Raw genomic sequence first — 52,429 nt, forward strand, 5'->3', positions numbered from 1 at the left:
TTGCTGACGTACCAGGCGTCGATCTGCGGCTCGCGGAAGACCGTGCCCCCGGGGAGCAGGCTCTCGCCCTGCCGGGCGTAGCGGAACTCGTCGTCACCGGTGGCGATGTTGACGACCTGCCACCGCGCACCCTGCCGGGCGGCCCACACGGACGCCTTCTGGCCGTCGGAGGAGACCGCCTTGGTGGCGAGGAATTCGGTGCGGGCGATGGGTGCGCCCGCCTTCCCGGCCACGAACTCCGGTGCGAGGGTGCGCACCGGGACGGTGGTGCCCTCGGCCCGGGGGGCCGCCGCCGAGCGGGCCACCGCGCCGTCCCGGGCGAAGAAGCGGGAGAGGGTGTCCAGCGTCGCGGGGGAGGTGGCCGCGGTGCGGGCCGCCTTCACGTCGGAGGCGGTGGGGGCGGGCACCGCCCCGGGGGTGCCGGAGGCGGCGGCGGTGCCGGTGCCCAGCGTCCCGAGGGCGAGCGAGGCGAGGAGGGAGGCCGTGGCGATGGCCGGGATGCGCTTCATCGCGTTCACGCCCCGATCCGGTAGAGCGAGTGGGTCCAGGAGAAGGAGTTGTTGTTCACGTACCAGGCGTGGGAGGCCCAGTTGTAGCGGTCGCTGGTCTGCCACGGGTCGCCCCAGTAGACCCAGCTGTTGGCCGTGTCGTAGCCGTAGATGACATGCATGTGGCCACCACCGCTGGACCACTGGATACGGGTCTCCACCGGCCGGTTCGCGTTGATCTCGGTCTGTACGGCCTGGTACTGGAGCCAGTTGTTGATGTACGAGCCGGGGCTGATGCCGGCCCAGCGCAGCCCGGTCTGCACATTGCCGAGCGTTGCCTGGTTGTTGGGGCACTCGGTGTTCTGCTGGCGGTTGAAGGCCGCGTTGCAGAACTGGTTCTGGGAGTAGTTCTTGCCGTAGTAGGTGGCGATGGTGTTGCCGGCGGCAGCCCAGCACCAGTTGGTCTTGAGCTGGGCCTGCATGGTGAGGTTGAGCCGCTTCCAGGCCAGGGCGGCCCGGGGGGCGTCGGCCGGTCCGGCGGGCTGGGCGGTGGTGACCGCGCCGGCGGGGTCGGCCGCTGTCGCGGCGGTCGCCGTCGACAGGGGCAGTGCTATGAGTGCGGCAAGCACGGCCGCCACGGCGGCGAGCCGTCTCCTGAGGTTGCGCATCGCGTTCCTCCCTGAGGGAAGGGTGGGGGTGGAGGAGCGCGTCCGGACGCTGCGGATGAGCATCGATCCTTGTCGGGGGCAGGTCAACACGCTTCAATGCGGGGGACACGGAGCTGTGAACGCGGCGGCCGGGATGTGAACGCGCCCCTCCCGCCTCACCAGGGCGGCCCTGGCCGCCCGCCCACCGGGGCCCTCTCCGCCGTGAACGTTCACGGAGCGCCGTGCGGATTCACACGCTCTGCCGTTTCACACGCTGTTCCGCCGTACCCCGTTGTGCCGTGGCACCCCGTTGTGCCGCCGTTTCCCGTTGTGCCGTTTCATCCGCCGTGCCGCTCACCCGCGGGGCAGTCCCACGCCGCTGGAGGATTCCCATGGAACACACCGAAGCCGATCTGGCGCAGGCCCTGCACACCGGCCCGTTCCATCTCGCGCTCCGGGCGGCGCTCGCGGTGCGCGGACTGCCGCTCCAGCGGGTGCAGCACCATCTGGCCCACCGGGGCATCAAGGTGGGTGTCACCAGCCTCAGTTACTGGCAGCAGGGCGCGCGCCGGCCCCAGCGCCCGGAGTCGCTGCGGGCGGTACGGGCCCTGGAGGAGGTTCTGGAGCTGCCGGGGAACTCCCTGATCCGGCTGCTGGGCATCGGCGAGGGCAGCCGCCAGGGCGAGGTCGAGCGCCCGTCCGCCCGCCCGTACCGCTCCCTGACGGAGGTCTCCACCACGGTGGAGGCCCTGCTGTCGGAGCTGGAGTCCCCGGCGGACGGCGGGCTGCACACCGTGGGCCACCACGAACGGGTGCGGATAGGGGCGACCCGGGAGCTGGTGGAGCGCGAGTCCCGGCATGTGGTCCGCGCCCACCGCGACGGCATCGACCGCTATATCGCGATCCACCACGGGGACCCTGGGTGCGAGCCCGCCCGGGTGCGGGTCAGCGCGCTGGAGAACTGCCGCACGGGGCGGGTGCGCTGGCACCGGCCGACCGGGGTGGTCGTCGCGGAGCTGCTCTTCGACGCCCGGCTGCGCGCGGGCGACACCCATGTCTTCGGCTACGGCTTCGAGGACGGGACCGGCGGCCCGAGCACCGAGTACGTGCGCGGCTTCACCTACGCGGGCGGACAGTACGTCCTCCAGGTCGCCTTCGACGAGCGGGCGCTGCCGGTGCGGTGCCGGCGGTTCGCCCAGGCGACCACGGGCGCGCCGCGCGGTGCCCGGACCGATCTGACCCTCAGCGGCCGGCACCGCACGGTCCACCTGGTCGAACAGGGCGTACGGCCGGGGATTCTGGGCATCGACTGGGACTGGGACTGAGCGGCGGCCCGGCCTGCCGGCAGGGGGCCGGGCCCGGCCGGCCCGGGGCGCCGCTGCCCCTCAGACATCGCGCCTCAGGCACCGGGGCCTCAGGCACCGGGGTCTCAGGCACCGGGGCCTCAGGCACCGGGGCCTCAGGCACCGGGGCCTCAGGCGTCGGGGCCTCAGGCGTCGGGGCCTCAGGCGTCGGGGCCCGCGACCAGCTTCCCGCCCTCGGCCTTGATCTGGACCTCCGGGAGCGGCACGGTCGCCGGGCCCACGAGGGCCTTGCCCGTGGTGACGTCGAAGCGGCTGCCGTGGCAGGGACAGTTGCCCTCATTGCCGACGATCTTGTCGAGGACACACCCCGCGTGGGTGCACTGGGCGCTGAACGCCTTGTACTCCCCCTCCGCCGGGCAGCTCACGATCAGCCGCTGCTCCCGGTAGAGCTTGGCGCCGCCGACCGGTACGGCGTCGACCGCGCCGAGGTCGACGGGAGCGGTCGGGACGGGGTTCTTGGCCCGGCCGAGCTTGGAGTCCGTGGAGCAGGCCGCGGCCCCGAGGGCGCCGGTCCCGGCGAGGGCGGCGCCTTTCAGCACGGTGCGGCGGGCGGCTGACGAGGGGCCGGGCATGGGAACTCCACTGTTCAGAGCAGGGTCGGACGGATCGGACGGCACAGACGCGGCCGCCCGCGTCGGCGGAGCCGGCCCCGGCGGCACAACCGACAATACCGACGGGGTGCCGCCGCCGGGCGAGCGGGCTCTCTCCCGCGCGCGGCGGCCATGCACTACGTTCGGAGCCGTGATCGTCGTCGCCGGAGAGTCCTTGATCGACCTGGTCCCGCAGGGCGGCGGGGAGCCCCTGCCCGCGCTGCTGCCGCGCCCCGGCGGCGGCCCGTACAACACCGCCGTGGCGCTGGGGCGGCTCGGGGCGCGCGCCGCGTTCTGCTCCCGGGTGTCCACGGACGCCTTCGGCGCGGCGCTGGTCGACGGCCTGCGCTCGGCCGGGGTGGACACCTCGCTCGTGGCCCGGGGCCCGGAGCCGACCACGCTGGCGGTCGCCGCGATCGACGGGAACGGCTCGGCGGGGTACGGCTTCTACGCGGAGGGCACCGCCGACCGGCTCTTCGAGCTGCCGCCGCCGCTGCCGGACGCGGTGCGGGCGGTGGCGTTCGGCACCTGCTCGCTGGTGCTCGAACCGGGTGCGAGCGCCTATGAGGAGCTCATGCGCCGGGAGGCCGGACGCGGGCGCTTCATCCTGCTGGACCCCAACATCAGGGCGGGCCTGATCCCGGACCCGGACGCCTACCGTGCGCGGTTCGCCGGATGGCTGCCGAGCGTGTCCCTGCTGAAGCTGTCGGAGGAGGACGCCGACTGGCTGGGCGGGGTGCCCGGTGGTCCGGACGGCCCGGCGGCCGTGGTGCTGACGCGGGGCGGGGAGGGGCTGACGGTACGGACCCGGGGCGGCCCGGAGGTGTCGGTCCCGGCCGTCCCGGTGACGGTCGCCGACACCATCGGCGCCGGTGACACCGTGAACGCGGCCCTGCTGCACGGGCTGGCCGCGCGGGACGCCCTGTCGGCGCCGGGTCTCGCGGCTCTGGGCGAGACCGCCTGGCGGGATCTGCTGGGCTTCGCCGCCCGGGCCTCGGCGATCACCTGCTCCCGGCCGGGCGCGGAACCGCCGTACGCGGACGAGCTGGACGGTTAGGGCCTTCCGTTCTCCCTCCCTGGTCCTTCGCGCCCTCTGGCGTTCCCCCTGGTCCTTCGTGCCCTCCGGGCCCTGGCATGGGGCCCGGGAGAACCCTCGCGCCGGGGCCCGGAGACCGGGAGGACCCGGACACCGGACCCGGCCTCCGGGGCGTACCGGACGGATGGTCCGGTACGCCTCGGGGCACGGTGGCCTCAGGCCTTCCGGGCGCGGGCCGTCGCCGTCTTCTTGGCGGCGCCCTTGGCCGCGGTCTTCTTCACCGCCGCCTTCTTCGCGGCGGTGCCGGGGGCCTTCTTGACGGCGGTGTTGTTCACCGCGGCCTTCTTGGCGGCCGTCCGGCCGGTGGCGGCGGTGGCGGTGGCTGCCGTCTTCCGCGCCGCCGTCTTCTTGGCCTCCGTCTTCCGCGCGGGCTTGCGGCCGGCCGCGGGCCTCGGTGAGCCGCCCGCGTCACTGACCCGCTCCGGGTCGAGGATGTCCCGCAGGAACTTGCCGGTGTGGCTGGCCGGCACCCCCGCGACCTCCTCGGGCGTGCCCTCGGCGATCACCAGACCACCGCCGCTGCCGCCTTCGGGACCCATGTCCACGACCCAGTCCGCGGTCTTGATGACATCGAGGTTGTGCTCGATGACGATCACCGTGTTGCCCTTGTCGACCAGGCCGGAGAGAACGGTGATGAGCTTGCTGATGTCCTCGAAGTGCAGACCGGTCGTCGGCTCGTCCAGGACGTAGACCGTGCGGCCCGTGGAGCGCTTCTGGAGTTCGCTGGCGAGCTTCACCCGCTGCGCCTCGCCGCCCGAGAGCGTCGGGGCGGACTGCCCCAGCCGCACATAGCCGAGCCCCACCTCGTGGAGCGTCTTCAGATGGCGGGCGATCGTCGGAACGGCCTCGAAGAAGTCGAGGGCGTCCTCGATGGGCATGTCCAGCACCTCGGCGATGGACTTGCCCTTGTAGTGGACCTCCAGGGTCTCCCGGTTGTAGCGCGCGCCGTGGCAGACCTCGCACGGGACGTACACATCCGGCAGGAAGTTCATCTCGATCTTGATCGTGCCGTCGCCGGAGCAGTTCTCGCACCGGCCGCCCTTCACGTTGAAGGAGAAGCGGCCGGGGAGATAACCGCGGACCTTCGCCTCCATCGTCTCCGCGAAGAGCCTGCGGACATGGTCGAAGACACCGGTGTACGTGGCCGGGTTGGAGCGCGGGGTCCGGCCGATGGGCGACTGGTCGACATGGACGACCTTGTCCACCAGGTCGTCGCCGTCGACCCGGGTGTGCCGGCCGGGCACCGACTTCGCGCCGTTCAGCTCGCGGGCGAGGTGGGTGTAGAGGATGTCGTTGACCAGCGTGGACTTTCCGGAACCAGAGACTCCGGTGACGGCGGTGAGCACACCGAGCGGGAAGGAGACGTCGATGTCCCGGAGGTTGTTCTCCCGGGCTCCGTGGACGGTGAGCTTCCGGGCGGGGTCCGAGGGTCGCCGGATGTCGGGCGTCGGGATGGCCCTCTTGCCCGCGAGGTACTGCCCGGTGATCGACTCCTTGTTGGCGAGCAGCTCCTTCAAGGGCCCGGAGTGGACCACCTTGCCGCCGTGCTCACCGGCGCCGGGGCCGATGTCCACGACCCAGTCTGCGATCTTGATGGTGTCCTCGTCGTGCTCCACGACGATCAGGGTGTTGCCCATGTCGCGGAGGCGGACGAGGGTCTCGATCAGCCGGTGGTTGTCCCGCTGGTGCAGCCCGATGGACGGCTCGTCCAGGACGTAGAGCACACCGACGAGACCGGAGCCGATCTGGGTGGCGAGCCGGATGCGCTGGGCCTCGCCACCGGAGAGGGTGCCCGCCGCGCGGTTGAGCGAGAGATAGTCCAGGCCGACGTCGACCAGGAATCTCAGCCGCTCGTTGACCTCCTTGAGCACCCGCTCGGCGATCTTCTTGTCACGGGCGTTCAGCCGCATCCGGCCGAGGAATTCGGCGCACTCGCTGATCGACATGGCGGCCACCTCGGCGATGGACTTCTCCATCACCGTGACCGCGAGGACGATCGGCTTCAGCCGGGTGCCCTCACAGGTCGGGCAGGGCACCTCGCGCATATAGCCCTCGAAGCGCTCCCTGCTGGAGTCGCTCTCCGCCTCCTGGTGCCGCCTGCGGACGAACTGGACGGCGCCTTCGAAGGCGGGTGTGGTGTAGGCCCGCTCCCTGCCGTAGCGATTGCGATAGCGGACCTCGACCTGGGTCTTGTGCCCGTACAGCAGGGCCTTCCTGGCGCGCTGGGGCAGCCCGGCCCAGGGCATGTCGGTGGCGAAGCCGAGCGCCTGGGAGAGCCCGCCGATCAGCCGGCCGAAGTACTCCTTGGTGTGGCCGTGGGACCAGGGGTGGATCGCGCCCTCGTCGAGGGACTTCTCCTCGTCCGGGACGATCAGCTCGGGGTCGACCTCCATGCGGGTGCCGATGCCGGTGCAGTCGGGGCAGGCGCCGAAGGGGGAGTTGAAGGAGAAGGAGCGGGGCTCCAGCTCCTCGAAGGAGAGATCGTCGTAGGGGCAGTACAGATGCTCCGAGTACATCCGCTCGCGCTCGGGGTCGTCCTCGGGGAGGTCGACGAAGTCGAGCACGACCATGCCGCCGGAGAGGCCGAGCGCGGTCTCCACCGAGTCGGTGAGCCGCCGCTTGGCGCCGTCCTTGACGGTGAGGCGGTCGACGACCACCTCGATGGTGTGCTTCTCCTGCTTCTTCAGCGCGGGCGGCTCGGCGAGCTGGATCGTCAGCCCGTCGACCCGGGCCCGGCTGTAGCCCTTGGTCTGGAGGTCCGCGAAAAGATCGACGAACTCGCCCTTGCGCTCCCGCACCAGCGGCGAGAGCACCTGGAAGCGGCTGCCCTCCGGCAGCTCCAGCACCTTGTCCACGATGGCCTGCGGCGACTGGCGGGAGATGGGCCGGCCGCACTCGGGACAGTGCGGCTTGCCGATCCGGGCGAAGAGCAGCCGGAGGTAGTCGTACACCTCGGTGATGGTGCCGACCGTCGAGCGCGGGTTGCGCGAGGTCGACTTCTGGTCGATGGAGACCGCCGGGGAGAGTCCCTCGATGAAGTCGACGTCCGGCTTGTCCATCTGCCCCAGGAACTGGCGGGCGTACGACGACAGGGATTCCACATAGCGGCGCTGGCCCTCGGCGAAGATCGTGTCGAAGGCGAGCGAGGACTTGCCCGACCCCGAGAGCCCCGTGAACACGATGAGGGAGTCGCGGGGAAGGTCGAGCGAGACGTTCTTGAGGTTGTGCTCGCGAGCGCCACGGACGATGAGACGGTCGGCCACGCCGGGTCCGCACCTTTCTTGAGGGTCTGGTTCTTGAGGATCTGGGGGAGAAACTCTGGAAGGTCCTGAGATTGGTGAAAAGCCTGAAAGGTCCTGAAAAATTCCTGGGAAGTCATGGCGGGACGCAGGGTCAGCCAGGTCGATCACAGGGAGGCAGCACGGCCCCGGCCCGTTCCGGGGCGACCCGGGGGAAGGGGCGGACTGTTCCAGCGTATGACCAAGGATGCCTCGCTCCAGGCTATAGCACGCACATTCGAATTACGGTGGCCGACGGCCACCTTCACCCGATCGTGTGGCGGGACTATCGTCGGCCGCATGATCGACTACCAGCGCGACCTGGAATCCGTACGCACGGCCACCGAGCGACTCCTCACCGCGGTCGCCGGGCTGGACAGCGCCCGCCTCGCCGGTCCCTCCCGTCTGCCCGGCTGGTCCCGGGGCCATGTGCTGGCCCATGTCTCCCGCAACGCCGACGCCATCGCCCGGGTGCTCCAGGGCCGTCCGATGTACGCGAGCGCCGCCGCCCGGGAGGAGGAGATCGAGCAGGGCGCGGCCCGCCCCCTCGATGTCCAGCTCGCCGATCTGCTCGACAGCGACGCCCGGCTGAGGGCCGTGTCCGCGCTCCCTGCCGACTGGAACCGTACGCTCACTCTGCGCAACGGCGTCACGGACACGGCGGCCCGCGTCCCCTTCCGCAGGCTGGTCGAGGTCGAGCTGCACCATGTCGATCTGGACATCGGCTATGAACTGGAGGACCTCCCCCGGGACTTCCTGCTGCGCGAGATCGCCTTCCTCACCGCCCGCTTCGCCGGTCATCCCGAGGTCCCGCCGGTGAGGCTCGTCGCCCCGGGCGAGCCGGACGACTGGTTCACCGGCGGCGCGACGGGCGATCCGGTGACCGTCAGCGGCACCCCGGCGGCGCTGGTCGGCTGGCTCGCCGGCCGCGGCTTCGGAGCGGAGCCGGCGATCCGCACCGGCGCCCCGGAAGCCGGGCTGCCCGCGCTCCCCCCGCTATAGGCTGCCCCCATGACGTACAGCGGAGTGGTGAACCCCGGTGGCCCCGCGGATGTGCACGAGCTGACCGATCTGATGATCTCCAAGGTCTCGGTGGGCCCGATGGACAACAACGCCTATCTGCTGCGCTGTCGGGCCACCGGTGAGCAGCTGCTGATCGACGCGGCCAACGACGCGCACACCCTGCTGACCCTGATCGGGGCGGACTCCATCGCCTCCGTGGTCACCACCCACCGCCACGGCGACCACTGGCAGGCGCTCGCCGAGGTGGTCGCCGCGACCGGCGCCCGCACCCATGCGGGGGCGTACGACGCCGAGGGCATCCCCGTTCCGACGGATGTCCCGGTCCACGACGGCGATGTCCTGCGCGTCGGCCGGGTCGAGCTGACCGCGCGGCATCTCGTGGGCCACACTCCGGGCTCGATCGTGCTGATCTTCGACGATCCCCACGGCCATCCGCATGTCTTCACCGGCGACTGCCTCTTCCCCGGCGGTGTCGGCAACACCCGCGAGGACCCGGCCGCCTTCGCCGAGCTGCTCGGCGGGGTGGAGGAGAAGCTCTTCGCCGTGCTGCCGGACGAGACCTGGGTCTATCCGGGGCACGGCAGGGACACCACGCTGGGCGCCGAGCGGCCCCGGCTGCCCGAGTGGCGCGCCCGGGGCTGGTGATCCGCGGCCCCCTCCCCCGGTCACGGCGGTGACCGGTGCCGTCCCGCCGCGCTCCTCGCGGGCGGGACGCGGGAGAAGGAAACGGGGAGGAAACCGCGCGGTGCGTTGTATCGGAGCCGAGCGGCCGGAGTCCCACCGGCCCGGGCGAGGAGACAACCGATGGGAAGACGCACCCGTACCGCCCTGGCGGCGCTGCCGCTGGTGCTGGCGGTGACCGTGACCGGCTGTGGGTCGGACGGCGGCGGACCGGGCGGGGCGCCCTCCCCCGACCGGACCTCGGGGGAAGCCACCGGAGGAGCCTCCGGCCGCGCTTCCGGCGAGGGAGAGGGCGGGGGCGGTGGCCCCAGCGCCGAGCCGAGTCCGGACCCTCAGGAGCGAGGCCTCCGGTTCGCCCGGTGCATGAGGAGCAACGGAATAGCCATGGACGACCCCGTGGACGGCCGGCTGACCCTCAGACAGCAGCGCGAGCAGAGCAGGCGGGCCGCCATGGAGAAGGCCATGAAGGCCTGTCGCGCGTATCAGCCGCGCGGAACCGGGGCGGGCGGCTGAGACGGCTCCCCGGGCGGCGGCACCCGGAAACGCCGGTGGGGGGCGGACAGCCGCAAGGCCGTCCGCCCCCACCGGGAACCGTGCGTCAGGCTTCGACGCTGTTCTTGTCCTTCGGGGTGTCGCCGGGGCCGTCGTCGTTGCCGCCGCCCTCGGCCAGCTCGCGCTCCCGCTGCTTCTTGGAGGCGATGAGGCTGGTGATCGTGGTGATGATGAGCACACCGCCGATGACCGTGAGGGAGAACGGAATCGAGATCTCCGGGACGTGCACGCCGCTCTCGTGGAGTGCGTGCAACACCAGCTTGACGCCGATGAAGCCGAGGATCGCCGAGAGGCCGTAGCTGAGGTGGACCAGCTTCTTGAGCAGTCCGCCGATGAGGAAGTACAGCTGACGCAGACCCATCAGGGCGAACGCGTTGGCTGTGAAGACGATGTACGGGTCCTGGGTCAGACCGAAGATCGCCGGGATCGAGTCCAGCGCGAAGAGCACATCGGTGGTGCCGATGGCGAGCATGACCACCATCAGCGGGGTCATGATGCGCTTGCCGTTCTTCTGGATGAACAGCTTCGTGCCGTGGTACTGGTCGGCGACGCCGAACTTCTTCTCGATGGACTTGAGGAGGCGGTTCTCCTCCCAGTCCTCTTCCTCGTCGTCGGAGCGCGCCTCCTGGATGAGCTTCCAGGCGGTGTAGATCAGGAACGCGCCGAAGATGTAGAAGACCCACGAGAAGTTGGCGATGATCGCCGCGCCGGCCGCGATGAAGATGGCCCGCAGGACCAGCGCGATGAGCACACCGATCAGCAGCACCCGCTGCTGGAGGTGGGAGGGCACCGAGAACTTCGCCATGATCAGAACGAAGACGAAGAGGTTGTCGACGCTGAGGGATTTCTCGGTGATGAAGCCGGCGAAGAACTCGCCCGAGGCCTGGCTGTTGCCGAAGATCGCCAGACCGATGCCGAAGATCACGGCAAGGACGATCCAGACGATGGTCCAGATTCCGGCTTCCTTGATCGAAACATCATGGGGCTTGCGCCCGATGAAGAAGTCGGCTCCGATGAGGGCACTCAGACCAAGAATGGTCAGCACCCACAGGGTCAATGAAACGTCCACTGCGCCTCCGGCGTCGTACGGCTACTGATCAGCGTCGTCGCTGCCGGAGGTCTCTTCCACCCGAGCAGTCCTTGCCGCTCGAGCCGGCGCCCCGGGATCAATGGTGATCCGTACTGACGAGTACGCCGCAGCCGGGAATACTCCCCTCCGCTCACTGGAGCGTACAGGAGGCTCCAAGCAAAGGTAAAGAGCTTGGTAAAGGAAGATTCAAATCCGCAGGTCAGAGACGCTTCTCAGAAGCTCTGGAAAGAGTCTTTCGGGGGTCTTGGAGAGCCGATGCGGGGCCTCAGCGGCCCCAGGCGCGGCGAGCCGCGGCCACCTGATCGAGCACCTGCCCCAGAACGGCGCTGCCAACCGGCACCGAAAGCGGCTGATACGTCCAGGCGTGGCGCACCCAGGGATCGGCCAGGTGATCGTCCGGAACCGGGGTGATCCGCAGCAGCGACCGCCACAGCGGGTCCAGCACCGGCCCGTACGCGCTCGCGTCCTCACGGTCCGCGACCATCATCAGATGGACGCCGACGGCCGGGCCCTCGTCGGCGAGATAGCGCAACTGGGTGACGGCCCGGTCGTCGAAGCCGTGCGGGAAGTCGTTGACGATCAGCAGCTGCTCCCCGGTGTCCAGATCGGGCGGCAGCGCGTCGGCCGCGCCGGCCCGCACCGCCATGGTCACCAGATCCACCCGCCGGGTGAGCCGGTCGAGCGTCCCGGTGACGCCCCGGGCACCGGCGGCGGGCGGATCGGCCAGCACCCCCGAGCCGACCAGGGGGGCGAGCGAGGACGCCCCCGTACCGGCGGGGTCGATCACCTGGACCGAGAAGTCCCCGGGCGGGTGGACGGCGAGCAGCCGGGCCGCGTGGGTGACCGCGCAGTCCATGGCGAGCTTCCGCAGCTGGGGCTCGTCCAGGGTCATGGCGGTCTCGGAACCGGCGCGTCCGCTGTCCACCCACAGACCGCGCTCCAGCGGCAGTCTCAGCAGGAACGGAATGAGCAGATCCGGGGCCTCGGGGAGCTGGAGGTCGCCGAGGCGCACCGCCATGGGGGTCTCCATGGGCACCCGGTAGGCGTGCCAGACGGGGTTGTCCCAGCGGGCGAGGGCGGGCGGCAGCGCGGGCTCGACAACCGCCGACTCGTCGCCGAGCTGGACCAGGTCCCGGTCGAGCGCCTGGCGGGCCCGTGCGGTGAGCTCCTGGCACTTGGCGCGGGCGGCCTCCCGGGCGGTGTCCCCGGCCCCGCCGATACGGCCGCGCGGGTCGTTCAGAGCCTGGTCGAGCTCCCGGTCCAGCCGGGTCTCGGCGAAGTCCACGGCGCTGCGGTAGGCCGCGACGGAGCGGGCCAGGTCCTCGAACATGGCCCAGATCTGGTTGTAGAGCCGCTCCTCCATGGACCAGCCGGTGGCGTCACCCGCGACGGGACGGGCGGGACGGCCCGGTTCGGGCGCCGGTGCGGAGGACGGCGGCGGCGGGGGTGGTGGCGGCGGCGGGGCCGAACGGCGGCGCGGATGGGTGTAGCTGATCGGGCCGCCCGGCGCGGTCGGCGGGTCCACGGGGCCGGAGGCCGGCGGACCACCGCCCCGGAGCCCTTCCGGAATCGCGGCATCCGGCCCGGGTGCGGGTGTACGGCCGCTCCGGTCGCCGCCGGCCGCGGGCCGCCCCGGGGCGCCCGGGCCGCCCGGTGAGGAGATCTGGGCGCCGTCGGCGGCGGTGCCGCTACGGAGCGGAGCGGGCTCGGCGCGGGACGGGCGGGGGACGGCCGCCTCCTGGATGCGGGCGGCCCGTTCCCGGGGGCGAGGCAGGCCCTGATCGCCGAGGAGCTGGGCGAGCCCGCCCGCGTATCCCTGGCCGACCGCGCGCACCTTCCAGGCGCCGTGCCGGCGGTAGAGCTCGACCGCGACCAGCGCGGTCTCGGTGTCCAGCCCCGTGATGGTGAAGCCCGCGACCTCGGTCCCGTCCTGGGCGAGGACCGCGACGAACGGGGCCGCCGTGGCACCGAAGCGGTCCGGGCCCCCGGTGCCGTCGGGCAGCGCGAGCAGCAGGCTGACCTGCTGCGCGGAGGCCGGGACCGCCTCCAGGTCGACGGTGCAGCGAGGGGTGCCGGTGGCGGAGCGGGAGACCTCGACACCGGGCAGCGCCGGGGCGCCGGGGTGCGCGACGGCCTCGTCGCAGACGGTCCCCCGCTCGTCGGTACAGGTGGCACAGACCACGACCGGGTGACCGGCCGAGACGCTGATCACCAGACGGGTGCCGGGCAGTGGATGGTTCTGCCCCCGGACCAGCTCGGCCGTCATCCCCAAGTCCCCCTCGGTGTGCTCGTCGTGGTGCGCGGTCCACATCAGTGGTACAGCCCCCGGCGCCCATGTTGCCTCCGGGAGCCGGACGCGGTCGTCCTGACGGGCCTGACGGGCCCCTGGACACGGGGCCTGCGGTGCGGTGCGGGCCTACAGGTGGGGCAGGATGGACGGAATCAGGTCCTGGAAGGTGCGCCCGTTGGCGGGGTTGCCCATGGCGGTCATCTGCCAGCCGCCGGGGGTGGGCTCCTTGCTGTAGCCCTGGGGACGGCCGTCCTTGACCCGGTGCACCTTCGCCATGATCTGCGCGGTGTAGTGGCCGCCGCCGTCGAGGGTGTAGCGCGCCATCTCCTGGCCGTTGGTCTCGTCGACGATGCGGCAGAAGGCGTTCTTCACCTCCTGGAACGTCTGGCCCGTGAAGGAGTTCACGGTGAAGACGATCTGGTCGATGTGGACGGGCACCCGGGAGAGGTCCACCAGGATCGCCTCGTCGTCACCGCCGGAACCCGCGCCGCCGACCAGGTTGTCGCCGGTGTGCTTCACGGAGCCGTCGTCGCTGACGAGGTGCTGGAAGAAGACGACGTCGACGGGCTGCTTGTCGGCGAAGAGCACGGCCGAGGCATCGAGATCGATCTCCTTGGTGCGCGAGCCGAACAGACCGCGCCGGGCGGCGGCCTGCCAGCCGAGCCCCATCCGCACCGCTGTGAGCGTCGCCCCGTCACTCTTCCGCAGGCTGATGGCCTGGCCCTTGGTCATATTGACCGTCACGCGCGTGTCCCCTTCTCCCTGGCGTCTGCCGACGCGCCGCCGGCCGTACGGGCGGCTGCCCAGCACCCTACGCAGTCGCGTCATCGGTGCGGCACGCTTGGCTGGTTTTCGTGTCGTTCTTGCAACACACCTGGTGTGCCGGGTTCCACGGGTGCGGCGCGGACCCGCCACCCGCCGCCGGGAGACCCGGGACGGACCGGGTGCCGACCCGGGACCGACGGGGTGCCGGCCCGGGACCGACGGCGGCCGGTGGCCCCGGGCCGGGGCCCGGAGCCGCCGGCCTCAGGCGACCCCCGCCTCCCTCATCTGCCGGAGCTCCTTCTTCAGTTCGCCGACCTCGTCCCGCAGCCGCGCGGCCACCTCGAATTGGAGATCGGCGGCGGCGGCCCGCATCCGCTCGGTCATCTCCTCGATGATTCCGGCCAGCTCGGCACCGGGCCGGTCCGTGAGCGCCCCCGGCTCCTTCTTCCCGCCCTTCGCCGCGCCCCTGGCCTTCCCGCCGAGCGCGGGAACCGGTGCCTTGGCGCCCTTGCCGGCCTTCGGCGCCGCGGGCTTGCGGTAGTCGGTGCCGAGCAGCTCCTCGGTGTCGACCTCCTCACGGGCGATGGTGGCGACGATGTCGTTGATCTTCTTGCGGAGCGGCTGCGGGTCGATGCCCCGTTCCGTGTTGTAGGCGATCTGCTTCTCCCGGCGGCGGTTGGTCTCCTCGATGGCCTTCTCCATCGCCGCGGTGATCTTGTCCGCGTACATATGGACCTGTCCGGAGACATTGCGCGCCGCTCGTCCGATGGTCTGGATCAGCGAGGTGCCCGAGCGCAGGAACCCCTCCTTGTCCGCGTCGAGGATCGCCACCAGGGAGACCTCGGGCAGGTCGAGCCCCTCCCTCAGCAGGTTGATGCCGACCAGGACGTCGTACTCCCCGGCGCGCAGTTCCCGGAGCAGCTCGACCCGGCGCAGGGTGTCGACATCACTGTGGAGATAGCGGACCTGGATGCCCAGTTCGAGGAAGTAGTCGGTGAGGTCCTCGGCCATCTTCTTGGTCAGCGTGGTGACGAGCACCCGCTCGTCCTTCTCGGTGCGGAGCCGGATCTCGTGCACCAGGTCGTCGATCTGCCCCTCGGTGGGCTTGACGACGACCTCCGGGTCGATCAGGCCGGTGGGGCGGATGATCTGCTCCACGAAGCCGTCGCCCCGGGAGAGCTCATAGGTGCCGGGAGTGGCCGACAGATAGACCGTCTGCCCGATCCGCTCGGTGAACTCCTCCCACTTCAGCGGGCGGTTGTCGAGCGCGGACGGCAGCCGGAAACCATGGTCGACCAGGGTCCGCTTGCGCGAGGCGTCGCCCTCGTACATCGCGCCGATCTGGGGCACGGTGACATGCGACTCGTCGATGACCAGCAGGAAGTCCTCGGGGAAGTAGTCGAGGAGCGTGTTGGGGGGTGTGCCGGGGCCGCGGTCGTCGAAGTGCATCGAGTAGTTCTCGATACCGGAGCAGGAGCCGATCTGGCGCATCATCTCCAGGTCGTAGGTGGTGCGCATGCGCAGCCGCTGGGACTCCAGGAGCTTGCCCTGCTTGTCCAGCTCGGCGAGGCGCTGCTCCAGCTCCTTCTCGATGCCGTTGACCGCCTTCTCCAGGCGCTCGGGGCCGGCCACGTAGTGGGTGGCGGGGAAGATGTAGAGCGACTGGTCCTCGCTGAGGATCTCGCCGGTGAGGGGGTGGAGGGTGGAGAGCGCCTCGATCTCGTCCCCGAACATCTCGATCCGGACGGCCAGCTCCTCGTAGACCGGGAAGATCTCGATGGTGTCGCCGCGCACCCGGAAGGTGCCGCGGGCGAACGCCGTGTCGTTGCGCGTGTACTGGATGTCGACGAACCGGCGCAGCAGCTGGTCCCGGTCGATCTCCTCGCCGACCTTGAGCTGCACCATCCGGTCGACGTACTCCTGCGGGGTGCCCAGGCCGTAGATGCAGGAGACGGAGGCGACCACGATCACATCGCGCCGGGTGAGCAGCGAGTTGGTCGCGGAGTGGCGGAGCCGCTCGACCTCCTCGTTGATCGAGGAGTCCTTCTCGATGTAGGTGTCCGACTGGGGGACGTACGCCTCGGGCTGGTAGTAGTCGTAGTACGAGACGAAGTACTCGACGGCGTTGTTGGGCAGCAGCTCGCGGAATTCGTTGGCGAGCTGCGCGGCCAGGGTCTTGTTCGGCGCCATCACCAGGGTGGGGCGCTGGAGCTTCTCGATCATCCAGGCGGTGGTGGCCGACTTTCCGGTGCCGGTCGCACCGAGCAGGACGACATCCTTCTCGCCGGCGCGGACGCGCCGCTCCAGGTCGGCGATGGCCGTGGGCTGGTCGCCGCTGGGCTGGTAGGAGCTGACGACCTCGAAGGGCGCCACCGTACGTTCGATCTTGGAAACGGGCCGCATGAATCCACCGTACGACCCCGCACTGACAACCGGGGGCCGAGCGATGTGCGGCGCCCGGCGCGCAGACCGGTCCAGGCCCGGTGCCGGAGGGCATCGGGCCTGGTCAGCAAGGGTACGGAGCGGGGTTACCAGCTGTCGGAGTACGGCTGGTCACGGCGCGGGAAGCCCTCGGCGGGCCGGCCCGCGGGGGGCTGCACGAAGGGGGGTGCCGCCGCGTACGGGTCCTGGCTCCCGGGCCGCTGCGCGAAGGGCCGGTCCGGGGTGCCGGTCCGCTGGGCGGAGGGCTGGGCCACCGGTCGCCCGGCCGGGACGCCGGGGGCGGTGGCGCCGCGGGACTTCTCCCAGCCGGGCTCCCCCATCACCAGCAGCGGGTCGAACATCACGATCACTCCGGCGAGCAGCAGGAAGACCACCGGTCCGAGCAGCATGGGCGCCAGGAGGGAGGTCGGTGAGTCGCCGGTTCCGGCGGAGCCGAAGCTTCCGTGCAGATGGACGCTGACCGAGGCCATTCCCGTGTAGTGCATTCCGGTCACCGCGACGCCCATCACCAGACTCGCGCCGAGGCTGGCGAGGAAGCCGTGGACCGAGACGGCGGCCCAGAGGGCGGCGGTCGCGGCGACGACGGCGATCACCACGGAGAGGACGACGATCGGCGTGCTGTAGTCGACACGGCCCTGGAACCGCATTCCGGCCATGCCGAGGTAGTGCATGGTGGCGACCCCGAGGCCCATGATCGTGCCGCCGGTGCCGAGCGCCATCACGGTGGCACCGCGGTATCCGACGATGAAGATCCCGATGCCGACCATGACGATGGCGACGCCGAGGCTGGCGAAGGTGATCGGCCGGTCGTAGGTGATGGGGGCCTCGTCGATACTGAAGCCCATCATGGCGATGAAGTGCATGGTCCAGATGCCGGAGCCGATGGAGACGGCGCCCAGGGCGAGCCAGCCGGGTCGGAAGGAACCCTCGGTCCGTACCGATCTCGTCGTACAGCGGAGCCCGAGTGCTCCGCCCAGACAGGCCATCACAAACGCCACCACCGGGGTGACAAGGCCATAGGTGAAGCCGTCGAGGGTTCCTTGCATGCGCTGTTTCCTTCGCTCCCGTGGTCCGGCGGTTCCCTCGCGGTGGTCCCTGTGGCCGCTGGCGGAACGTCTTTTCAGAGGGCGACAGTACGACCTAAAGACCATTTGTCAAACATTTGTATGGCGCTCTATCTCCGGAGAAACCATCAGCTGCGGCGGTCTGGGATGATCTGTTCACGTTTTGGCCACACTTCGCCTGTTCCTCGTTGGCCCGTGGATGTCACTCTCACCCCGTTGCCCACCGCACGCCCTGAGGAGTCACGGTGTACGCACGTCTCATCGCAGCAACGGCCGCCGCCGCTCTCGGCGCGGGCGCGGTCCTGGTGTCGGCCCCCTCGGCCCGGGCCGCCGCCCGGCCCCCCGCCGCCCCGAGCCCCGTCGCACAGAACCAGCCGCCCCGGGCCCACGCGGCCCAGAGCGCCGCCGACCGGGCCGGCGCACCGGGGCCGGCCACCGCCCGGCACGGGGACCCCCTGGTGATCGCCCACCGGGGCGCCTCCGCCTACGCGCCCGAGAACACGCTCGCCGCCGTCGACCTCGCCGACCGGATGGGTTTCGCCTGGGTCGAGAACGACGTCCAGCGCACCAGGGACGGCGAACTGGTCGTCCTGCACGACGACTCGCTGACCCGCACCACGGATGTGGAGCAGCGCTTCCCGGGGCGCGCGCCCTGGAAGGTCAAGGACTTCACCGCGGCCGAGATCGCCACGCTGGACGCGGGCAGCTGGTTCGGCGAGCAGTGGGCCGGGGCCCGGGTGCCCACCCTCACGCAGTATCTGCGGCGGGTCGACCGCAACCATCAGAAGCTGCTGCTGGAGATCAAGCGGCCCGAGCTGTACCCGGGCATCGAGGGGGACACGCTGCGGGTCCTGGGCGAGGAGGGCTGGCTCGACCGCTCCCATGTCAAACGGAAGCTGGTGATCCAGAGCTTCGGGGCGGCCACGGTCGAGGCCGTGCACCGGCAGCGCCCCGATGTCGTCACCGGGTTCCTGGGGACGCCCGCGGTCGCCGACCTGCCGTCGTACGCGGCCTTCGCCGACCAGATCAACCCGTCGCACACCACGATCACCGCCGACTGGGTCGCCGCGGCGCACCGCCTCAAGGGACCGCACGGGAAGCGGCTCCAGGTGCACACCTGGACCGTGAACGACGCGGCGGGGGCGGTGCGCGCCGACGGCTTCGGGGTCGACGGAATCATCACCAACAACCCCGACATCGTGCGGGACGCCGTGGGCTGAGCGGCGGTCCGCCGCCCGGGAACCCCCGCACGGCGCCGGTACGGCCGGGCACTGTCAGTGCCCGGCCGTACGGTGGTTCCATGAACAGCTTCGAGTGGACCGTGGTGAGCAGCGACATCGGACCCCTGTTCCTCGCCGCGACCGGTCAGGGCCTGGTCTGTGTGGCCTTCCACGCCGAGGGGACGGTCCGGGAGCAGGCGCTGCGCCGGCTGTCGGCCCGGCTCGGGAGCGAGGGCACCGAGTCCGCCTCGGGCCTGCTCGCCGAGCCGATACGGCAGTTCTCGGCCTACTTCCGGGGCGAGCTGCGGGAATTCTCGCTGCCGCTCGACTGGTCGCTGTCGGGCGGCTTCAACCGGCAGGTGCTGCGGGAGCTGGCCTCCGGTGTCCCCTTCGGTGCCGTCGTGGGGTACGGCGAACTGGCCGCGCGAGTCGGTCAGCCGGGTGCGGCGCAGGCCGTGGGGGCCGCGATGGGCTCCAATCCGCTCCCGCTGGTGGTGCCCTGCCACCGGGTGGTGGAGACGGACGGAAAGCTGGGCGGCTTCGGCGGCGGGGTGGAGACCAAGCGGCAACTGCTCGCGCTGGAAGGGGTGCTGCCGCGACCGCTGTTCTGAGAGACCTCAGAGATCCCTCCGAGATCCCTCCGAGATCCCTCCGGGAGACCTCAGCCAGGCCTCTGGAAGACCACGACCCGGACAGCTCTGGCGCGGGGTTTCGGTGCTGTCACGGCGGCTGGCACACTGCGCGAGTGAGCATCAGCCCTGACACATCTGACATATCCGGTTCCGGAGAACCGGGCGCCCCGGCGGCCCCGATGCCGCCCGGCCCGGGCCGGACCCCGGCGGGCGGGCCGCTGCCGGAGGGCGGGCTGCCCGCGCTGCGCCGCCGGACCACCGCCGTCCTCGTGCTGAGTCAGATCCTCGGCGGGCTCGGCGTCGCCACCGGGATCGCACCGGCCGCCCTGCTGGCCGAGGAGGTCAGCGGCAGGGCCGCGCTCTCGGGGCTGGCGCCGACGGCCACCGTCACCGGCACGGCGCTGCTCTCCGTGCCACTGGCCGCGCTGATGACCGCCCGGGGCCGGCGGCCCGGGCTGGTCCTCGCCTACACGATCGGCGCGCTCGGCGCGGCGGTGGTGGTCATCGGGGCCGCCGTGGAGAGCTTTCCCCTGCTGCTCATCGGCATGGCCGCGTTCGGTGCCGGCTCCTCGGCGAACCTCCAGGCGCGGTTCGCCGCCGCCGATCTGGCCGTACCCGAACGGCGTGGGCGGGCGATCTCCCTGGTCGTCTGGGCGACCACGTTCGGTGCGGTGCTCGGGCCCAACCTCACGGCCCCGGCGGGCCGCACCGTCTCCGGTCTGGGCATTCCGCCCGAGGCCGGGCCGTTCGTCTGGGCGGCCGGAGTGTTCCTGCTGGCCGCCGTGCTGGTGCAGTCGCTGATGCGCCCCGATCCGCTGATCACCGCGCGGGCCCTCTCCCCCGGCGACCACACGCCCGGGGGACGCTCGCTGCGGGCCGGAATCAGGGCGGTCGGGGAGTCACCGATGGCCCGGCTGGCCCTGATCACCCTGGCCGTCTCGCACGCCGCGATGGTGGCGATCATGTCGATGACCCCGCTGGCGCTCAGCGGGCACGGCGCGGACATCGAGCTGATCGGCCTGGTCATCAGCGGCCATATCGCGGGGATGTACGCCTTCTCGCCGGTGATGGGATGGCTGGCGGACCGGTTCGGCCGGCTCACCGTGGTGGGACTCGCGGCGGGGTTCCTGGCCGCCGCGGCCCTCTTCGCCGGTACGGCGGGCCCCAGCCACACCCGGGTCGCCCTCGGGCTGTTCCTGCTCGGACTCGGCTGGTCGGCGGGGATGGTGGCCGGATCGGCGCTGCTCACGGACTCCGTGCCGCAGCCCGCGCGCGCGGCGGCCCAGGGGGTGTCTGATCTCGCGATGAACACGGCGGCGGGTGTCAGCGGTGTGCTGGCCGGGCTGATCGTCGCCAGGGCGGGGTACGACTGGCTCAATCTGGCCGGCGCCCTGCTCCTGCTGCCGATGGCCGCCCTGGCGGTCCGCCGGGCGGTCCGCGGGCCGGGCCCCGGGAGTCCGTGACGGGATTTCCGCGCGGGTGCGGGAACAGGCGTCCGGATCGGGGGTTTGGGCGGTGCGCCCGTGTGCCAGGGATGGGACATGCTGTGCACCGAGGTGTCCGAGGAAGTACGGGAGACACTCGCCGCCCACCGGCCCGTTGCGGCCGCTGAGGCGACGATCGTCCCCCAGGGTCCGCCCCGCCCGCCCGAACGGGCCGTGGCGGTCGAGCCGGAGGGGCGTACGCGCTCCCGGGGCAGCGCCCCCGCGACCGTCACCGCCCCCGGCGGCCGGGGCCTCGGCGAGACCCCGGCCTTATGCCGTGCGGCGGAGCTGTGACCGGGGACGCCCCGGTGGCAGGGAGGGCCGGTGGAGCACCCGCGCTGCTCGTCATCGGCGATGTGGTGACCGATATCCTCGCCCGGCATCCGGAGCCGCTGGCCCCGGGCACCGACACCCCCGCCCGCATCCGCATCCTCCCCGGTGGCGCCGGGGCCAATGTGGCCTGCTGGGCCGCCCACTGGGGCCTGTCCGATGTACGGCTGCTGGGTCGCGTCGGCCGGGAGGACGCCGGGTGGCACGAGGAGCGGCTGCGGTCCGCCGGAGTCCGCCCGCGGCTCATCCCCGACGACACCGCCCCGACCACGACCGTGATCGTGCTGGTCGACGCGAACGCCGAGCCCACCTTCCTCACGGACAGCGGCACGGTGCTGCGCTTCTCCCCCGCCGACTGGTCACCCGCGCTGCTGGAGGGGGTCGGCCATCTCCATCTCTCCGGGTATCTGTTCTTCTCCGGCACCGGACGCCAGCTGGCGCGGCTCGCCGTGCGGTCGGCCCGCTCGCTCGGCATCCCGGTGAGTGTCGACCCCGCGTCCACGGGCTTCATCGAGGCCCTCGGCGCGGACCGGCTGCTGTCCGCCTACGACGGGGTGGATGTCCTGCTTCCCAATGCCGGCGAGGCGCGCAGTCTCACCGGGCTCTCCGACCCCGCCGCGGCTGTCACGGCCCTGAGTAGGAGGTTCCCGCTGGCCGTCGTCACCCTGGGCGCGGAGGGCGCGCTGGTGGCGGACTCCGGCGGGCTCAGCGCCCGGGTGCTGGCGCCCACGGCCCTGGCGGTGGACACCACGGGTGCCGGGGACGCCTTCACCGGTGCCTTCCTGACCGCCCGGCTCCGGGGCGCGGACGCGCCGGCCGCGGCGGCCGAGGGGTGCAGGGCGGGGGCGGAGTCGGTCAGGGTGATCGGCGGCAGGCCCGACGGGCCCGCCGCGCCGCCGAGCGGCGGCCTGCCCCGCCAGGACCTCCAGGACCTCACCGACCGGCCCGTTCAGTGAAAGCCGCTCCACGCCGGATGACGCGGGTCGTCCGCCCGGACCAGGGCGTCCACCGCTCCCTCCGGCGGCACCTCCTCCTCGTACCGCCGGAACGCGGGCAGGGTCCACTGCTCCTCCGCCGCCGTGCGGCGCCGCAGCGCCCCCTCCGACAGCCGTATCCGCACGGTCAGGTCGAAGGGGAACCACTGGCCGAGCAGAAACGGCCCGTACAGCAGCAGCACACCGCCGGCCGGCAGGGCCACCCGTGCGCTGCGGGTCGCCCGGTCGGTCAGGGGGTCCCGGAGGTCGGGCAGGACCAGACCACTGCCACCCGGCTCCAGCGGGCCGAAGACCTCGCGCCGGAGGGTACCGGTGTCGAACCAGTCGCTGTAGTACGCGTCGGGGTCGTCGCGCCCGTACTCGTACCGCAGTGAGGCGGGGCGGAGAAAGCCGTCGGTGCCGATGGCGAGGCTGTCGCGCCCGCGCAGCCGCAGGGCCTCGCCGAGCCGCTCGGCGAACTCCCCGCACCGTGCGGCGGGCGGCCCGTCCAGCCCGACGCGGGGCCAGGGCCCGCCCCCGGCCACCGGTGTCCGGAGAACCTCGTCGGCCACGGCATCGGTCAGCCGCTCCCAGGTGATCGCTTCGAGTCTCACCGGTTCATCATCGTCCGGGCCGGTGCCGGGGGTGGCGGCCACGCGCCACGGCGCGGCACCGGTGCCGGGTCCGAGGCGCCTACTCCCCCGCGCAGGACGGTGCTTCCACGCCCACGGAGAGGGGACTGCCCTTCGGCAGCACATAGGTCGCGTAGAGCACCACCGGTTCGGTGCCGAGGTTCCGGCCGACGTGGCGGTGGTCCTCTCCGGAGGGCTCGACGAAGGCGGAGCCCGCCGGGGCCACTTCGACCGAGCAGTCCTCAAGGGTCCGGGTCAGTGTCCCGGACTGCACGACGACCAGCATGTGGCCGTCGTGGTAGTGCCACCCGGTCGAGCCGCCCGGGTCGATGACGATGGTCCGGACGACGACATCGGAGCGTCCCCTGGCCCTCAGCTTGAGCCTCTTCTCGGAGACGCCCTGTGCGAGCACCGTGCCGGTGACGCCATGACCGGAGGTGACGCCCGCGGCGGACGGGACGGACGAGGTCAGCCCCAGGAAGGCGGCGAGCAGCACCGCGCCCCGCGAGCGCCCTTGTCGTCCTATTCGCCTCAGCCTGTTCTTCAACCCCACGGAGCCCTCCCCAGTTCTTCGGCTTGGCAGAGGCGTTCCCCTGCGAACGCCCCACACCGGCCGCCGCCGAAGACGGGCACGCTACCGAAACCGGAACCCGGGCGAGGGGGAATCGGCCAGAAGGGAACTTCCCGCCGGGAAAGGGGACTTGGGGCGGGCGCCGGCGGCAGGAGCGAGCCCGGGACAGAGGCTGTCCCGGACCCGTCGCTCCCGGGGAAACCACGGCGGGGGAAGGCGGAGGCCAGGTCGTGACGCGCTTGGTCTTGACGCACTTCTCCACTGCGATGATCTGATGGGGTTTCGCTGCACGATCAAGCCGCCAGGACTCTCATCAGGCACTCGATCGCGCGCGGGAGCACCTGCGCACCTGCGCGTCTGCGACGGGTTCCCGCTTCTCCTCCGTCCGGCCCCTTCACACCTCTTGGGAAGTAAGCACCATGGAGACAGCTGTCATCGCGGTCATCGGCACACTGCTCGGCTCGGTGATCACCCATGTGTTCCAGAGCAGGACGACCGAGCGGGTCGCCGCGCTCACCCGCGCCGAACAGCTGCGCCAGGACCGGATCGCCGCGTACAGCGCCTTCGCGGGCGCCCTGGTGGACTACCGGCGCGGCCAGAACGACCGCTGGCACCGCGCGCTGGACGCCCCGGGCAGCCCGGCGGCCGAGGAGGCCAGGATCGGCTCCTACCAACTGCGCTCCAGCGCCCATCAGGCGCTGGTGAGGGTCCAGTTGGTGTGTGACGACGCCCAGACACTGGAGCTCGCCTCGGCGGCCTTCGAGGTGACGAACTGCATGCACGAGGCGCCGGACGAGGACGACCGCTCCCAGCGCTCGGAGCAGGCACGTGAGACGCTGTCGGAGTTCATCGAGGCGGCGGCCCCGAGCGTGCGCTGAACCGCCCCCGCTTCCACTTCCGCTCCGGCCCGGGCCCCGGCTGCCGGCGCGCCCGGAGCCGCGCGGACCGGTGACGCGCGCGCGGCCCAGTGCTCAGCTCTCGGCCCGGCGGCTCCCGCGTCCGTGGCGGAGGAGCGCCGTACCGGCCAGCAGCAGGGCAGCGCCCGCGGGCACCGCGTAACCGACTCCGTCGCCGGTTCCCGTCTCGGCGAGCACCCGGGTGGGTCCGGACGCAGGTGAGGGCCCGGAGTCGGCGGGGGTGACGGTCGCCGGCGCCTCCGGCTCGCGCGGGGGCACGGCGGTCTCCGGCGGCGGGACGGTCTTCGGCGGGGTGACGGGTGCCGGGCGGGTGGGCGGCTTGGGGGCGGTCGGCTCGGTGGGGACGTTGGCCGAGGTGTTGCCCACGGCGGGGTTGAGGAGGCCGACCGCGTTGACCGAGTTGCCCGTGACATTGACGGGCAGATCGATGGGGAGCTGGAGGCTGTTCCCGGAGTCCACTCCCGGGGAGTTCGCCGCGCCTCCCTGGGCGACGGCTCCGCCGCCGTTCGCCGAGGAGCCCGGCGGGGGCTGGTCGCCGCGCGAGGTGTTCTCGCAGGTGTTGCCGGCGGCCGGGTTGAGCAGGCCGACCACATTGACCGTGTTGCCGCAGACGCTGACCGGCAGATGGACCGGCAGCTGCACCGTGTTTCCCGAGATCACCCCGGGCGAACCGGCCGTGCCGCCGTCGGCGACGGCGTCGGCCTGGGCCGGTCCGGCCATCGCGAGCGCGCCGCCCGTGAGCATCACGGTGGCCAGACCTCTTCGGTGGAGCTGCCTCATGGGGTTTCCTGCTTTCCGGAGAAGTGCGCGGGCACCCGCCCGCATCCGGACAACGAATTCCCGCACCGCTTGGGCCCATCCGGCCGGTCCCTTTCACTCCATCGAGTGCGCGGCCCGCCCCGGCGGAACCGATCGCCTCCCGGTCGCGTCAGCGCCCCCCGGACGGTCCTCCCGGGAGGCGTCGGCGGCGCGCCCGCTCCCGGGAGGCTTCACCGGTCGAGCAGGGCGGTGAGCACCCCGACGGGGTCGGTGTCGGGGGTGCCGCGGGGCCACCAGTCCTCGCGCCCACTATCGGACTCGTAGCCGTACCAGAGTCCGTCACGGCCGAAGCGGAGCTGGAGGGAGGCGGTGGAGAGACGGTTGCGCCAGGGGCGGAAGTCCGGGAAGTCGGCGGCGGCCAGGGCGGGCCGCGCCCGGTCGAAGGGGCCTGCGGGCGGGTCCCAGGGCTCCTCCAGCACATCGAGGGCGGGACCGCCGCCCTGGCGCCAGGCGGCGACCGCCCGGGCCAGTTCGGTGGGTGTACGGTCCGCCGCCCCGGCCAGATCGCGGTAGAGGGCACGGGTGGACGCGGTGAGCCCGGAACCGGGGTGGGCGGCGGCGAGGCGGACCGCGTCCTGCCAGGTGGTGAGCCGGGCGATGGGGTCGATACCGGTGGTGAGCAGGGCCAGGGCGCGGGCCGCCGCCTCACCGGCGAGGAGATCGAGCGCGAGCGGGTCGGGCGCGCCCGCCGCGTGGGGGTAGGCGGGTGGACGGCCCGGCTGGGCCGGCGCCGGGAAGGGGGGCGGCAGGGCGGGGAGCACCCGGGGAGCGAGCGCCTCGTGGGCCGGGACGGTCGCGGGGGACGGCGCGGCGACGGCGGCCCGCTCGGCGGCCGACCGGATGGCGTTGCGGTGGGCGAGCGCGGCGAGGATGTCCCGCTCGCCCATGCCGCGCATGAGGAAGAGCACGAACGGGTCCTGGTCCAGCAGCCGGGCGGTCTGGTAGCAGAGGGCGGCGGCGTGCTTGCAGGGGTAGCCGTCGTCGGGGCAGGAGCAGTCGGGGATCAGGTCGCCCGCCATGGGCAGCAGATCGGCCGCGCCGGCCAGGGCGTGCGGCACATCCTTGTCGAGCAGTGCGGCGATGTGGTCGGGGCGGGCGGCGGCGGCGCCGAGGAAGCCTTCCCACTCCTCGTCGGAGAGGGTGCGGAGTCGGATCTCCGTGCGGTACGGGCGCGGTCTGCTGCCGTGCACATAGGCGGTGACGCGGCCGGGGGTGACCGTGATCGCGTCGACCTGGCCGCGCCCCGCGTACGCGCGGCCGCGGGCGAGCCTGGCCGGGTCGAGAGCGGTGTCCTCCAGCGCCTCCACCCAGGCGTTTCCCCACCAGCTCGACGCCGTCCCGCCGGGCGGCAGGGGTTCCGGCGCGGGGAAGGTGCGGCGCCGGTCGTCCCCCGGGGAGCCCGCGCGGCGGCGCGTGGAGGAGGTCCGCGGACGGCTGGACGCACGGCGGTCACCGTGCGGACCCGGGGTGGCGGGCGGGGTCATGAGGGCCTCCGCAGGGAGACGAGATCGGCCAGCTCGTGGTCGGTCAGCTCGGTCAGCGCGGCCTCGCCGGAGCCGAGGACCGCGTCCGCCAGGGCGCGTTTGGCGGCGAGCATCCCGGCGATGCGGTCCTCCACGGTGCCCTCCGCGATCAGCCGGTGGACCTGGACGGGCTGGGTCTGGCCGATGCGGTACGCCCGGTCCGTCGCCTGCTCCTCCACTGCGGGGTTCCACCAGCGGTCGTAGTGGATGACATGGCCGGCCCGGGTGAGGTTGAGCCCGGTGCCCGCTGCCTTGAGGGACAGGATGAACACCGGCACGCCCCCGGACTGGAAGCGGTCGACCATGCGCTCCCGCTCGGCGACCGGGGTGCCTCCGTGGAGCAGTTGGGAGGGGATGGCCCGGGAGGTGAGGTGCTCGGAGAGCAGGCGCGCCATGGAGACGTACTGGGTGAAGACCAGGACCGAGCCGTCCTCGGCGAGGATGGTCTCCAGCAGTTCGTCGAGGAGGGCGAGCTTGCCGGAGCGCCCCGCCAGCCTCGGGCCCCTGCCGCCGGGCGGGTTCCGGGGAGCGGTGGGGCGGGTGGCCGTGGAGGCCGGCCGTGGCGGACCGCCGCGCTCCTTCAGGAACTGCGCCGGGTGGTTGCAAATCTGTTTGAGGTCGGTCAGCAGCTTCATCACCAGTCCGCGGCGGGCGATCCCCTCCGCGCTCCCGATGGCCGCCATCATCTCCCGTACCACCGCTTCGTACAGCGAGGCCTGTTCGCGGGTGAGCGCGACCGGGTGGTCGGACTCCGTCTTGGGCGGCAGCTCGGGCACGATGCCCGGGTCGGACTTCCTGCGGCGCAGCAGGAAGGGGCGGACCAGCCGGGAGAGCCGCTCGACCGCCTCGTCGTCCTCGCCCAGCTCGACGATCCGGGCGTGCCGGGCGCGGAAGGTCTTCAGGGGGCCCAGCAGACCGGGGGTGGTCCAGTCGAGCAGGGCCCACAGCTCGGAGAGGTTGTTCTCCACGGGGGTGCCGGTCAGCGCGACTCTGGCGGGAGCCGGGAGGGTGCGCAGGGCCTTGGCCGTGGCGGAGAAGGGGTTCTTGACGTGCTGTGCCTCGTCGGCGACGACCATCCCCCAGCTCTGGGCGGCGAGCCGGGGGGCGCTGGTGCGCATCGTGCCGTAGGTCGTGAGCACGAAGCCACCACCGGCACCGGCACCGGCACCGGGCAGCGTCCGGTCCGCGCCGTGGAAGCGGCGGACCGGGACGGAGGGGGCGAACCGGTTGATCTCTCGCTGCCAGTTGCCGAGGAGGGAGGCGGGGCAGACGACCAGGGTGGGGGCCGGGTGTGCCCGGTGCAGATGGAGGGCGATCACGGTGACGGTCTTCCCGAGGCCCATGTCGTCGGCGAGACAGCCGCCCAGCCCGAGCGAGGTCATCAGGTCGAGCCAGGCGAGCCCGCGCAGCTGGTAGTCCCGCAGGGTGGCCTGGAGGCCCTCGGGGGCCGGCACCGGGGCCGCTCCCCCGGTGAGGCGGTCGCGCAGCACCGCCAGGGTGCCGGTGGGCACCGCCGGTACCGTCTCGCCGTCCACCTCCGCGGTGCCGGTCAGCGCCACGGCGAGCGCGTCGACCGGTTCGAGCAGGCCCAGCTCGCGCTTGCGGGCCTTGCGCACGAGGTCCGGGTCGACCACCACCCACTGGTCCCGCAGCCGCACGACCGGCCGGTGCGACTCGGCCAGGGCGTCCATCTCCCGCTCGGTCAGCGGGTCTCCGTCGAGAGCGAGCTGCCAGTTGAACTTCAGCAGCTCCGCGCTGTCGAAGAAAGGGGTGCCGTCGGTCGCCGAGCCGGGGGCGGCGGCACGCACCACGGCGGAGGCGGAGAGGGACCGGGCCAGCTCCCTCGGCCAGTGCACGGCCACCCCCGCGGCGGCCAGCCGGGCCGCTCCGGGGCCCAGCAGTTCGTACAGCTCGTCCTCGGTGAGGGTGAGCACATCGGGGACATCCCGCTCCAGCAGCCCGGCGAGCGGAGGCCAGACCCGGGCGGCGCGGCGCAGTGCGAGCACCGTGTCGATACGGGCACGCGGCCCGAGGTGTTCGTCGCCGTCGGCCGCCCAGAGCCGTGCCGCGTCGGTGACGAGGGTGGGATCGGCGAGGCTGTGCACCTGGACGACGGCGGCGGCCGCGCTCCGTCCGCTCCCGTGGCCCTCGTCCTCGGCGGCGGTGTCGAAGAGCTCCAGGGACGAGAGATCGAGCCGCAGCGAGACCCGCACCCCCGCGTCCATCCCGGCCGCGGCCTCGGCGGCCCACTCCCGGGCCCCCGGAAGCCGCTGGGGCGCCTCGGCGGCGAACGGGGCGCCCGCGGCGAAGGCCGCCGCCGGGGTGCGGGGAAGGGTGTCCGCCACCGCGTCGAAGAAGGCACGGACCAGCGCCTCCGGCTCGGGGAGCCGGAGGGGGCCCGCCGATGGTGCCCCGGAGGCGGGCATCGGTACGGCGTGGGCCTCGTGGGGCATCGCGGCGGCGATCGCTCTGAGCTGGGCGATGTCGTCGGCGTCCAGCGGGCCGGCGCGCCAGGCGTCCTCGTCGGCCCCGGTCAGGCCGGGGAGCAGCCGGCCGCGCGCCACCAGATGGAGGGCGTGCAGCGCCGCGGCACCCCAGCAGGCGGCTGCGGGGTGCGCGGCCGGGTGGCGGCGGGCGCGCATCAGCAGCGGCAGGGCCTCCGCGACCGGGAGCAGCAGGGCGGGTACGGAGTGCTCGCGGATGTCCTGCGGCGCGGGGGCGGCGGGGACGGGCTCCGGGCCGGTGTGCCGGACGACGGCGATCTCCCCGGTCGCGTCGTCGAGGGGTTCGCCGCCGGGGTTCCAGAAGGCGATCCTGCCCTCGCGCGGCAGCGCGGACGGCAGGAAGACCGCGGCGCGACCGGACAGACCGAACAGGCCGGGCAGACCGGACGGAGAGGGCGCCGTCTCGGCTGTCATGCGGGCCACCTCCCACCGTCGGATGCGTATCGGGACAACGGACCTACGACCTTACGGGTGGGGTCTGACAACGACGTCGATCCGGGGCGGAATGCCTGGTCGGAGAGGTCCCGCTGGTGCCGCGCGGCCTGACGGACCACGTGACGCCGGGCCGTGTGCTCCCGGACCGCGTGACGCCGGGGAAGGGGGCGGCGCCGGAAGGGCGCGTCATCATCGGCGCCGGGCCGCGCCTCGGCCAGGGGCCAGGCTCGCGCGGCGGGTGGTGAGTGGGCCGGCTCGCGCGGCGGCGGGAGGCGCGGGCATCCCGTGGGTCCGGGCGCAGGGCAAGGGCACGGGGTCCACGGGCCTCGGGTGGCTCGGCCCCACGCGACGAGCGGGGAAGGCCGGCTCGCCCTGTTCGAACCGGCGAGGGCCGGGTGCGTTCCACTCGAATCGGTGGGCCCGGGGCGTACCGCTCGAACCGGTGACAGGCCAGGGCGCCCGCCTCGCAACCGGCGAGCGGTCAGGGCATTCCTCTCGCGCCCGCGGGAGCCCGGAGCAGCCGGCTCGCACCCGCGACAGCCCGAGGCGATCGACTCCACCCCACGAGGCCCGTGCATGCCGCTCAGACCCCCGCGAGGCCGGGGCCGCGAGGCCGGGGCCGCGAGGGTCAGGCGGCCGGAGGGAGGGGCCGCACGTGCCCCGGATCAGCCGGGTCGGCCACCGCGCCCCCGGTGACCGCCGGGCGGTCACCCGATCCCCAGGACTCCGGGGCCTCCAGGGCGGGGCCCTCGTCCTGTCCGGGTCCGGCCTCGGCCGCGTGCGGCGGCGGAGGGCTCGGCTCCACTTCCTCCGCACCACCACGCTCCCGCCCCGGCTCCTGCTCCACCGCCTGCGCCGGGGACCCACCTTGCGCCTGCTGGGGCTGCTGCTGCGCCCGCTCCAGGAAGCGGAGCAGCTCCACCGGGAACGGCAGCACCAGGGTGGAGTTCTTCTCCGCCGCGACCGCCACCACCGTCTGGAGCAGCCTGAGCTGAAGCGCGGCCGGCTCCTTCGACATCACCCCGGCCGCCTCGGCCAGCTTCTTCGACGCCTGGAGCTCCGCGTCCGCGTTGATCACCCGGGCCCGGCGCTCCCGGTCGGCCTCCGCCTGCCGGGCCATCGACCGCTTCATCGCCTCGGGCAGCGACACATCCTTGATCTCGACCCGGTCGATCTGGACCCCCCAGCCGATCGCCGGGCTGTCGATCATCAGCTCCAGCCCCTCGTTGAGCTTCTCGCGGTTGGAGAGCAGATCGTCCAGATCGCTCTTGCCGATGATCGACCGGAGCGAGGTCTGCGCCATCTGGGAGACCGCGAACCGGTAGTCCTCGACCTTGATGATCGCGTCCGCCGCCTCGACCACCTTGAAGTAGACCACCGCGTCGACCCGGACCGTCACATTGTCCCGGGTGATGCCCTCCTGCGCGGGCACGGGCATCGTCACGATCTGCATATTGACCTTGCGGAGCCGGTCGACGGCGGGAAGGATCATGGTGAATCCGGGGCCTCTGACGCCCCCGTGGAGCCGTCCGAGACGGAAGACCACACCGCGTTCGTACTGCTTCACGATCCTGGCCGCCGCCGTCGCGTACGCCAGAGCACCGAGTACGACCGCCACACAGGCGATCACCAGCGTCTCGATCATCAGGGCACCCCCTTCGGTCGAGCCGGACGCCCTCTTCCACCGTATGCCCGGTATGAGGCTTACGACCAGATTCCGCTGCCGCGCCGGCGCGGAGCGGCACGGGAGCGCGCGGGGGCGCGCCGGGAGGAGGCGAGGGTGCACTCTGGAGAAGGAGATGAATGGACCATGCGCACGGGAAGTGAACCGATCACCGCCCGCAGCCCCCTGCGGATGCGCTTCTGGCTGGCCGTCTGGGGACTGATCTGGACCACCTCCGGGACGGTGGCCTTCGCGCTCTCCGGCCACCCCGGCTGGGCCGCGCTGTGCGGGGTGATCCTGCTGATCGTCCTGGTCGATCTGTTCATCATCGTCCGCCATGTCCGCCAGGGCCCGCACTATCAGCCCGGCCGGGACATCCCACCGTACGAACCGGTCCACGACCGCCGCCCGCCGGACCCCGGGCAGGGGCGGGAACCCGGCCCCTAGGGCTTGCCGTCCGGGTCGAAACGGGCCGCGCGGAGATACTCCGGTCTGGGGTCGAGCGCCGCCGCGAGACGGTAGTGGCGCTGCGCCTGGCCGGGGCGGCCGGCGCGCTCGAAGGTGCGGGCCAGGGCGAAATGCGCGAAGGCGTTGTCCGGTTCGCGCTCCAGGACCCATGCGAATTCCAGCTCCGCGGGCCGCAGTTGGGCGGCGGCGAAGAAGGCGCGGGCGCGGAGCAGCCGGGCGGCCGTGTTCTCGGGATGGGCCGCGATGACCGAGTCCAGCAGCTTCACGGCACCACGCGGGTCCCGCGCGGCGAGCAGCCGCTCGGCCGCGCGGTAGTCGATGACGTGCGTCTCCGGGTTGCTCTTGGGCACAACGGAATCCTTCCCCTCGCCGCACCGTTCCAACACAGGTCACGGGAGAGGTATTCCGGTACGGTCAGGGGCTGTTGTGAGCCCCTGTCACGGAACGCGCTGTTACGGGGCCGCTCAGCCGGATCGCCGCTCCGCCCGCCGGGTGAGCTCCGCCCACACCCGTCGCACCTGCGGTTCCAGCTGCTCCAGGGGACCGTCGTTGTCGATCACAAGGTCAGCGATGGCGCGCCGCTGCTCCCTGGTGGCCTGTGCCGCCATCCGCGCCCGCGCGTCGGACTCCGTCATTCCGCGCCGCCCGACGAGCCGGTCGAGCTGGGTCTCCACGCTCGCGTCCACGACCACGACGAGGTCGTACCGGTCCGCGAGCGCGTTCTCGGTGAGCAGGGGGACGTCGTGGACTACGACCGCTTCCAGCCCCGCCGCCCGCTCCAGCTCCTGTGAGCGCGCCCCGACCAGCGGGTGCACGATCGCGTTGAGCGCGGCGAGCCGGTCGGGGTCGGCGAAGACGATCGCGCCGAGCTCCGGCCGGTCCAGAGTGCCGTCGGGGGCGAGGACCGACTCGCCGAAGGCCGCCACGACGGCGGCCAGCCCCGGGGTGCCGGGCTCGACCACCTCGCGGGCGATCCTGTCGGCGTCGATCAGCACCGCTCCGTACGACTCCAGGAGCCGGGAGACCTCGCTCTTGCCGGCGCCGATTCCACCGGTCAGACCTACGGACAGCATGAGCGGCAGCTTAGTCCTTCCGGCTCCGGGCAGGGGTCCGTGGGGCCGGCCGTCAGGAGTCGCCCTCGCGCTCCGCGAGGAAGCGCTCGAATTCGAGACCGATCTCGTCGGCCGACGGCAGATCCACGGGTTCGGCGACCAGGCTGCCCCGGCTGTCGGCGCCCGCCATGGCGTCGTACTGGTGCTCAAGTCCCTGGACGAGTCCGATCAGTTCCTCGTCGCCCTCGCCGATCTGGCGCTCGATCTCGTTCTGCGTGCGGTGCGCCTCGGTGCGCAGCGCGTGGGCGACACCGGGGAGGACCAGTCCGGTGGCGGCCGTGACGGCCTCCAGGGCGGTCAGCGCGGCGTCCGGGTAGGAGGAGCGGGCGACGTAGTGCGGTACGTGGGCGGCCACACCGAGCACGTCGTGATTGGCCTCCATGAGCCGGAACTCCACCAGCGACTCCGCGCTGCCCGGGACCTGGGCCTCGTCGAAGGGGCTGCGATGGCCAGGCATCAGGTCGGTGCGGTTGCCGTGCGGGGTGAGGCCCACCGGGCGGGTGTGCGGGACTCCCATGGGGATGCCGTGGAAGTTGACCGAGAGGCGCACTCCCAGCCGTTCCACGATCTGGGCCACCGCCGCGGCGAACCGCTCCCACTCCACATCGGGCTCCGGGCCCGACAGCAGAAGGAAGGGCGCTCCGGTGGCGTCCTGGATGAGGCGGACCTCGATGCCCGGGGTCTCGTACCCGGTCCAGCGGTCGCGCCGGAAGGTCAGCAGCGGGCGGCGGGCACGGTAGTCCACCAGCCTGTCGTGGTCGAAGCGGGCCACGAGCTGGTGGGGCAGTGTGTCGAGCAGATTGCCGACGATCTGCTCGCCGGTCTCGCCCGCGTCGATGTATCCGTCGAAGTGGTACAGCATGACCAGGCCGGCCGACTCCTGCGCGAGCGCCATGTCGACGACCGCGAGGCCCTTCGGCTCCCATTCGTACAAATCCTGCGGATCAAGCACGATTACCGCTCCTCCTCGTGTTCCTAACCGACAACACGCGGTAGCACAGGGGCATTCCCCCCTCACCCGGAATACACACCCCGGGGACGGCGGAGGGCCGGTGTGCCCGCGCGGCGGTCCGGCCGGAGGGGCCCGGGGAGCGCCGGAGAACCGGTAAGGCCCGCTCCCCAGGGGGAGCGGGCCTTACCGTCAGCTATCCGTCAGCCGGTGCAGAGCGTCAGCTCTGGCCTCCGGCCAGCTTCTCGCGAAGGGCGGCGAGCGCCTCGTCCGACGCCAGGGCGCCGGAGTTGTCGTCCGACTCCGAGGAGTACGAACCGCTGGCGGGCGCGGCGGCGGGAGCGGCGGTGCCACCCTCGGCAGCAGCGGCCTCGTCGGCCTCGCGGGACTTGATGACCTGAGCCTGGTGCTGCTCGAAGCGCGACTGCGCCTCGGCGTACTGGGTCTCCCAGGCCTCGCGCTGGGTCTCGAAGCCGGAGAGCCAGTCGTTGGTCTCCGGGTCGAAGCCCTCGGGGTAGATGTAGTTGCCCTGGTCGTCGTAGGACGCGGCCATGCCGTACAGGGTCGGGTCGAACTCGACCGAGGCCGGGTCGGTGCCGAAGGACTCGTTGGCCTGCTTCAGCGAGAGGCTGATGCGACGGCGCTCAAGGTCGATGTCGATGACCTTGACGAAGATCTCGTCGTTGACCTGGACAACCTGCTCCGGGATCTCCACGTGGCGCTCGGCCAGCTCGGAGATGTGGACCAGACCCTCGATGCCCTCGTCCACACGGACGAACGCGCCGAACGGAACCAGCTTGGTGACCTTGCCGGGAACGACCTGGCCGATCTGGTGGGTCCGGGCGAACTGCTGCCACGGGTCTTCCTGCGTCGCCTTCAGCGACAGGGAGACACGCTCGCGGTCCATGTCGACGTCGAGAACCTCGACGGTGACCTCCTGGCCGACCTCGACAACCTCGGAGGGGTGGTCGATGTGCTTCCAGGACAGCTCCGAGACGTGCACGAGTCCATCGACGCCACCCAGGTCCACGAAGGCACCGAAGTTGACGATCGAGGACACGACGCCCGAACGGACCTGGCCCTTCTGGAGGGTGGTGAGGAAGGTCTGGCGAACCTCGGACTGGGTCTGCTCAAGCCAGGCACGGCGGGACAGGACCACGTTGTTGCGGTTCTTGTCCAGCTCGATGATCTTGGCCTCGAGCTCCTTGCCCACGTAGGGCTGGAGGTCGCGGACACGGCGCATCTCGACGAGGGAGGCGGGCAGGAAGCCACGCAGGCCGATGTCGAGGATGAGTCCACCCTTGACGACCTCGATGACGGTACCGGTAACGATGCCGTCTTCTTCCTTGATCTTCTCGATGGTGCCCCAGGCACGCTCGTACTGGGCGCGCTTCTTCGAGAGGATCAGGCGGCCTTCCTTGTCCTCCTTCTGGAGAACAAGGGCCTCGATCTCGTCGCCGACCTTGACGACCTCGTTGGGGTCGACGTCGTGCTTGATCGAGAGCTCGCGGCTCGGGATGACACCTTCGGTCTTGTAACCGATGTCGAGCAGGACCTCGTCCCGGTCGACCTTCACGATGACGCCGTCGACGATGTCGCCGTCGTTGAAGTACTTGATCGTCTCGTCGATCGCGGCGAGGAAGGCTTCCTCGTTACCGATGTCGTTGACCGCTACCTGCGGAGTGGCGGTGGTCTCGGTGCTGCTCGTCATGTGGGAAAGGGCTCCGGTACGGACATTGAAGTCGTAGGTACTGCTACGCCGTGAGCCCGTATCGCAGCTGCAAGAAGCCGGACAGCCGTGGAAGCACCCACCTGACCGCCGCTTCCGGAGTGATCCGGAGACGAACCGCCTGGAGGCGCCTCGCAAACCGAGGGGACATACATACAGATGCGAGCGCGGCCTACTCTGTCTGAGGCACGCAGGCCCGCAGCGCAACTTGTAGCATACGGGGGCAGCCGGACACGGTCAATGCGCGAAGGCGCACACCCGGGGCAGAACGTCTCATACCCGGCACAACTAGTGTTTGCAGAGGCCACAACGGCTGCTCTTTGGGCTGTGCCTGAACGCAAACTACAACGACGGTGATGATGAGCCAATACATCAAAGACGCCGCGGACATCGCGGACCCCGACCCCGAAGCCACCCGTCGTGACGCCGACGACACGGAGAGCAGCCGGGCGAGCCGCGGCTGGTGGGACCGGAACGCCGATGAGTACCAGAGCGAGCACGGGGCCTTCCTGGGGGACGACCGCTTCGTCTGGGGGCCCGAGGGGCTGGACGAGGCGGATGCGGAGCTGCTCGGTCCACGGGAGTCCCTGAAGGGGCTGGACGTGCTGGAGATCGGGGCGGGCGCGGCGCAGTGCTCCCGCTGGCTCGCCGCCCAGGGCGCGCGGCCGGTGGCGCTGGATCTCTCCCACCGCCAGCTCCAGCACGCGCTGCGGATCGGCGCGGACCTCTCCCTGGTGGAGGCGGACGCGACGGCGCTGCCGTTCCGCGACGGCTCCTTCGACCTCGCCTGCTCCGCCTATGGGGCCGTGCCCTTCGTCGCCGATCCCGTGACGGTGTTCACCGAGGTGCGCCGGGTGCTGCGGCCCGGCGGCCGGTGGGTCTTCTCGGTCACCCACCCCATCCGCTGGGCGTTCCCGGACGAGCCCGGGCCCGAGGGGCTGAGCGTCTCGGCGTCCTACTTCGACCGCACTCCCTATGTGGAGCAGGACGGGCAGGGCCGCGCGGTGTACGTGGAGCACCACAGGACCGTGGGGGACCGGGTGCGCGATGTGGTGGCCGGCGGTTTCCGGCTGCTGGACCTGGTCGAGCCGGAGTGGCCCGCCTGGAACAGCCAGGAGTGGGGCGGCTGGTCCCCGCTGCGGGGGAATCTGATCCCGGGTACGGCGATCTTTGTGTGCGTACGGGACTGAGGGTCCGGACCGGTTTGGTGAGGCGGTCCGGTGGGGCGGCGCGGGTCCTGGCTCGCGCCGCCCCACCGGTCCGTGCGGCCCGCGTGGTCCGGGAAGTCCGGGCGGTCCGGGCGGTCCGGGCGGTCCGGGCGGTCCGGGCGGTCCAATGTGGCACAAGCGGTCATACAAACCGATGAACGCATCGCCCCTGTGGACGGCTCGGGGCACCGCCGGCCGGACCGTACGAGACTGAAGCCATGATCCGAACCGACGCACTCGACCGCCTGCCGGTGCGCACCGCCGTGCCCGAGCTGCTCTCCGCACTGGAGGAGCGCGGCACCGCTGTGCTGTACGCGCCACCCGGCACCGGCAAGACCACGCTGGTGCCCCTGGCGCTGGCCGGCCTGACCGGGACGGGGCCCCGGCGGCGGGTGCTGGTCGCCGAGCCCCGCCGGATGGCCGTGCGGGCCGCGGCACGGCGGATGGCCTGGCTGCTGGGCCAGGAGACCGGCGGCGAGGTCGGGTACACGGTGCGCGGCGAGCGGCGGGCCGGGCCCTCGACCCGGGTCGAGGTGGTCACCACCGGTGTTCTGTTGCAGCGGCTCCAGCGCGATCCCGAACTCCCCGGCGTCGATGTGGTCCTCCTCGACGAGTGCCACGAACGGCATCTGGACGCGGACACCGCCATGGCGTTCCTGGTGGATGTGCGGGCGGCCCTGCGCCCGGATCTCCAGCTGATCGCTGCCTCCGCGACCGGCGACGCGGAGGCGTGGGCGGAGCTGCTGACCGTGCTGGACGGCTCGGGGCCCGCGCCCGTGGTGCGTGGCGCGGGCGAGGGCCATGGCTCCCGGTTCCTCCACGCGCCTCCGCCCGGCGGTATCCGGCCGGCCCATGGGACCTGGGTCGATCCGGCCCTGCTGCGGCATGTCGCGGCGACGGTGCGGCTGGCGCTCGACCGGCACGAGGGCGATGTCCTCTGCTTTCTGCCCGGGACCGGGGAGATCGCCCGGACCGCCGGGATGCTGGACGGGGTCGGCGCCGAGGTGCTCCAGCTGCACGGACGGGCGCCGGCCGCGGTGCAGGACGCGGTGCTGCGCGGCGGTGAGGGGCGGCGGGTGGTGCTGGCCACATCGGTCGCGGAGTCCAGTCTGACGGTGCCCGGGGTGCGGATCGTCGTCGACTCGGGGCTGGCGCGTGAGCCGCGCATGGATCACGCGCGGGGGCTGGGCTCACTGGCGACGGTGCCGGTGTCGGCGGCCGGTGCGACCCAGCGGCTCGGGCGCGCCGGCCGGGAGGCCTTCGGGACCGTGTACCGCTGCTGGGCCCCGGCGGACGACGTGCGCCGCCCCCGCTTCCCGCTGCCGGAGATCAGGATCGCGGATCTGGCCGCGTTCGCTCTCCGGGTCTCCTGCTGGGGCGACCCCTCGGCCGCCGGGCTGGCGCTGCTGGACGCGCCACCGGCCGGGGCGATGGCCGCCGCGCGCTCGGTGCTGACCTCGATCGGCGCGGTCGGCCCGGACGGCCGGGCCACCGAGCGGGGGATACGGATGTCCCGGCTCGGGCTGCACCCCCGGCTGGCCCGGGCGCTGATCGACGGCGCCTCCGAGGTCGGGGCCCGCCGGGCGGCCGAGGTGGTCGCCCTGCTCAGCGAGGAGCCTCCGAGGGAGTACGGCGACGACCTCGCGGGGGCCTGGCGGGCGGCTCGCCGGGGTGGTGACGCCTATGGGGCGCGGTGGCGGACGGAGGCTCGGCGGCTGATGTCGTCCCTCTCCTCCTCCACGGCGGACCGGCCGGGTGGCGGCCCGGGAGCCCCGGACCGGGGGCGGCGGACGGAGGCCGGTGACGACGCCGTGGCGGGGCTGGTCACGGCGCTGGCGTTCCCCGAGCGGGTGGCGAGGGCCCGGGGTGAGGGCGGGTTCCTCATGGCCTCCGGCACCGGGGCGGAGGTCGGGGCGGGCTCGGTGCTGCGCGGCGCGCCCTGGCTCGCGGTGGCGGTCGCCGACCGGCCGGCGACCGCCGCGTCCGCCCGGGTGCGGCTCGCCGCCGCGATGGACGAGGACGGGGCCCGCTCGGCCGCGGCCCCTCTGCTCGGTTCCGGTGAGGAGGTCCGCTGGGAGGACGGGGATGTCCTCGCCCGCCGGGTGCGGCGCCTCGGGGCCATCGAGCTGTCGGTGCGCCCTCTGCGGGACCCTCGGCCCGCGCTGGTGCGCGAGGCGCTCCTCGACGGGCTGCGCGGCGAGGGGCTGGGGCTGCTGCACTGGACACGGGATGCCCGCGGGCTGCGGGAACGGCTCGCCTTTCTCCACCGGGAGCTGGGTGCGCCCTGGCCCGATGTGTCCGGCGCCGCGCTGCTGGAGCGCACGGAGGAGTGGCTCGAACCGGAGCTGTCGCGGGCCCGCCGGCGGGCCGATCTGGGGCGGATTCCGGCGGGGCAGGCCCTGCAGCGGCTGCTGCCGTGGGCGAGCGGGGAGGCGGCTCGGCTGGACGAGCTGGCGCCGGAACGGATCGAGGTCCCCACCGGGTCACGGATACGGGTGGAGTACGGCGGGGCGCAGCCCGTGCTGGCGGTGAAGCTCCAGGAGCTGTTCGGGCTGCGGGAGACACCCCGGCTGGCGGGGGTGCCGGTGGTGGTGCATCTGCTCTCCCCGGCGGGCAGGCCCGCGGCGGTGACCGCGGATCTGGCCTCGTTCTGGAGGGACGGATACCGCGCGGTCCGGGCGGAGCTGCGCGGCAGATACCCCCGGCACCCCTGGCCGGAGGACCCTGCCACGGCGGAGCCGACCCGCCACACCAAGGCGCGTCGGGCCGGAGCGGCCGGGGGCGGGGAAGGAGCCGCCCGGGGCGGCGGAGGGCGGGGCTGAGGAGAGGGAAGGGAAGGCGAGGGGCGGCGGCCTCGGGAAGGGAGGGGCGCGGGCGGGGAAGGGGCCGGGAGGGGAGAGGTTCAGACAGGGAGGAGTGCGGGCCGGGGGGTTCTCAGGCAGGGAGGGGTGCGGGCCGGGGGGGGTTCTCAGGCAGGGAGGGGTGCGGGGGGAGGGGGCTCGCCCTCGGGGGCGGGCGGACCGGGGCGCCGGCCGCGGGCCTCCAGGACCAGGGCCAGCGTCAGCAGGGCGCCGGCCGACAGCAGCAGGCCCCAGGGGAGAAAGGAGGTCAGCAGGAGCACCAGCAGCCGCTGGGACTTGACCAGTTCGACGGTGTGGTCGACATAGTCGGGGCGCATCTTCACATGACCGGCGAACGCGGTGACCCTGTCACGGCCGCCGAGGAGGGTGCCGCCGCGCAGTTCCTCCCGGTGGATCTCCTCTCCGTTGACCGGGGCCCCGGTGACCGGGTCGACCCAGAACATGCGGGTGGTGGTGTACCAGCGGGTGGTGCCGGTGTTCTTCTCCAGGGTGGAGGCGTCGATACCGGGGATGGGCATCTTCCTGGGGTACGGGACCTTGGTCCAGGGGATCGTCTGCTCGAAGTAGTAGACGCTGAGCCCTCGGAAGTCCCGGGTGCCCCGGTAGTGGATGGGGGCGGAGGTGCGGGTCTGGGCGTCGAAGTACAGGTGGGCGCGCTTCTCGGTGAGGAAGGGCCATTTGAACTCGATGCCCTCGCGGCGGACCGGGGTCCCGTCCACCATCTCGCCCGGGGCGTGCACCGGGGCCTGGGTGTGGGCGTCGAAGACATACCGCTCGGGGATCTGGGAGACCGTCCTGCCGTCGGGGCCCTGCACATGGGAGAGCGCGTCCCAGACGACGACATCGCGGCCGGCGGTGCGCTCGATCCTCTCCGACTCCTCCACATTGCCCTTGAGGGTCTGGACGATGGTGACCTTCTCCACCTGCTCGGCCCGGAGGGTGCTGTAGTCGAGGAGGGTCGCGGGCCTCGCCTCCAGCACCATCTCCTGGTACTGGCCGGGCGGGACCTTGGCGAGCCGGGGAAAGGCGTACCAGCGCAGCAGCGGGGAGAGGGCGGCGCAGAAGACGGCGAGGGCGAGGAGGACGAGGCCGGCGCGGCGGTGCATGGCCGGCCCGTCTACTTCTTGGGGCCGGGGACGGTCGTCAGCAGAGGTTCGGGGGAGGTCTCGCCCGGGGGTGAGCCGACGGCGGTGAGGGTGAGGACGAGGGCGAAGGCGGCGGCCAGTCCGATGGCGGCGGCGACGAGGGCACGCATGCTCGGCCTCCCGGGGAATCGGGTCCAGAGGGATCTGACGCGACGTCAGGGCTGGGCACCGTAGCAACCGGACCGCGAGATGAGAACACGTCGCACCGCCCCTGTGCCGTGGCGGCACAGGGGCGGCGGGTGGAGAAGGAGGTGGGAATCAGCCCGTGGGCGACGAAGAGGGAGACGGGGCGGGCGGGGCGGGCGGGGCGGGCGGGGCGGAGGAGGCGGGCGGGGTCACCGTCAGCTCGATGGTCACCGTGGCACCGCCGACGGCGGTGAGCCGCAGCAGGAAAGTGCCCGGCTCCCCGTCCGCGAGGAGCTTCGGGAGCTTGAGCGTGCCATCGGTGCCGGTGGTGAGGCCGGTGAGGGTGCGGACGGGCTTGCCGTCGGCGTCCTTGAAGAGGGGGCCCTTGTCGTTCTCCGCCGGGTCCTGATCGCTCTTGATCAGAGTGGCGGTGACTCCGACACCGGGGGCGATGCCGCCCTGGTAGCCGGCCTTGACCTCGACGGCCTCCGTGAACTCCGCGCCCGCGGCGGCCGTCAGGGGAGCGTCCCCGACTCGGGTGAGCCGGTCGGCGGCCCGGGGGGTGACCTTCGCGGTGAACTCGGCGGCGGGCACCCGGTGGCCGGGGGCCGTGGCCCGTACGGAGAAGTTCCCGGTCTCCTCGCCCGCGGTGAGGGCGGGTGCGGTGACCTTGCCGTCCTTGCCGGTGGTGCCGACGACGACCCGGCGTCCGCCCTGGAAGCGGGTGTCCGTCGCACCGACGATCTCGAAGCGCACCGACTGGTCGGCGACGCCGCGGCCCAGCGAGTTCCGCACCCGCACGGTGACCTTCTCGGCGAAGGCACGTCCGGCCATGGCGGTGAGCTTCCCGGTGCCCGCGTTCTCGACGCGGGTGACGGGCGCCTGCGCCGGCGGGGTGGTGGGGGGCGTCGTGGGCGGCTTGGTGGCCGGCGGGGGCGTGGGCTTGCCCGTGGTCCCGCCGCCGGGCTTCTCCGGCTTCGGCGAGGGGGCCGGCTTCTTCCCGGGGCTCTTGGCCGGGGAGTCCGAGCCGGCCGACTTGGTCCTGTTGTCCGTGGAGGTGCCGGTGGAGCCGGTGGCACCCGTACCGGAGCCGGACGCGGAGTCGGGGGTGCTGGAGTCGGGCAGCTCGCCCGTGCCGTCGGGCACCTCGTGGGTACCGGTCTTGTAGAACTCGAACCAGGAGAGCACCGTGCGGAGGTACTCGCGGGACCGGTTGTAGGAGAGGATCGCCCGGTCGAGGTCGGCCGCGTCCGTCAGATCGCGGTCACCGGCGCAGAGGTAACGGCCCGCGGCGAGGGCCGCGTCGTAGATGTTGTTGGGGTCCTTGCGGCCGTCCCCGTTGGCGTCCTGTCCCCAGGTGGCCCAGGTCGAGGGGATGAACTGCATCGGGCCGACGGCGCGGTCGTAGGTGGTGTCGCTGTCGTACGCGCCGTTGTCGGTGTCCGAGATGTTCGCGAAGCCCACGCCGTTGAGGGCGGGGCCGAGGATCGGGGAGTACGTGGTGCCGTTGCCGTCGACCTTGCCGCCCCGCGCCTGCCCCGACTCCACCTTGCCGATGGCGGCGAGCAGCTGCCAGGGGACATGGCAGCCGGGGTCCGAGGCCGAGATGGTCTTCTCGGCCTTCTTGTAGGCGGAGAGGACGGTCGCCGGTATACCGGACTCCGACGGCCCATGGGCCGGGAGATGGGGGGAATTACCCGGTCTGTCCGGGGTCGTCAGCGGCGGGAGATCCGTGTGATACGGCGAGTTGCCCGTGGCGGAGCCGTCGGTCGACGCGGGATCGGTGTCGGCGGCGCCCTGTCCCGGGCTGCCGTCGCCGCCACCGAGCGTGGCATGGGTGATCCCGGGCGCCTGTGAGGCGGAGAGCGCCGCGACAGCGGCGGCCGCGATGGCGGTGGTGGTGGCTCCCTTGCGCAGGCGTCGGCCGAATTGGGCTGCCATACGTCTTCTTCCCTCCCCGAAAGCGGCTGTCCGCGCTCCCCTGTGCGATAACGGGCGATTCCTCAGGTGACCCTACGGCACCCGTCGGCCGCGGAACACCTGGCCTTGACCGGCTTTCACCGGTTCGCCATGGCGCATGCGTGCGAACTCCCGATCCGACTTGATCGCCCATACTGAGCAGCGTCGATCCCGGAAGATCGAAATCAATCAACAGGCGTCACAGGGGGATCACGACGTATGCCTTTCACGCTGAGCCACGCCGCCGCGGTGCTGCCGGGTATCCGGAGGGACGGAACCGGGCGGGGCCCCCTGGTCGCCTCGGCGCTGATCATGGGGTCGCTCTCCCCCGATATGACGTTCTTCGCGGCGACGGCGGTGCCGGGCGCGATGGAGTTCGGGCGGTTCACCCATGGACTCCTCGGTCTGTTCACCGTCGACGCGGCCATCACCGCCGCACTGGTGGCGATGTGGCTGCTGATCCGCGACCCCCTGCTGGCCCTGCTCCCCTCCGGCCGTCAGGGGCCGGTGCACGCCTGGCTGGACGGCGGGCGGCGGAACCTCTCCCCCGGGTACGCGCTGCGTTTCTATCTCTCGGCGGTGCTCGGCGCCTCCAGCCATGTCGTCTGGGACGCCTTCACCCACCACGGACGCTGGGGCACCCGGCTGGTGCCCGTGCTCAATGAGTCGGTGGCCGGGTTCGGCGGCCATCAGATCGCGCAGTACGGCTCCTCGGCGCTGGCGCTGCTGGTGATCGGCTGGTTCGCCCGGCCCGTGCTCCGCGAGCGCTCACTCTCCGGCCCGCCGCCGTCCGTGCCCGTGCTCGACCGGCGCGGCCGTCGGATGGTGGCCGCACTGCTGGGCGCCTGCGCCCTGCTCGGAGCCGTCGACCGCTGTGTGCGCTGGTACGAGCGATCCGGGCCCTGGGACTCACCGCTCGCCGTCATCCCGACGGCCTGCTTCGGCGCCGGGGCGGGGCTCGCGGTGGGACTGCTGCTGTACGGCGGGGTCATGCGGCTGCGGGAGCGGGTGCCGGAGCGGGTCTGACCGCTCCGGCACCCTGATCCACGGCGCGGGTCAGTGCGCGGCCGACTCCCAGTCCGGCCCCACACCCACCGAGACATCGAGCGGAGCGCTCAGCGAGACCGCCGACGACATCTCATGGCGGACGATCCTCTCGACCTCCGCGCGCTCGCCCGGGGAGATCTCCAGCACGATTTCGTCATGGACCTGGAGCAGCAGCCGGGAGGAGAGCTCCGCCTCGCGCAGCGCCCCGTCCACCCTCAGCATCGCGATCTTGACGATATCCGCCGCGGTGCCCTGGATCGGGGCGTTCAGCGCCATGCGCTCGGCGGCCTCGCGGCGCTGGCGGTTGTCGCTGTTGAGGTCGGGGAGGTAGCGGCGGCGGCCGAGCATCGTCGCCGTGTATCCCGAGGCGCGGGCCTCGTCGACCACATGGTGGAGGTAGTCCCGCACTCCGCCGAACCGCTCGAAGTAGGTGTCCATCAGGGCGCGGGCCTCACCGGCCTCGATGTTCAGCTGCTGGGAGAGGCCGAACGCGGAGAGCCCGTAGGCCAGTCCGTACGACATCGCCTTGATCTTGCGGCGCATCTCGGCGTCGACCGCGGAGGTCTCGACGCCGAACACCTGGGACGCCACGGTGTTGTGCAGGTCCTCACCGGAGGTGAAGGCCTGGAGCAGGCCCTCGTCCTGGGAGAGATGGGCCATCACCCGCAGCTCGATCTGGCTGTAGTCGGCCGTCATCAGCGACTCGAAGCCCTCGCCGACGACGAAGCCCCGGCGGATGGCGCGGCCCTCATCGGTGCGGACCGGGACGTTCTGGAGATTCGGGTCGGTGGAGGAGAGCCGGCCGGTCGCGGCCACGGTCTGGCTGAAGGTGGTGTGAATCCGGCCGTCCGCCGCGATGGTCTTGATCAGACCCTCGACGGTGGAGCGCAGCCGGGCCTGCTCGCGGTGGCGCAGCATGATGACCGGCAGCTCGTGGTCGGTCCGGGTGGCGAGCCAGGCCAGCGCGTCGGCGTCCGTGGTGTAGCCGGTCTTGGTCTTCTTGGTCTTGGGGAGGTTCAGCTCACCGAAGAAGACCTCCTGGAGCTGCTTGGGCGAGCCGAGGTTGAACTCGTGGCCCACGGCCGCGTGGGCCTCCTTCACGGCCTGCTGGACCGCGCCCGCGAACAGTTGCTCCATGGTTTCGAGATGGGCGCGGTCGGCGGCGATGCCATGGCGCTCCATCCGGGCCAGCAGGAGGGAGGTGGGCAGCTCGATGTCGTGCAGCAGCTCGGCCGCGCCGACTTCGCCGAGCCGCTCGGTGAAGGCGTCCCCCAGGTCGAGGACGGCGCGGGCCTGGGCCATCAGGGCATCGGCCTCGGCGTGCTCGTCGTCGGCGCCGAAGGCCAGCTGGCCGTCGGCCGCCGCGGGGGCCAGCTCGCGGTGGAGGTACTCGATCGAGAGGGTGTCCAGGGCGAAGGAGCGTCGGCCGGGCTTGACGAGATAGGCGGCGAGCGCGGTGTCCATCACGATGCCGTCGATGTGCCAGCCGTGCTCGGGGAAGACCCGCAGCGCGTCCTTGGCGCTGTGCAGGACCTTCGGGCGGGCCGGATCGGCGAGCCAGTCGGTGAGGGCCCGGTCGTCGGCCTCGTCGAGCCGGGTGGTGTCGAACCAGGCGGCCGGGCCGCCGGCGGCGGCCAGGGCGACCTCGCTGACGCTCCCCACGCCCAGGGCCCAGCTCGCGACGGTCGCCACACCGAGCGGCTGCCCGCCGTGGCGCTCCAGCCAGGAGCCCAGCTCGCCGGTGGCCAGGACCGTGCCGTCCAGCTCGACTCCGGCGTCGGGCACCGGGGGCTCGTCCTCCCGGGCCCCGGGGTCGACGGCGAGCAGACGGTCGCGCAGGCTGGGGTTGCGGATCTCCAGGACCTCCAGGAAGCCCTTCAGCGCGCTGCGGTCGTAGGGGGCGCGCTCCAGCTCGGCGACCGACTTGGGCAGCTCGACATCGCGCACCAGCTCGGTGAGGTGGCGGTTGAGCTTGACGGCTTCCAGGTGGTCCCGGAGCGACTGGCCGACCTTGCCCTTGACCTCGTCGGCCCGCTCGATCAGCTCGGCGAAGGAGCCGAACTGGTTGATCCACTTCGTGGCGGTCTTCTCGCCGACGCCGGGGATGCCGGGGAGGTTGTCGGACGGGTCGCCGCGCAGGGCGGCGAAGTCGGGGTACTGCCCGGGGGTGAGTCCGTACTTCTCCTGGACCTTCTCCGGGGTGAAGCGGGTCAGCTCGGAGACGCCCTTGGTGGGGTAGAGCACGGTGGTGTGCTCGCTGACGAGCTGGAAGGAATCCCGGTCGCCGGTGACGATCAGCACATCGAAACCCGCCGCCTCGGCCTCGGTGGCGAGGGTGGCGATGATGTCGTCGGCCTCGAAGCCGTCGACCGCGAAACGGGCGGCGTTCATCGTGTCCAGCAGCTCGCCGATCAGCTCGACCTGGCCCTTGAACTCATCGGGGGTCGCGGAGCGGTTCGCCTTGTACTCGGGGAAGTCCTTGGAGCGCCAGGTCTTGCGGGACACGTCGAAGGCCACCGCGAAATGGGTGGGCGCCTCGTCGCGCAGCGTGTTCGCCAGCATCGACGCGAAGCCGTAGACGGCGTTGGTCGTCTGACCGCTCGCGGTCGAGAAATTCTCCGCGGGCAGCGCGAAGAACGCCCGGTACGCCAGGGAGTGCCCGTCCATGAGGAGCAGGCGCGGACGGTTGTCGTCTGGGGTCTTCTTCGACGCTGTCTCAGCCACGGGGACGATCCTGCCACGGACCACTGACAATGCCGTCCACACCGGCCGCGGCGGAGCCGTTGTCAGCGGGCCGTGACAGGATCGACAGTGGGTGGAGGAGGCTTCTCGCACTCCGCCGCCCGCGCGCGTCCGCGCAGCGTGTACGGACGCGCGGCCGCCGGGTCCCCGGCGGTGACCGCACGGGGAGAGTCCGTGCGGGGACGGGGACCGCCCGGAGCAGGTGTCCGCCCGCAAAGGAGAGCCCGATGACCGGTAAGCCGCCCGCAGACGATCCGATCCAGGACGCGCCCAGGGTCTCGGGGGTCCAGCACTCCGCGGCGGGCCTGCCCGCGATCGGGCACACGCTGCGGATGGCCCAGCGGCAGATGGGGGTGCGGCGGACCGCCCGGACCCTGCTCAAGGTCAATCAGAAGGACGGTTTCGACTGCCCGGGCTGCGCGTGGCCCGAGGAGGACCGGCGCCATACGGCGGAGTTCTGCGAGAACGGCGCGAAGGCGGTCGCCGAGGAGGCCACCCTGCGCCGGGTCACCCCCGATTTCTTCGCCGCGCATCCGCTCGCCGACCTCGCCGCCCGCAGTGGCTACTGGCTGGGCCAGCAGGGGCGGATCACCGAGCCCGTGTATCTGCCGGAGGGCGCCGACCGCTATGAGGCGATCACCTGGGAGCGGGCGTTCGCGATCATCGCCGAGGAGCTGACCGCGCTGGACTCCCCCGACGAGGCCCTCTTCTACACCTCGGGCCGCACCAGCAACGAGGCCGCGTTCCTGCTCCAGCTCTTCGCCCGCGAGTTCGGCACCAACAACCTCCCCGACTGCTCCAACATGTGCCACGAGTCCTCCGGCTCGGCCCTCACCGAGACGCTGGGCGTCGGCAAGGGCAGTGTGTCGCTGGAGGATCTGCACCAGGCGGATCTGATCATCGTGGCGGGGCAGAATCCCGGCACCAACCACCCGCGGATGCTCTCGGCGCTGGAGAAGGCCAAGGCCGCCGGCGCGCGGATCATCTCGGTCAACCCGCTGCCCGAGGCGGGGATGGAGCGGTTCCGGAATCCGCAGACGGCGCGCGGGATGCTCAAGGGCGTCGCCCTCAACGATCTCTTCCTCCAGATCCGGATCGGCGGCGACCAGGCCCTCTTCCGCCTGCTGAACAAGCTGATCCTGGAGGCGGCGGACACGGCGGGTGCGGGGGACACGGCGGAGGCGGCGGACGTCGGGGGCGACCGGCCGTCCGGCGCCGCCCCGGGGGCGGTGGACGAGGAGTTCGTGCGCACCCACACCCACGGGTACGACGAGTTCCGCGCGGCGGCGCGGGCCGCCGACTGGGCGGAGACACTGACCGCGACGGGCCTCGTCCGAGCCGACATCGAGCGGGCGCTCGCGATGGTGCTGGAGTCGGAGCGGACGATTGTGTGCTGGGCGATGGGACTGACCCAGCACAAGCACTCCGTGGCCACCATCCGCGAGATCGTCAATTTCCTTCTGCTGCGCGGCAATATCGGCCGCCCCGGCGCCGGTGTCTGCCCCGTGCGCGGGCACTCGAATGTCCAGGGCGACCGCACGATGGGCATTTTCGAGCGCCCCTCGGCGGCTTTTCTGGACGCCCTGGAGAAGGAATTCGACTTCACTCCCCCGCGCCGGCACGGTCTGGATGTCGTGCGGTCGATCCGCGCGCTGCGCGATGGCACCGCGAAGGTCTTCTTCGCGATGGGCGGCAATTTCGTCGCCGCATCGCCCGACACGGAGGTGACCGAGGCGGCGATCCGCCGGGCCCGGCTGACGGTCCATGTCTCGACCAAGCTGAACCGCTCCCACGCGGTGACCGGCCGGCGGGCGCTGATCCTGCCCACCCTGGGGCGCACCGACAAGGACGTGCAGGAGGGCGGGCGACAGGTGGTGACCGTCGAGGACTCCATGGGCATGGTGCACGCCTCGCGCGGGAATCTGCCCCCGGCGGGTCCCCGGCTGCTCTCCGAGCCGGCGATCGTGGCGCGGCTGGCGCGGGCGGTGCTCGGTCCGGGTTCGACGACACCCTGGGAGGAGTTCGAACGGGACTACGGGACGATCCGCGACCGCATCGCTCGGGTGGTGCCCGGTTTCGAGGACTTCAACGCGAAGATCGCCCGCCCGGGCGGTTTCGCCCTGCCGCACGCGCCGCGCGACGAGCGCCGCTTCCCCACGGCGACCGGGAAGGCCAACTTCACCGCCGCGCCCGTGGAGTACCCGAGGGTCCCCGAGGGGCGGCTGCTGCTCCAGACCCTGCGCTCGCACGATCAGTACAACACCACGGTGTACGGCCTGGACGACCGCTACCGGGGCATCAGGGGCGGCAGGCGGGTGGTGCTGGTGAACCCGGAGGACGCCGGGGAGCTGGGCCTCGCCGACGGCTCGTACACCGATCTGGTCGGTGAGTGGAAGGACGGGGTGGAGCGGCGGGCACCCGGGTTCCGGGTGGTGCACTACCCGACCGCCCGCGGCTGCGCGGCGGCCTACTACCCGGAGACCAATGTGCTGGTGCCGCTGGACTCCACCGCGGACACCAGCAACACCCCGGCGAGCAAGTCCGTGGTGGTGCGGTTCGAGCCGGCCCGGCCCGGCGCCGGCGGCCCCGGCCCCGGGGTGTGATCAATTCGCCGGGCGGGAATGTGACGCAGTCACTAAGCGTCTGCTCAGGCATCTGATAGGACGGTGGGGACGCGCACATCACGCAATCGGATCGGAGCCGGGCCCCATGGGTGAGCAGTCCGCTGTGAAGTTCCCGCAAGAGGTCATCGACGAGTACGCCGCGCTCGGCGTGGATCTGCCCGCACTCTTCTCGGCGGGCCATCTGGGCAGCCGGCTGGGGCTGAGAGTGGTGGAGGCCTCCGCCGAGCGGGTTGTCGGCACCATGCCCGTGGAGGGCAACACCCAGCCGTACGGACTGCTGCACGGCGGCGCCTCCGCCGTGCTGGCCGAGACTCTGGGGTCGATCGGGTCGATGCTGCACGGCGGCAGCGGGAGGATCGCCGTCGGTGTGGACCTCAACTGCACCCACCACCGGGGCGTGCGCTCGGGGCTGGTCACCGGGGTGGCCACCCCGGTGCACCGGGGCCGCACGACGGCGACGTACGAGATCGTGATCACCGATGAGCAGCAGAAGCGGGTGTGCACCGCGCGGCTCACCTGTCTGCTCCGTGACGCCGCGCCCGCCGCGCCCGCGGGCACCGGCAGTGGCACCGGGGCCCCGACCGGCTGATCCGCCCGGGGGGCCGCCACGTCCGGGGGGCCGCCACGCCCGCCGCCGGAGACGCACGGGCCGGACGGCGCGGGCGCCGGGGCCGGCCGGTCAGCGGAGGAGTTCGGTGAGATCGTCGAGCCGGACCGTCAGCACCACCACGACCAGCGCCGAGGCACAGGCGATGGCGGCCCCGCCGGGGTGCGGCGGCCAACCGTCCGCCGGCCCGGCGGCCACCAGGACGGCCCCGGCGGCGCCCGCGGCGGCCAGCAGCAGATTGCGCACCACATGGACGGGGCCCAGCGGGGCCGCGGAGGCGCCGAAGCAGCGGCAGGGGGCGCGGCGCCCCCGGCGCAGCGCCAGCGCGATGCCCGCGCTGAAGCCGAGCAGCAGCAGCGCGCCCAGGGCGAACCCCAGGGGCACGGTCGGCGCGGGCACCAGCAGCACCACCGTGGCGGACTCCGCCGCGATCACCGAAACCGCGACCGCGCGCGACAGCCGCGCGGGCAGGAGCCCCAGTCCCGCCAGGGACCGCTCGAACGCGGCGAACGCCGTCCGGCTGCGCGCCTTCCCCGCGACGGCCGTCAGAAAGACCCCGATCAGCAGAATCCGGCAGGCGAAGGCCACATAGATCATCAGCGGGGTCCCCGGCGTCTGGAAGGTGCGGTTGGAGCCCCATCACACCAAGTCCGCCCGTCCGGCCCGCCCGAGCGCCCCCCGGAGGGGCGAACACGGCCGAAAACACGGGCGGACGCGGCCGGAAAGCCCCGCCCGGAACCGGCGCGACGGAACGGGCCCGGCTCCGTTTCGCCGGACCGTTCGCCCAGCGCAGCACGGCAGCGGTGGTCAGCCGCCCCTCAGCGGTAGATCACCGAACGTAATGCTCTGACATACGCTTCAGCAGATCTCCATGGCGCGAACCGGCCGCCGGAGGCCCTTCTCATGATCCTCTTGTCCCCTCCCTTGCGCGGAGTGCCCGGAGCCGGTTCCGGGAGCGCTCCCGGGGATCGGCGGCCATCGGAGCGGGCGCCCGAAAAATAACTCCCCGTAGTCGTCGCGGAATCGCGCGCGGGAGACCCGACCACCTCCGAACCCTCCCCCGCCCCCTTCCGCCCGACGTGCGCGCACTCCGGGGTGTCAGTACCAAGATCCACTGAAGGCCCTTAGTGGAACTGGGAGTTCAGGCGTTTTGAACAGAGGTTTGAAATGGCGCAACGCCCGATCCGCCCCACTCCAGCCGTCGGGATTTGGCCGTGGCATAACAAGAACGTCACATCCTGACATCCGTAGTGCCCCGCTCCAGTCGCTGCGCTTAGAGTCACGGCCAGTCACCGCGCCGCCGGGCGCTGTCAGCACGGCCCTGTACCTCCGTACGGCCCGGCGACCAAACGGCACCTCAGGGGAGGGGCCGCGCCAGGGAAAGGACTTATCGTGCGCAACCGTTCCTTGCTCATGCTCACCGCCGTGGTCACCACGGGAGCACTCACTCTCACCGCCTGCGGATCGCGCGACGACGACAAGGGCTCCGACGGCGACAGCGGGAAGACCACCGTGGTCATCGGTATGGACGGCCCGCTCACGGGCTCCCTCTCCGCGATCGGCCAGGGCATCAAGAACTCCGTGGACCTCGCGGTCAAGACCGCGAACAAGAACAACGAGGTCCCCGGCGTCGAGTTCAGGATAAAGGCCTTCGACGACCAGGCGGTCCCGGCGTCGGGGCAGGCGAACGCCCAGAAGCTGGTGGCGGACAAGGATGTGCTCGGCGCGGTCGGGCCCATGAACTCGGGTGTCGCGCAGTCGATGCAGGGCGACTTCGACAAGGCCGGCCTCACCCTGGTCTCCCCGGCCAGCACCAATCCGGCGCTGACCCAGGGCGACGACTGGGGCAAGGACGAGAAGAAGCGGCCCTTCAAGACCTTCTTCCGCACCGCCACCACGGACGTGATCCAGGGCAAGTTCGCCGCGCAGTACCTCTACAACGACGCGAAGAAGAGAAAGGTCTTCGTCGTCGACGACAAGCAGACCTATGGCGCCGGCCTCGCCGCGATCTTCACCGCCGAGTTCAAGCGCCTCGGCGGCAAGGTGGTCGGCACCGACCATGTGACGGTGAAGGAGACCGACTTCTCCAGCACCGCCGACAAGGTCAAGGCGGACGGCGCGGACTCGGTCTACTTCGGCGGCCAGTACCCGGAGGGCGGCCTCCTCGCCGACCAGATCAAGAAGGCCGGGGCGAAGGTTCCGACCATGGGCGGCGACGGCATGTACGACCCCGCCTACATCAGCGCCTCGGGCGAGTCCAACGACGGTGACCTCTCCACCGCCGTCGGCTACCCGATCGAGAAGCTGGACACCGCCAAGAAGTTCGTCGCGGACTACGCGGCCGGCGGCTACAAGGACCCGTACGCCTCCTACGGCGGCTACTCCTACGACGCCGCCTGGTCGATCATCCAGGCCGTCAAGGCCGTGGTCGCGGCGAACGACGGCAAGCTGCCGAGCGACGCCCGCGCCAAGGTCACCGAGGCGATGGGCAAGGTCTCCTTCTCGGGCGTGACCGGCCAGGTCTCCTTCGACGAGTTCGGCGACACCACCAACAAGCAGCTCAGCGTCTACACGGTCAAGAACGGCAAGTGGACCGACCTCAAGAGCGTCACCTTCGAGGACTGACTCCGGCCCCTCGATACCGCAATCCCTGAACCAGCCGCGGGGGGGGGGGGGGGGGGCCCGCGCGGGCGGGGGGGGGAAGACAAAACCGCAAACGAGGGGGTGGGGGGGTAGAACAGGCGCCACACCAGGGGAAAGGCCGTGCCCGAAGGGGAG

At 72.1% G+C, this 52,429-nt stretch carries 42 protein-coding genes (1 of these 42 running past the window's edge); 18 read left to right on the forward strand and 24 right to left on the reverse strand.

Features of this window, described 5'->3' with window-relative positions; translation table 11 throughout:
• Window positions 1-509, reverse strand: the 5' portion of a protein-coding gene (locus tag ABT122_RS11765; protein WP_351549184.1) for a hypothetical protein. The gene continues 328 nt to the left of window position 1, outside the view; 509 of the gene's 837 nt are visible here — the first part of the coding sequence; the start codon lies at window positions 507-509; the stop codon falls past the left edge of the window.
• A gap of 5 nt (window positions 510-514) precedes the next feature.
• Window positions 515-1,156 carry a papain-like cysteine protease family protein gene (locus tag ABT122_RS11770; protein ID WP_351549080.1) on the reverse strand — a complete coding sequence of 214 codons (642 nt, stop codon included), beginning with the start codon at window positions 1,154-1,156 and terminating at the stop codon, window positions 515-517.
• A gap of 371 nt (window positions 1,157-1,527) precedes the next feature.
• Between ABT122_RS11770 and ABT122_RS11775 the strand changes: the two genes are divergently transcribed.
• On the forward strand, window positions 1,528-2,460 hold the full coding sequence (locus tag ABT122_RS11775; RefSeq protein ID WP_351549083.1) for a hypothetical protein: 933 nt from the start codon (window positions 1,528-1,530) through the stop codon (window positions 2,458-2,460).
• Window positions 2,461-2,639: 179 nt separating this feature from the next.
• Here ABT122_RS11775 and ABT122_RS11780 read toward each other — a convergent pair whose 3' ends face one another.
• The gene (locus ABT122_RS11780; RefSeq protein ID WP_351549085.1) at window positions 2,640-3,071 is read right to left on the reverse strand and encodes a Rieske (2Fe-2S) protein; all 432 of its coding nucleotides are present in this window, start codon (window positions 3,069-3,071) and stop codon (window positions 2,640-2,642) included.
• Between the two features lie 169 nt (window positions 3,072-3,240).
• On the opposite strand from ABT122_RS11780, the gene ABT122_RS11785 reads away from it, so the two are divergent.
• Window positions 3,241-4,146, forward strand: a complete 906-nt coding sequence (locus ABT122_RS11785; RefSeq protein ID WP_351549088.1) for a carbohydrate kinase family protein — start codon at window positions 3,241-3,243, stop codon at window positions 4,144-4,146.
• Between the two features lie 194 nt (window positions 4,147-4,340).
• On the opposite strand, the gene uvrA is transcribed toward ABT122_RS11785, so the two are convergent.
• Window positions 4,341-7,448, reverse strand: coding sequence for an excinuclease ABC subunit UvrA (gene uvrA, locus ABT122_RS11790; protein WP_351549091.1), 3,108 nt, complete (start codon window positions 7,446-7,448; stop codon window positions 4,341-4,343).
• Between the two features lie 315 nt (window positions 7,449-7,763).
• On the opposite strand from uvrA, the gene ABT122_RS11795 reads away from it, so the two are divergent.
• From ABT122_RS11795 to ABT122_RS11805, 3 genes are all read left to right on the forward strand, one after another.
• A complete protein-coding gene (locus tag ABT122_RS11795; protein WP_351549094.1) occupies window positions 7,764-8,465 on the forward strand; it encodes a maleylpyruvate isomerase family mycothiol-dependent enzyme in 702 nt (233 codons plus the stop codon).
• A gap of 9 nt (window positions 8,466-8,474) precedes the next feature.
• Window positions 8,475-9,131, forward strand: a complete 657-nt coding sequence (locus ABT122_RS11800; RefSeq protein ID WP_351549097.1) for an MBL fold metallo-hydrolase — start codon at window positions 8,475-8,477, stop codon at window positions 9,129-9,131.
• 159 nt (window positions 9,132-9,290) lie between these two features.
• Window positions 9,291-9,680 carry a hypothetical protein gene (locus ABT122_RS11805; RefSeq protein ID WP_351549100.1) on the forward strand — a complete coding sequence of 130 codons (390 nt, stop codon included), beginning with the start codon at window positions 9,291-9,293 and terminating at the stop codon, window positions 9,678-9,680.
• A gap of 85 nt (window positions 9,681-9,765) precedes the next feature.
• On the opposite strand, the gene ABT122_RS11810 is transcribed toward ABT122_RS11805, so the two are convergent.
• From ABT122_RS11810 to ABT122_RS11830, 5 genes are all read right to left on the reverse strand, one after another.
• On the reverse strand, window positions 9,766-10,788 hold the full coding sequence (locus ABT122_RS11810; RefSeq protein ID WP_351549103.1) for a TerC family protein: 1,023 nt from the start codon (window positions 10,786-10,788) through the stop codon (window positions 9,766-9,768).
• Between the two features lie 286 nt (window positions 10,789-11,074).
• On the reverse strand, window positions 11,075-13,075 hold the full coding sequence (locus ABT122_RS11815; protein ID WP_351549187.1) for a TerD family protein: 2,001 nt from the start codon (window positions 13,073-13,075) through the stop codon (window positions 11,075-11,077).
• Window positions 13,076-13,225: 150 nt separating this feature from the next.
• Complete coding sequence (locus ABT122_RS11820) at window positions 13,226-13,843, reverse strand: TerD family protein (protein WP_351549189.1); 618 nt, start codon at window positions 13,841-13,843, stop codon at window positions 13,226-13,228.
• Window positions 13,844-14,125: 282 nt separating this feature from the next.
• The gene (uvrB, locus tag ABT122_RS11825; protein ID WP_351549106.1) at window positions 14,126-16,267 is read right to left on the reverse strand and encodes an excinuclease ABC subunit UvrB; all 2,142 of its coding nucleotides are present in this window, start codon (window positions 16,265-16,267) and stop codon (window positions 14,126-14,128) included.
• Between the two features lie 125 nt (window positions 16,268-16,392).
• Window positions 16,393-17,352, reverse strand: a complete 960-nt coding sequence (locus tag ABT122_RS11830) for an MHYT domain-containing protein (RefSeq protein ID WP_351549109.1) — start codon at window positions 17,350-17,352, stop codon at window positions 16,393-16,395.
• Between the two features lie 263 nt (window positions 17,353-17,615).
• On the opposite strand from ABT122_RS11830, the gene ABT122_RS11835 reads away from it, so the two are divergent.
• From ABT122_RS11835 to ABT122_RS11855, 5 genes are all read left to right on the forward strand, one after another.
• Complete coding sequence (locus tag ABT122_RS11835; protein WP_351549112.1) at window positions 17,616-18,590, forward strand: glycerophosphodiester phosphodiesterase; 975 nt, start codon at window positions 17,616-17,618, stop codon at window positions 18,588-18,590.
• 80 nt (window positions 18,591-18,670) lie between these two features.
• Entirely contained in the window at window positions 18,671-19,201 is a 531-nt protein-coding gene (locus ABT122_RS11840; protein ID WP_351549114.1) for a methylated-DNA--[protein]-cysteine S-methyltransferase, read from the forward strand.
• Between the two features lie 200 nt (window positions 19,202-19,401).
• Window positions 19,402-20,685 carry an MFS transporter gene (locus ABT122_RS11845; RefSeq protein ID WP_351549192.1) on the forward strand — a complete coding sequence of 428 codons (1,284 nt, stop codon included), beginning with the start codon at window positions 19,402-19,404 and terminating at the stop codon, window positions 20,683-20,685.
• Window positions 20,686-20,763: 78 nt separating this feature from the next.
• Entirely contained in the window at window positions 20,764-21,000 is a 237-nt protein-coding gene (locus ABT122_RS11850; RefSeq protein ID WP_351549117.1) for a pseudouridine-5'-phosphate glycosidase, read from the forward strand.
• A complete protein-coding gene (locus ABT122_RS11855) occupies window positions 20,979-21,992 on the forward strand; it encodes a carbohydrate kinase family protein (RefSeq protein WP_502976133.1) in 1,014 nt (337 codons plus the stop codon). Before ABT122_RS11850 ends, ABT122_RS11855 begins: the two co-directional genes overlap by 22 nt.
• On the opposite strand, the gene ABT122_RS11860 is transcribed toward ABT122_RS11855, so the two are convergent.
• Both ABT122_RS11860 and ABT122_RS11865 read right to left on the reverse strand, forming a co-directional pair.
• The gene (locus ABT122_RS11860; RefSeq protein ID WP_351549123.1) at window positions 21,986-22,624 is read right to left on the reverse strand and encodes a nucleoside/nucleotide kinase family protein; all 639 of its coding nucleotides are present in this window, start codon (window positions 22,622-22,624) and stop codon (window positions 21,986-21,988) included. The two genes, ABT122_RS11855 and ABT122_RS11860, sit on opposite strands and share 7 nt — an antisense overlap.
• A 79-nt stretch (window positions 22,625-22,703) precedes the next feature.
• Window positions 22,704-23,189, reverse strand: a complete 486-nt coding sequence (locus ABT122_RS11865; RefSeq protein ID WP_451068223.1) for a cupin domain-containing protein — start codon at window positions 23,187-23,189, stop codon at window positions 22,704-22,706.
• Between the two features lie 443 nt (window positions 23,190-23,632).
• Here ABT122_RS11865 and kilB point away from each other — a divergent pair, with 443 nt between their 5' ends.
• Window positions 23,633-24,091 (forward strand): plasmid transfer protein KilB, encoded by a 459-nt coding sequence (gene kilB / locus ABT122_RS11870; protein ID WP_351549126.1) that lies wholly within the window; start codon window positions 23,633-23,635, stop codon window positions 24,089-24,091.
• Window positions 24,092-24,184: 93 nt separating this feature from the next.
• Here kilB and ABT122_RS11875 read toward each other — a convergent pair whose 3' ends face one another.
• From ABT122_RS11875 to ABT122_RS11890, 4 genes are all read right to left on the reverse strand, one after another.
• Entirely contained in the window at window positions 24,185-24,910 is a 726-nt protein-coding gene (locus tag ABT122_RS11875) for a chaplin (RefSeq protein WP_351549129.1), read from the reverse strand.
• Between the two features lie 209 nt (window positions 24,911-25,119).
• The gene (locus ABT122_RS11880) at window positions 25,120-26,433 is read right to left on the reverse strand and encodes an SWIM zinc finger family protein (RefSeq protein WP_351549131.1); all 1,314 of its coding nucleotides are present in this window, start codon (window positions 26,431-26,433) and stop codon (window positions 25,120-25,122) included.
• Window positions 26,430-29,390, reverse strand: coding sequence for an SCO1167/SCO6262 family helicase (locus tag ABT122_RS11885; protein ID WP_351549134.1), 2,961 nt, complete (start codon window positions 29,388-29,390; stop codon window positions 26,430-26,432). The genes ABT122_RS11880 and ABT122_RS11885 overlap by 4 nt, the downstream gene beginning before the upstream one ends.
• A 649-nt stretch (window positions 29,391-30,039) precedes the next feature.
• Window positions 30,040-31,056, reverse strand: a complete 1,017-nt coding sequence (locus ABT122_RS11890) for a slipin family protein (RefSeq protein ID WP_351549137.1) — start codon at window positions 31,054-31,056, stop codon at window positions 30,040-30,042.
• A 165-nt stretch (window positions 31,057-31,221) separates the two neighbouring features.
• Between ABT122_RS11890 and ABT122_RS11895 the strand changes: the two genes are divergently transcribed.
• Window positions 31,222-31,521, forward strand: coding sequence for a DUF6343 family protein (locus ABT122_RS11895; RefSeq protein ID WP_351549140.1), 300 nt, complete (start codon window positions 31,222-31,224; stop codon window positions 31,519-31,521).
• On the opposite strand, the gene ABT122_RS11900 is transcribed toward ABT122_RS11895, so the two are convergent.
• The 4 genes from ABT122_RS11900 to rpsA form a co-directional block, all read right to left on the reverse strand.
• Window positions 31,518-31,892 carry a tetratricopeptide repeat protein gene (locus ABT122_RS11900; RefSeq protein ID WP_351549143.1) on the reverse strand — a complete coding sequence of 125 codons (375 nt, stop codon included), beginning with the start codon at window positions 31,890-31,892 and terminating at the stop codon, window positions 31,518-31,520. The two genes, ABT122_RS11895 and ABT122_RS11900, sit on opposite strands and share 4 nt — an antisense overlap.
• A gap of 114 nt (window positions 31,893-32,006) precedes the next feature.
• Window positions 32,007-32,615: a dephospho-CoA kinase gene (gene coaE / locus ABT122_RS11905; RefSeq protein ID WP_351549146.1), complete on the reverse strand. Its 609-nt coding sequence runs from the start codon at window positions 32,613-32,615 to the stop codon at window positions 32,007-32,009.
• 52 nt (window positions 32,616-32,667) lie between these two features.
• Complete coding sequence (locus tag ABT122_RS11910; RefSeq protein ID WP_351549149.1) at window positions 32,668-33,606, reverse strand: PAC2 family protein; 939 nt, start codon at window positions 33,604-33,606, stop codon at window positions 32,668-32,670.
• A gap of 217 nt (window positions 33,607-33,823) precedes the next feature.
• On the reverse strand, window positions 33,824-35,314 hold the full coding sequence (rpsA, locus tag ABT122_RS11915; protein ID WP_351549152.1) for a 30S ribosomal protein S1: 1,491 nt from the start codon (window positions 35,312-35,314) through the stop codon (window positions 33,824-33,826).
• Window positions 35,315-35,691: 377 nt separating this feature from the next.
• Here rpsA and ABT122_RS11920 point away from each other — a divergent pair, with 377 nt between their 5' ends.
• Window positions 35,692-36,522 carry a class I SAM-dependent methyltransferase gene (locus ABT122_RS11920; protein ID WP_351549197.1) on the forward strand — a complete coding sequence of 277 codons (831 nt, stop codon included), beginning with the start codon at window positions 35,692-35,694 and terminating at the stop codon, window positions 36,520-36,522.
• Window positions 36,523-36,758: 236 nt separating this feature from the next.
• The gene (gene hrpB / locus ABT122_RS11925; protein ID WP_351549155.1) at window positions 36,759-39,362 is read left to right on the forward strand and encodes an ATP-dependent helicase HrpB; all 2,604 of its coding nucleotides are present in this window, start codon (window positions 36,759-36,761) and stop codon (window positions 39,360-39,362) included.
• 146 nt (window positions 39,363-39,508) lie between these two features.
• Here hrpB and pgfA read toward each other — a convergent pair whose 3' ends face one another.
• From pgfA to ABT122_RS11940, 3 genes are all read right to left on the reverse strand, one after another.
• Entirely contained in the window at window positions 39,509-40,507 is a 999-nt protein-coding gene (gene pgfA, locus ABT122_RS11930; RefSeq protein WP_351549157.1) for a cell envelope lipid trafficking protein PgfA, read from the reverse strand.
• 11 nt (window positions 40,508-40,518) lie between these two features.
• Window positions 40,519-40,656 (reverse strand): SPW_0924 family protein, encoded by a 138-nt coding sequence (locus tag ABT122_RS11935; protein WP_351549160.1) that lies wholly within the window; start codon window positions 40,654-40,656, stop codon window positions 40,519-40,521.
• 148 nt (window positions 40,657-40,804) lie between these two features.
• Window positions 40,805-42,613, reverse strand: coding sequence for a lytic transglycosylase domain-containing protein (locus tag ABT122_RS11940; protein WP_351549162.1), 1,809 nt, complete (start codon window positions 42,611-42,613; stop codon window positions 40,805-40,807).
• Window positions 42,614-42,850: 237 nt separating this feature from the next.
• Between ABT122_RS11940 and ABT122_RS11945 the strand changes: the two genes are divergently transcribed.
• Window positions 42,851-43,657: a DUF4184 family protein gene (locus ABT122_RS11945; RefSeq protein ID WP_351549165.1), complete on the forward strand. Its 807-nt coding sequence runs from the start codon at window positions 42,851-42,853 to the stop codon at window positions 43,655-43,657.
• Window positions 43,658-43,687: 30 nt separating this feature from the next.
• Here ABT122_RS11945 and polA read toward each other — a convergent pair whose 3' ends face one another.
• Window positions 43,688-46,402: a DNA polymerase I gene (gene polA / locus ABT122_RS11950; RefSeq protein WP_351549169.1), complete on the reverse strand. Its 2,715-nt coding sequence runs from the start codon at window positions 46,400-46,402 to the stop codon at window positions 43,688-43,690.
• A gap of 245 nt (window positions 46,403-46,647) precedes the next feature.
• On the opposite strand from polA, the gene ABT122_RS11955 reads away from it, so the two are divergent.
• Both ABT122_RS11955 and ABT122_RS11960 read left to right on the forward strand, forming a co-directional pair.
• A complete protein-coding gene (locus tag ABT122_RS11955; RefSeq protein ID WP_351549170.1) occupies window positions 46,648-49,023 on the forward strand; it encodes an FdhF/YdeP family oxidoreductase in 2,376 nt (791 codons plus the stop codon).
• 106 nt (window positions 49,024-49,129) lie between these two features.
• Window positions 49,130-49,633, forward strand: coding sequence for a PaaI family thioesterase (locus tag ABT122_RS11960; RefSeq protein WP_351549174.1), 504 nt, complete (start codon window positions 49,130-49,132; stop codon window positions 49,631-49,633).
• Between the two features lie 90 nt (window positions 49,634-49,723).
• Here ABT122_RS11960 and ABT122_RS11965 read toward each other — a convergent pair whose 3' ends face one another.
• Window positions 49,724-50,248 carry a MauE/DoxX family redox-associated membrane protein gene (locus ABT122_RS11965; RefSeq protein WP_351549176.1) on the reverse strand — a complete coding sequence of 175 codons (525 nt, stop codon included), beginning with the start codon at window positions 50,246-50,248 and terminating at the stop codon, window positions 49,724-49,726.
• 795 nt (window positions 50,249-51,043) lie between these two features.
• Here ABT122_RS11965 and ABT122_RS11970 point away from each other — a divergent pair.
• Window positions 51,044-52,276 carry a branched-chain amino acid ABC transporter substrate-binding protein gene (locus tag ABT122_RS11970; protein ID WP_351549179.1) on the forward strand — a complete coding sequence of 411 codons (1,233 nt, stop codon included), beginning with the start codon at window positions 51,044-51,046 and terminating at the stop codon, window positions 52,274-52,276.
• Window positions 52,277-52,429 lie beyond the last annotated feature (153 nt).

Source organism: Streptomyces sp. NPDC001985, assembly GCF_040296845.1.
Taxonomy (GTDB): Bacteria; Actinomycetota; Actinomycetes; order Streptomycetales; family Streptomycetaceae; genus Streptomyces.

What these genes read in the sequence shown, in the direction of transcription:
- ABT122_RS11840 (WP_351549114.1), top strand. Translation starts at nt 18,671, where the DNA reads ATGAACAGCTTCGAGTGGACCGTGGTGAGCAGCGACATCGGACCCCTG.
- ABT122_RS11940 (WP_351549162.1), bottom strand. Translation starts at nt 42,613, where the DNA reads ATGGCAGCCCAATTCGGCCGACGCCTGCGCAAGGGAGCCACCACCACC.
- ABT122_RS11920 (WP_351549197.1), top strand. Translation starts at nt 35,692, where the DNA reads ATGAGCCAATACATCAAAGACGCCGCGGACATCGCGGACCCCGACCCC.
- ABT122_RS11800 (WP_351549097.1), top strand. Translation starts at nt 8,475, where the DNA reads ATGACGTACAGCGGAGTGGTGAACCCCGGTGGCCCCGCGGATGTGCAC.
- ABT122_RS11850 (WP_351549117.1), top strand. Translation starts at nt 20,764, where the DNA reads ATGCTGTGCACCGAGGTGTCCGAGGAAGTACGGGAGACACTCGCCGCC.
- pgfA (WP_351549157.1), bottom strand. Translation starts at nt 40,507, where the DNA reads ATGCACCGCCGCGCCGGCCTCGTCCTCCTCGCCCTCGCCGTCTTCTGC.
- ABT122_RS11945 (WP_351549165.1), top strand. Translation starts at nt 42,851, where the DNA reads ATGCCTTTCACGCTGAGCCACGCCGCCGCGGTGCTGCCGGGTATCCGG.
- ABT122_RS11795 (WP_351549094.1), top strand. Translation starts at nt 7,764, where the DNA reads ATGATCGACTACCAGCGCGACCTGGAATCCGTACGCACGGCCACCGAG.
- uvrB (WP_351549106.1), bottom strand. Translation starts at nt 16,267, where the DNA reads ATGCGGCCCGTTTCCAAGATCGAACGTACGGTGGCGCCCTTCGAGGTC.
- ABT122_RS11890 (WP_351549137.1), bottom strand. Translation starts at nt 31,056, where the DNA reads ATGATCGAGACGCTGGTGATCGCCTGTGTGGCGGTCGTACTCGGTGCT.
- ABT122_RS11895 (WP_351549140.1), top strand. Translation starts at nt 31,222, where the DNA reads ATGCGCACGGGAAGTGAACCGATCACCGCCCGCAGCCCCCTGCGGATG.
- hrpB (WP_351549155.1), top strand. Translation starts at nt 36,759, where the DNA reads ATGATCCGAACCGACGCACTCGACCGCCTGCCGGTGCGCACCGCCGTG.
- ABT122_RS11880 (WP_351549131.1), bottom strand. Translation starts at nt 26,433, where the DNA reads ATGACCCCGCCCGCCACCCCGGGTCCGCACGGTGACCGCCGTGCGTCC.
- kilB (WP_351549126.1), top strand. Translation starts at nt 23,633, where the DNA reads ATGGAGACAGCTGTCATCGCGGTCATCGGCACACTGCTCGGCTCGGTG.
- ABT122_RS11935 (WP_351549160.1), bottom strand. Translation starts at nt 40,656, where the DNA reads ATGCGTGCCCTCGTCGCCGCCGCCATCGGACTGGCCGCCGCCTTCGCC.
- ABT122_RS11875 (WP_351549129.1), bottom strand. Translation starts at nt 24,910, where the DNA reads ATGAGGCAGCTCCACCGAAGAGGTCTGGCCACCGTGATGCTCACGGGC.
- ABT122_RS11845 (WP_351549192.1), top strand. Translation starts at nt 19,402, where the DNA reads ATGCCGCCCGGCCCGGGCCGGACCCCGGCGGGCGGGCCGCTGCCGGAG.
- ABT122_RS11775 (WP_351549083.1), top strand. Translation starts at nt 1,528, where the DNA reads ATGGAACACACCGAAGCCGATCTGGCGCAGGCCCTGCACACCGGCCCG.
- ABT122_RS11805 (WP_351549100.1), top strand. Translation starts at nt 9,291, where the DNA reads ATGGGAAGACGCACCCGTACCGCCCTGGCGGCGCTGCCGCTGGTGCTG.
- ABT122_RS11885 (WP_351549134.1), bottom strand. Translation starts at nt 29,390, where the DNA reads ATGACAGCCGAGACGGCGCCCTCTCCGTCCGGTCTGCCCGGCCTGTTC.
- ABT122_RS11965 (WP_351549176.1), bottom strand. Translation starts at nt 50,248, where the DNA reads ATGATCTATGTGGCCTTCGCCTGCCGGATTCTGCTGATCGGGGTCTTT.
- ABT122_RS11815 (WP_351549187.1), bottom strand. Translation starts at nt 13,075, where the DNA reads ATGACGGCCGAGCTGGTCCGGGGGCAGAACCATCCACTGCCCGGCACC.
- ABT122_RS11960 (WP_351549174.1), top strand. Translation starts at nt 49,130, where the DNA reads ATGGGTGAGCAGTCCGCTGTGAAGTTCCCGCAAGAGGTCATCGACGAG.
- rpsA (WP_351549152.1), bottom strand. Translation starts at nt 35,314, where the DNA reads ATGACGAGCAGCACCGAGACCACCGCCACTCCGCAGGTAGCGGTCAAC.
- ABT122_RS11770 (WP_351549080.1), bottom strand. Translation starts at nt 1,156, where the DNA reads ATGCGCAACCTCAGGAGACGGCTCGCCGCCGTGGCGGCCGTGCTTGCC.
- ABT122_RS11855 (WP_502976133.1), top strand. Translation starts at nt 20,979, where the DNA reads ATGCCGTGCGGCGGAGCTGTGACCGGGGACGCCCCGGTGGCAGGGAGG.
- ABT122_RS11830 (WP_351549109.1), bottom strand. Translation starts at nt 17,352, where the DNA reads ATGCAAGGAACCCTCGACGGCTTCACCTATGGCCTTGTCACCCCGGTG.
- ABT122_RS11780 (WP_351549085.1), bottom strand. Translation starts at nt 3,071, where the DNA reads ATGCCCGGCCCCTCGTCAGCCGCCCGCCGCACCGTGCTGAAAGGCGCC.
- coaE (WP_351549146.1), bottom strand. Translation starts at nt 32,615, where the DNA reads ATGCTGTCCGTAGGTCTGACCGGTGGAATCGGCGCCGGCAAGAGCGAG.
- ABT122_RS11955 (WP_351549170.1), top strand. Translation starts at nt 46,648, where the DNA reads ATGACCGGTAAGCCGCCCGCAGACGATCCGATCCAGGACGCGCCCAGG.